General features: G+C 32.0%; 53 protein-coding genes, 1 tRNA gene and 1 pseudogene (2 of these 55 running past the window's edge). 14 read left to right on the forward strand and 41 right to left on the reverse strand.

Annotated features, from left to right (window positions below):
* Both FT986_RS01580 and FT986_RS16265 read right to left on the reverse strand, forming a co-directional pair.
* A protein-coding gene (locus FT986_RS01580) for an O-antigen ligase (RefSeq protein WP_147863518.1) crosses the window boundary here: on the reverse strand, nt 1–457 show its beginning. Its footprint begins 830 nt before the window's first position; only the first 457 of its 1287 coding nucleotides appear in the window; its start codon is at nt 455–457; the stop codon falls past the left edge of the window.
* Between the two features lie 63 nt (nt 458–520).
* Nucleotides 521–688 (reverse strand): annotated as a pseudogene (locus FT986_RS16265) (DapH/DapD/GlmU-related protein); the annotation flags it as partial.
* 454 nt (nt 689–1142) lie between these two features.
* Here FT986_RS16265 and FT986_RS01590 point away from each other — a divergent pair.
* Together FT986_RS01590 and FT986_RS01595 are read left to right on the forward strand one after the other, a co-directional pair.
* Nucleotides 1143–2225 carry a glycosyltransferase family 4 protein gene (locus FT986_RS01590; RefSeq protein WP_147863520.1) on the forward strand — a complete coding sequence of 361 codons (1083 nt, stop codon included), beginning with the start codon at nt 1143–1145 and terminating at the stop codon, nt 2223–2225.
* Between the two features lie 94 nt (nt 2226–2319).
* Entirely contained in the window at nt 2320–3561 is a 1242-nt protein-coding gene (locus FT986_RS01595) for an O-antigen ligase family protein (protein WP_147863521.1), read from the forward strand.
* Here FT986_RS01595 and FT986_RS01600 read toward each other — a convergent pair.
* The 16 genes from FT986_RS01600 to FT986_RS01675 all read right to left on the reverse strand — a co-directional run bounded on the left by FT986_RS01600 (nt 3539) and on the right by FT986_RS01675 (nt 22441).
* Nucleotides 3539–5266 carry an asparagine synthase-related protein gene (locus tag FT986_RS01600; protein ID WP_147863522.1) on the reverse strand — a complete coding sequence of 576 codons (1728 nt, stop codon included), beginning with the start codon at nt 5264–5266 and terminating at the stop codon, nt 3539–3541. The two genes, FT986_RS01595 and FT986_RS01600, sit on opposite strands and share 23 nt — an antisense overlap.
* A 9-nt stretch (nt 5267–5275) precedes the next feature.
* Nucleotides 5276–6574, reverse strand: a complete 1299-nt coding sequence (locus tag FT986_RS01605; RefSeq protein WP_147863523.1) for a flippase — start codon at nt 6572–6574, stop codon at nt 5276–5278.
* Nucleotides 6575–6701: 127 nt separating this feature from the next.
* Nucleotides 6702–10103 carry a T9SS type A sorting domain-containing protein gene (locus tag FT986_RS01610; protein ID WP_147863524.1) on the reverse strand — a complete coding sequence of 1134 codons (3402 nt, stop codon included), beginning with the start codon at nt 10101–10103 and terminating at the stop codon, nt 6702–6704.
* Nucleotides 10104–10152: 49 nt separating this feature from the next.
* Nucleotides 10153–10911, reverse strand: coding sequence for a 3'(2'),5'-bisphosphate nucleotidase CysQ (gene cysQ / locus FT986_RS01615; RefSeq protein ID WP_147863525.1), 759 nt, complete (start codon nt 10909–10911; stop codon nt 10153–10155).
* 2 nt (nt 10912–10913) lie between these two features.
* A complete protein-coding gene (locus FT986_RS01620) occupies nt 10914–12170 on the reverse strand; it encodes a sulfate adenylyltransferase subunit 1 (RefSeq protein WP_147863526.1) in 1257 nt (418 codons plus the stop codon).
* Nucleotides 12171–12233: 63 nt separating this feature from the next.
* Nucleotides 12234–13139 (reverse strand): sulfate adenylyltransferase subunit CysD, encoded by a 906-nt coding sequence (gene cysD / locus FT986_RS01625; RefSeq protein ID WP_147863527.1) that lies wholly within the window; start codon nt 13137–13139, stop codon nt 12234–12236.
* Between the two features lie 6 nt (nt 13140–13145).
* Nucleotides 13146–13736 (reverse strand): adenylyl-sulfate kinase, encoded by a 591-nt coding sequence (gene cysC / locus FT986_RS01630; RefSeq protein WP_147863528.1) that lies wholly within the window; start codon nt 13734–13736, stop codon nt 13146–13148.
* On the reverse strand, nt 13729–14169 hold the full coding sequence (locus tag FT986_RS01635; RefSeq protein ID WP_147863529.1) for a DUF2061 domain-containing protein: 441 nt from the start codon (nt 14167–14169) through the stop codon (nt 13729–13731). The genes cysC and FT986_RS01635 overlap by 8 nt, the downstream gene beginning before the upstream one ends.
* A gap of 3 nt (nt 14170–14172) precedes the next feature.
* The gene (gene rfbD, locus FT986_RS01640) at nt 14173–15024 is read right to left on the reverse strand and encodes a dTDP-4-dehydrorhamnose reductase (RefSeq protein ID WP_147863530.1); all 852 of its coding nucleotides are present in this window, start codon (nt 15022–15024) and stop codon (nt 14173–14175) included.
* Complete coding sequence (rfbC, locus tag FT986_RS01645) at nt 15021–15566, reverse strand: dTDP-4-dehydrorhamnose 3,5-epimerase (protein ID WP_147863531.1); 546 nt, start codon at nt 15564–15566, stop codon at nt 15021–15023. The genes rfbD and rfbC overlap by 4 nt, the downstream gene beginning before the upstream one ends.
* Entirely contained in the window at nt 15567–16415 is an 849-nt protein-coding gene (rfbA, locus tag FT986_RS01650) for a glucose-1-phosphate thymidylyltransferase RfbA (RefSeq protein ID WP_147863532.1), read from the reverse strand.
* Nucleotides 16412–17425 (reverse strand): dTDP-glucose 4,6-dehydratase, encoded by a 1014-nt coding sequence (rfbB, locus tag FT986_RS01655; protein ID WP_147863533.1) that lies wholly within the window; start codon nt 17423–17425, stop codon nt 16412–16414. Before rfbB ends, rfbA begins: the two co-directional genes overlap by 4 nt.
* 2 nt (nt 17426–17427) lie before the next feature.
* Nucleotides 17428–18387: a hypothetical protein gene (locus tag FT986_RS01660; RefSeq protein WP_147863534.1), complete on the reverse strand. Its 960-nt coding sequence runs from the start codon at nt 18385–18387 to the stop codon at nt 17428–17430.
* Nucleotides 18387–20063 carry a hypothetical protein gene (locus FT986_RS01665; protein WP_147863535.1) on the reverse strand — a complete coding sequence of 559 codons (1677 nt, stop codon included), beginning with the start codon at nt 20061–20063 and terminating at the stop codon, nt 18387–18389. The genes FT986_RS01660 and FT986_RS01665 overlap by 1 nt, the downstream gene beginning before the upstream one ends.
* 11 nt (nt 20064–20074) lie before the next feature.
* Entirely contained in the window at nt 20075–21565 is a 1491-nt protein-coding gene (locus FT986_RS01670) for a GH3 auxin-responsive promoter family protein (RefSeq protein ID WP_147863536.1), read from the reverse strand.
* Nucleotides 21566–21571: 6 nt separating this feature from the next.
* Entirely contained in the window at nt 21572–22441 is an 870-nt protein-coding gene (locus FT986_RS01675) for a M23 family metallopeptidase (protein ID WP_147863537.1), read from the reverse strand.
* 246 nt (nt 22442–22687) lie between these two features.
* Between FT986_RS01675 and FT986_RS01680 the strand changes: the two genes are divergently transcribed.
* Nucleotides 22688–22903 (forward strand): twin-arginine translocase TatA/TatE family subunit, encoded by a 216-nt coding sequence (locus FT986_RS01680; RefSeq protein WP_147863923.1) that lies wholly within the window; start codon nt 22688–22690, stop codon nt 22901–22903.
* 70 nt (nt 22904–22973) lie between these two features.
* On the opposite strand, the gene FT986_RS01685 is transcribed toward FT986_RS01680, so the two are convergent.
* The 3 genes from FT986_RS01685 to pgk are packed head-to-tail and all read right to left on the reverse strand — an operon-like array spanning nt 22974 to nt 26788.
* Nucleotides 22974–23948 carry a DUF4837 family protein gene (locus FT986_RS01685; protein WP_147863924.1) on the reverse strand — a complete coding sequence of 325 codons (975 nt, stop codon included), beginning with the start codon at nt 23946–23948 and terminating at the stop codon, nt 22974–22976.
* Between the two features lie 31 nt (nt 23949–23979).
* Nucleotides 23980–25563: a lytic transglycosylase domain-containing protein gene (locus tag FT986_RS01690; protein ID WP_147863538.1), complete on the reverse strand. Its 1584-nt coding sequence runs from the start codon at nt 25561–25563 to the stop codon at nt 23980–23982.
* 37 nt (nt 25564–25600) lie between these two features.
* Entirely contained in the window at nt 25601–26788 is a 1188-nt protein-coding gene (gene pgk / locus FT986_RS01695; RefSeq protein WP_147863539.1) for a phosphoglycerate kinase, read from the reverse strand.
* 88 nt (nt 26789–26876) lie between these two features.
* On the opposite strand from pgk, the gene FT986_RS01700 reads away from it, so the two are divergent.
* On the forward strand, nt 26877–28010 hold the full coding sequence (locus tag FT986_RS01700) for a DNA polymerase III subunit delta' (RefSeq protein ID WP_147863540.1): 1134 nt from the start codon (nt 26877–26879) through the stop codon (nt 28008–28010).
* A gap of 65 nt (nt 28011–28075) precedes the next feature.
* On the opposite strand, the gene FT986_RS01705 is transcribed toward FT986_RS01700, so the two are convergent.
* The 6 genes from FT986_RS01705 to FT986_RS01730 form a co-directional block, all read right to left on the reverse strand.
* The gene (locus FT986_RS01705; RefSeq protein ID WP_370451105.1) at nt 28076–28588 is read right to left on the reverse strand and encodes an OmpH family outer membrane protein; all 513 of its coding nucleotides are present in this window, start codon (nt 28586–28588) and stop codon (nt 28076–28078) included.
* Nucleotides 28589–28788: 200 nt separating this feature from the next.
* Nucleotides 28789–29637, reverse strand: a complete 849-nt coding sequence (locus FT986_RS01710; protein ID WP_147863541.1) for a class I SAM-dependent methyltransferase — start codon at nt 29635–29637, stop codon at nt 28789–28791.
* Between the two features lie 3 nt (nt 29638–29640).
* A complete protein-coding gene (locus FT986_RS01715; RefSeq protein ID WP_147863542.1) occupies nt 29641–30141 on the reverse strand; it encodes a hypothetical protein in 501 nt (166 codons plus the stop codon).
* 33 nt (nt 30142–30174) lie between these two features.
* A complete protein-coding gene (mnmG, locus tag FT986_RS01720; protein WP_147863543.1) occupies nt 30175–32046 on the reverse strand; it encodes a tRNA uridine-5-carboxymethylaminomethyl(34) synthesis enzyme MnmG in 1872 nt (623 codons plus the stop codon).
* Nucleotides 32047–32057: 11 nt separating this feature from the next.
* Complete coding sequence (gene ybeY / locus FT986_RS01725; protein WP_111539852.1) at nt 32058–32477, reverse strand: rRNA maturation RNase YbeY; 420 nt, start codon at nt 32475–32477, stop codon at nt 32058–32060.
* The gene (locus FT986_RS01730) at nt 32477–35890 is read right to left on the reverse strand and encodes a hypothetical protein (RefSeq protein ID WP_147863544.1); all 3414 of its coding nucleotides are present in this window, start codon (nt 35888–35890) and stop codon (nt 32477–32479) included. Before FT986_RS01730 ends, ybeY begins: the two co-directional genes overlap by 1 nt.
* A gap of 203 nt (nt 35891–36093) precedes the next feature.
* Here FT986_RS01730 and gltX point away from each other — a divergent pair, with 203 nt between their 5' ends.
* Both gltX and FT986_RS01740 read left to right on the forward strand, forming a co-directional pair.
* Nucleotides 36094–37614 (forward strand): glutamate--tRNA ligase, encoded by a 1521-nt coding sequence (gene gltX, locus FT986_RS01735; RefSeq protein ID WP_147863545.1) that lies wholly within the window; start codon nt 36094–36096, stop codon nt 37612–37614.
* A 52-nt stretch (nt 37615–37666) separates the two neighbouring features.
* The gene (locus tag FT986_RS01740) at nt 37667–38242 is read left to right on the forward strand and encodes a DUF1287 domain-containing protein (protein WP_147863546.1); all 576 of its coding nucleotides are present in this window, start codon (nt 37667–37669) and stop codon (nt 38240–38242) included.
* Here the strand turns inward: FT986_RS01740 and FT986_RS01745 are convergent.
* Nucleotides 38239–38901 (reverse strand): outer membrane beta-barrel protein, encoded by a 663-nt coding sequence (locus FT986_RS01745; protein ID WP_147863547.1) that lies wholly within the window; start codon nt 38899–38901, stop codon nt 38239–38241. The two genes, FT986_RS01740 and FT986_RS01745, sit on opposite strands and share 4 nt — an antisense overlap.
* A 60-nt stretch (nt 38902–38961) precedes the next feature.
* Between FT986_RS01745 and FT986_RS01750 the strand changes: the two genes are divergently transcribed.
* Nucleotides 38962–39945: an SPFH domain-containing protein gene (locus tag FT986_RS01750; protein WP_147863548.1), complete on the forward strand. Its 984-nt coding sequence runs from the start codon at nt 38962–38964 to the stop codon at nt 39943–39945.
* A 73-nt stretch (nt 39946–40018) separates the two neighbouring features.
* Here the strand turns inward: FT986_RS01750 and FT986_RS01755 are convergent, their stop codons facing one another.
* From FT986_RS01755 to FT986_RS01770, 4 genes are all read right to left on the reverse strand, one after another.
* Nucleotides 40019–40231 (reverse strand): DUF6327 family protein, encoded by a 213-nt coding sequence (locus FT986_RS01755; protein WP_111539846.1) that lies wholly within the window; start codon nt 40229–40231, stop codon nt 40019–40021.
* Nucleotides 40232–40234: 3 nt separating this feature from the next.
* Nucleotides 40235–40639: a phage holin family protein gene (locus FT986_RS01760; protein WP_111539845.1), complete on the reverse strand. Its 405-nt coding sequence runs from the start codon at nt 40637–40639 to the stop codon at nt 40235–40237.
* Nucleotides 40640–40642: 3 nt separating this feature from the next.
* On the reverse strand, nt 40643–41017 hold the full coding sequence (locus FT986_RS01765) for a YtxH domain-containing protein (RefSeq protein WP_111539844.1): 375 nt from the start codon (nt 41015–41017) through the stop codon (nt 40643–40645).
* 107 nt (nt 41018–41124) lie between these two features.
* Nucleotides 41125–42804 (reverse strand): glutamine--tRNA ligase/YqeY domain fusion protein, encoded by a 1680-nt coding sequence (locus FT986_RS01770; protein WP_147863549.1) that lies wholly within the window; start codon nt 42802–42804, stop codon nt 41125–41127.
* A 94-nt stretch (nt 42805–42898) separates the two neighbouring features.
* Here FT986_RS01770 and FT986_RS01775 point away from each other — a divergent pair, with 94 nt between their 5' ends.
* The 3 genes from FT986_RS01775 (at nt 42899) to FT986_RS01785 (ending at nt 44133) form a co-directional block, all read left to right on the forward strand.
* On the forward strand, nt 42899–43618 hold the full coding sequence (locus FT986_RS01775; RefSeq protein WP_147863550.1) for a ZIP family metal transporter: 720 nt from the start codon (nt 42899–42901) through the stop codon (nt 43616–43618).
* Between the two features lie 36 nt (nt 43619–43654).
* Entirely contained in the window at nt 43655–44011 is a 357-nt protein-coding gene (gene folB / locus FT986_RS01780; protein ID WP_147863551.1) for a dihydroneopterin aldolase, read from the forward strand.
* A 51-nt stretch (nt 44012–44062) separates the two neighbouring features.
* Nucleotides 44063–44133, forward strand: a tRNA-Cys gene (locus FT986_RS01785).
* A 52-nt stretch (nt 44134–44185) separates the two neighbouring features.
* Here FT986_RS01785 and FT986_RS01790 read toward each other — a convergent pair.
* The 3 genes from FT986_RS01790 to rnr form a co-directional block, all read right to left on the reverse strand.
* Nucleotides 44186–44872: a LysE family translocator gene (locus FT986_RS01790; protein WP_147863552.1), complete on the reverse strand. Its 687-nt coding sequence runs from the start codon at nt 44870–44872 to the stop codon at nt 44186–44188.
* Nucleotides 44873–44912: 40 nt separating this feature from the next.
* Nucleotides 44913–45584, reverse strand: a complete 672-nt coding sequence (locus FT986_RS01795) for a head GIN domain-containing protein (protein ID WP_147863553.1) — start codon at nt 45582–45584, stop codon at nt 44913–44915.
* A gap of 168 nt (nt 45585–45752) precedes the next feature.
* A complete protein-coding gene (rnr, locus tag FT986_RS01800) occupies nt 45753–47951 on the reverse strand; it encodes a ribonuclease R (RefSeq protein WP_147863554.1) in 2199 nt (732 codons plus the stop codon).
* Nucleotides 47952–48932: 981 nt separating this feature from the next.
* On the opposite strand from rnr, the gene rpiB reads away from it, so the two are divergent.
* The 4 genes from rpiB (at nt 48933) to FT986_RS01820 (ending at nt 52488) form a co-directional block, all read left to right on the forward strand.
* Entirely contained in the window at nt 48933–49364 is a 432-nt protein-coding gene (rpiB, locus tag FT986_RS01805) for a ribose 5-phosphate isomerase B (RefSeq protein ID WP_147863555.1), read from the forward strand.
* Nucleotides 49365–49423: 59 nt separating this feature from the next.
* Nucleotides 49424–50278, forward strand: a complete 855-nt coding sequence (locus FT986_RS01810) for a cation diffusion facilitator family transporter (protein WP_147863926.1) — start codon at nt 49424–49426, stop codon at nt 50276–50278.
* A gap of 3 nt (nt 50279–50281) precedes the next feature.
* Complete coding sequence (locus FT986_RS01815; RefSeq protein ID WP_147863556.1) at nt 50282–50746, forward strand: GNAT family N-acetyltransferase; 465 nt, start codon at nt 50282–50284, stop codon at nt 50744–50746.
* A gap of 209 nt (nt 50747–50955) precedes the next feature.
* Nucleotides 50956–52488: a SulP family inorganic anion transporter gene (locus FT986_RS01820; protein WP_147863557.1), complete on the forward strand. Its 1533-nt coding sequence runs from the start codon at nt 50956–50958 to the stop codon at nt 52486–52488.
* Nucleotides 52489–52538: 50 nt separating this feature from the next.
* Here FT986_RS01820 and FT986_RS01825 read toward each other — a convergent pair whose 3' ends face one another.
* From FT986_RS01825 to FT986_RS01850, 6 genes are all read right to left on the reverse strand, one after another.
* Nucleotides 52539–53210, reverse strand: coding sequence for a TIGR04283 family arsenosugar biosynthesis glycosyltransferase (locus FT986_RS01825; RefSeq protein ID WP_147863558.1), 672 nt, complete (start codon nt 53208–53210; stop codon nt 52539–52541).
* Between the two features lie 42 nt (nt 53211–53252).
* Nucleotides 53253–54068 (reverse strand): DUF547 domain-containing protein, encoded by an 816-nt coding sequence (locus FT986_RS01830; RefSeq protein WP_147863559.1) that lies wholly within the window; start codon nt 54066–54068, stop codon nt 53253–53255.
* Between the two features lie 114 nt (nt 54069–54182).
* Nucleotides 54183–54857 carry a DUF1853 family protein gene (locus FT986_RS01835; RefSeq protein WP_187248550.1) on the reverse strand — a complete coding sequence of 225 codons (675 nt, stop codon included), beginning with the start codon at nt 54855–54857 and terminating at the stop codon, nt 54183–54185.
* Between the two features lie 149 nt (nt 54858–55006).
* Complete coding sequence (locus FT986_RS01840; RefSeq protein WP_147863561.1) at nt 55007–56635, reverse strand: S41 family peptidase; 1629 nt, start codon at nt 56633–56635, stop codon at nt 55007–55009.
* Nucleotides 56632–57012, reverse strand: coding sequence for a ribonuclease P protein component (rnpA, locus tag FT986_RS01845; protein WP_147863562.1), 381 nt, complete (start codon nt 57010–57012; stop codon nt 56632–56634). The genes FT986_RS01840 and rnpA overlap by 4 nt, the downstream gene beginning before the upstream one ends.
* 76 nt (nt 57013–57088) lie before the next feature.
* On the reverse strand, nt 57089–57671 hold the final stretch of the coding sequence (locus FT986_RS01850) for a M1 family metallopeptidase (protein WP_147863927.1). It continues 1256 nt past the right edge of the window; the window shows 583 of its 1839 coding nt (coding positions 1257–1839); its start codon lies beyond the right edge, outside the window; it ends in the stop codon at nt 57089–57091.

Below are 57671 nucleotides of genomic sequence, written 5' to 3' on the forward strand. Positions count from 1 at the left end.
AATGTAGCTGGAGATCGGTTTTACTGTAATTATATAAATTAATGGCAATCAATATTGAAGCACTTAGAACAGCACCAGCCAATAGGCCCATAGACGCATATTTTCTAAAGGTAGTAGCTTGAATATCTTTACGAAAAAGAAATAATGGGACTAAACCTAAAAAAACATACTTACTTATTTCTTTAAACGCTTCAGGCTGTAGAGGAGAATAGACCCAACCCCAAAGCAGAGGTAGAAAGAAAACCATGGGAGAAAATAAAATAAAAAAACTTAATTTCCCTTTCTTCTGAAACCCACTAACACCAAAAGCTATAAAAGTAGTAATCACCAAACCAATAAGTCCAAAATTACTCAACGACGTCTTTAAGGGTAGAAAAAAAGTAGCTATAAGAATACAGGCTAAGGTTAATACTTTTAATATGTGGCATTTATCTTTAATCGTTTCCTGTTTATTCATCTTATAATGTCTAAAAATAATTTACTTTTTTAACTATATATAAGTTTTAGTTTTCTATTAAAATTACCTCTTTTTAATAAATTTTGCAGGTACGCCTCCTACGATTGTAAACGGCTCTACATTTTTTGTAACTACCGCTCCTGCACCTACAATTGCACCTTCGCCAATAGTAACTCCTGGCATGATGACAACATTACGACCTAACCAGGCTCCTCTTTTAATCATTGGAGGTTGTAACTCCTCATCTCCCTGTTCTATTATGGGGATATCTACCCTATCATGTTTATGAGGTAAACATAATATAGCTACATTTGGAGCAATTAGCACCTCATCTTCTATAGTAGCTTGTTGTATAAAAACGTTTTCGTTGATTCTACAATTAAGTCCAATTGTGGTACCTATAGCATTTGATAAATAAACATTAGGTTCTAACTTGGTTCTGCTATCGTATGGCATAACCTTTAATACTTTAGAAACGTAAGCTACCCTAATTTTATTACACAAGCCTATTAGCCTAGAATGAGGTAAATGCTGTATGAAAGCATAATAAAAAACCAACTTTAATTTATGAAGCATACGTAAATAATAGTAAACTTAATTGTTTAAATAAACTTAGATTGTAAATTAGCATTTTGCACAAAATTACTAATATAGTTTAGTTTAAAATATCAAAATACAGCCTTATATGAAAATCTTTTTAATTTCAAATATGTATCCTTCCACTAAGGATCCATTATTTGGTGTCTTCGTGAAAAATTTTAAAGATGAATTGGAGAAAAATAATGTTTTATTTCAACCTATTACTCTTATTAAAGGCTTGGCGGGAAATCCTATTAAGAAAGTTTTCAACTATAGTATTCACTATTTTAATATTCTTATCGGGATCTTTAAAAAATTTGATTTAGTATATGTACACTATGTGAGTCATCATATTCCAATTTTATTTCTTCTTTTGCCTTTTAAAAGAAAACCTTGGGTTATGAATGCTCACGGTACAGATATAATAGATTTGCAAAAGAATAAATACCTTAATATTTTTGCTGAAAAGGTTTTAAAAAAAACCGATTTACTTGTTGTTCCTACAAGCTATTTTAAAAGTAAGGTTCTTCAAAGGTATTCTTTTTTAGAAGAGCAAGATGTTTTTGTATCGCCTTCTGGCGGAATTGATTCTACTAAATTTTTTATAAAAGAAAAAAATGCTGATGCATCCAAATTACATTTAGGTTTTGTTTCTCGTTTAATTGAAGAAAAAGGATGGAAAACATTTCTAGACGCCCTATTGAGACTTAAAGAAAAACGAGTTCCATTTGTAGCTTCCATAGCGGGAAAAGGTCCAGATGAACAGAAAATTCTCAGTACTATAAAGCAGTATGGTTTAGAAGTAGATGTGCAATTTTTAGGTTTAATACCACAAGATAAATTAGTTGATATCTATAATGGAATAGATTTATACGTGTTCCCTACCTATCGGGAAGCCGAAAGTTTAGGTTTAACAGGTTTAGAAGCCATGGCTTGTGGTACACCCGTTATTGCGTGCAATATTGCTGGACCCGCTACCTATATTCAATCCCATAAAAATGGATTTCTATTTGAACCAAAAAATTCTGAAGCTTTAACTGATTATATCATAGAATATCAGCGCCTTCAACCCGAACAAAAAGATAAATTTAAATTGGAAGCCTTAAACACCTCAAAAAACTTTAGAAAAGATATTGTAGCTCAAAATCTTTTAAAGCGTTTAACTGAAGTTATGAGAAAACAAGATTAGATCTTTCTCAACCTATTATTAATTAAAGATTATTTTTGATTACACAATTTTAATAATCTTTAGAATATTACTTTTACCATCTCATTGAATTTTAATGAAAAACTCTATTCTTAAACTTCCTCTAGATAAGCTCATAATCTGTATGATGTTTCTCCTATTGCCAGTAGATATGGTAAATGGGGTTTTTTTAACAAATGGAATAATTTTACCTATTAGTGTAAGCCAAGCTTTAAAACTGGTTATTGTTCTACTTATCTTTTTTAGTCTGATACGCTATCCTAAACAACTTTTTCTATTATTTTTTCTTATTATTGTTTTACTGATTCCCTCTTTTTTTCAGATTTTAAAAAGTTTTAATGTAGTTTTTTTAGTTGATGATTTGATTAAAATAAATAGATACATTATACCTTTTTACGGTTTTTTCTTCTTTCAAAACTACTTTAAAAATAATTCTGGAAGCTTAGTATTTAAGATGATTCATTTTTCTTATTTCGTTCTAGTTGTCAATATTTTATTAAAACATGTAGGCTTAGGCTATCCCATGTATGAGTTTGGTGATATAGGAAGTAAAGGTTTTTTTTATGCTGGAAATGAAATCTCTGCTTTATTACTAATTTTGAGTAGTATTATTTCTTTTAATCTATGGAGCCGGAATAGGATTTTCTACGTGGTAATTGCATTATTTAACATTTTTGTCGCGTTGAGTATTGCCTCAAAAACGAGTGTTTTCGGAATTCTATTGATACATATTTTAATTCCAATAAAAAGACCTACCGTAAAAAAAATAAACCTCAAAGCTCTATCTAATGTTTCTATAATTTCTATGCTTTCTCTTCCAGCGATTATTTATTTTGGCTGGGCATTCGTAAAAAGATCAAATCTTTACAATAGGATTTCTTACTTCTATGATAAATTTGATTTTCTAACTTTTATATTATCCAATAGAAATGTTTTTTTAAAGGATTCCTTTAAGGTATACACTCAAGATTATAATTTTTTAGAAAAAATTATTGGCGTAGGACAAACAACTTATGAACAGTTAAATGACGATAGGTTGGTAGAAATTGACATTGTAGATATATTTTTTACCTACTCTTTTATAGGGTTATCTATATTTATTATGGCTCTATTATTTATATGGCTGCAAGCTATTATGTTTTCAAAAAATATAAATAAATATCCTTATGCAAATTTTGTATTGATGATGCTTATAATGCTTATAGCCATTTCATCTACCGCTGGACATGTTTTCAGTTCAGGGATGGCAGGTATTTATATAGGCCTTCTATTTAGTTTATTTTATATTATTAACCCTAACTATAAAAATGAAGCCTAATCGCAAGAATAACTGTAATTACAGCAAACTTGTTACGATATTCAAAAATATCATCATTATAAATCTCTTTTAAATCCGCTTTAAGCTCTTTATTATCAATATTTACAATATTTTCTTCAAAGATGAGGTTAAATTGTTTTAGAAGATTAGGGTTAGTTTTAAACCAATTGGTAATAGGGTTCATACTATCGTAATTAAGCCCAAAATATTTTTTTCCTCCATTCACATATTTCTTAATTAACCTACCGTAATTAATATTAAAATCTGAATTAGGCTTTAATCCTATTTTTTCCCACTTATAATCAAGTGTTTTAGGATGCTTTACTTTTAACCAGTCAAAATAAATCTTTTGATTAAATTTAAATTTGTTGGGAATACTGGAGCAATAGTCTAATAACTGAGTATTGTAGAATGGTGAAGCTTGATCTATAAAGTTATTAAAGACCTTATCCCCCATTAAAGTGCCGTGTACCTGTCGTTGCTCAAAGGTATATACTTCGTAGTCAGATTGGTCATAATAGGTCGTTAGATCATCTAAAAAGTCCATTTTCTCAAGCATCGTCTTGTTTTTCACAAAACCCGTTAATCCGATAGAAGCTTTATTTGTTTTAAAATCATAATTAGGTTTTAAAAAGGAGCCGAATAAAACATCTCCTATCTGTCCTGAATGAATCAACCCAAAATTACGCCTTTCTATTTTACTCAACGCATTGTAAATAATTGCGTTCGCGGTAAAGTGGGTTAAACCATCGGTAGCTTTTACGTAATTATCTAGTACGTTTTCAACTAAAAAATCTCCTTTATGAATATTAAATTGTAAATGAGAATAAAAGTTTTTCTCGGCGATATGATTGGCGTATTTAACGTCGCTGGAGTTGGGATTCCCGTAGGTATATGTATTGATTTTATTAAACCCAAGTTCTTGAGCAATCATAGCATTGATCCTAGAGTCCATTCCTCCACTCAATAAACTTAAATGTTGTTGGTAATTATTACTTCTATCTTTTTGCCATTCTTCTTCAATGGCATTTACCATAAACTTCTCTATAGATTCTATTACATCATTTAAAGATTGAGGAGTTTCTTTTTTTGATATTTTATAATATTGTTGGGTTTTTATTGAATTTTCTGAAATATTGAAAGTTAAAGTGGAACCATAATTTAATTTTTTTATCTCTTTGACTAAGGTAAAGTCATTGAACATTTGTCCGTAAAGAGCTAAAGAATATATTCCATCATAATCGTAACTAATTGAAATGTGGTTCTCACGAAGCAATTTAGATAATACGTGCATTTCAGAAGAGAAAGCAAAACCTAATTCTTTATCGTAAAAATAAAATAGGCTCTTTGTAGATAAAGGATCATTGAACATGATTAATTTTTCTTCTTTTTTTGAAAAAATAAATCCGGCAAAAGTTCCTTTTAATAACGAGATAAAATCGCTTCCCTTCTCTAAATAAGCTTTAATTATCTTCTGTGGAGTATTAATCGTAGAATAATTGATTCCTTCAAAACAAATGATATAGTTATCATCTTCAAATAGAAAACGATCATCTTTAAATTTATCTAATACAGATCTTCCAAAACAAAAATCATTACTAACAATTTCTTCCTGAATAGAGTTTTCAAATTTACTGTTGTAAAAATTGTTATATATTTTTTTTTGCTGATTTTTTTTTAATAAAACACCGTAAATCCCTGCCATTCAATAGTATTATAAATAGGTTTTAATATTTTCCTTCCTCTTTAAGTAAACACATCCAGATACATTCCATACCGATAAACTCACTGCTGTAGCAATTGCAGCTCCATTAATTCCATACCTAGGAATTAAAATAAAATTAAGCAATAAGTTGATACATAGAGATATAATTGCAATGTATTGATATTGTTTTTGTTTGCCTGTCATTTGCATTATGATCCCTACAGAGCCTACAGAACTATTGATTAGATGTATAGAGCATAAAATGATTAACGCTACACTACCCGCTTTAAATTCTTCACCAAATATGCCTAAAAACCACTGATTAAAAATAACTAACACAGCAACAATTAAAAGCGTTAAAATGAAATTTAATCGAGTTGAAAATTTAACCAAATTTAGAAATTTTTCTCTAAGGTCATTTAAATAAAGGTTAGCAATTTTAGGAGCTAAACTAGAATTAATAGCTTCTATTGAAAAGCTTGTTACTAATGCGAGTTTTAAAGCTACATTATAAACACCTATGCTTTCATCGGTTTCATAAATTCCTAAAATAAAAGTATCCATCCACCCTAAAAAGATCATAATAGTGGAAGACAACATCATTGGGAAAGATTCTTTTAAAAATGCCCAGGTATTGATTTCTGACTTAAAGGAAACTCTCTTAAACTTCTTTACAGTTACAATTAAAGCGATAAGTGTAAGTACGTAAATTCCATACAAATGTGCTATCATCACATTTATAGGGTTCATTTCAATCCAACCTAATATACAAACAAATATAAATGCTAGCGAAAATCTTCCTGTATTAATAAAAAATGCAAACCAATTGTTGTAGCCTTTTGCCCTCAAAGCTCCAGCACATAACATAGTGATCACCCAGCCTGGAATGGAGAGAATTGCCCAAAAATAATAGGGTTTTAATCGAGGCTTTTCAAAAAGATTGATAATTACAAAATCTCTTGAGAAGTATAGAATAGCGACTAAAAAGGAACTGAACAAAAATGACTTTAAAAGAACCCTATAAAATAAACCAGGATTTTCTTCCCAGTTTTTTTCAGTAGAATAAAATTTTATAAGGTTAACATCTATACCTAATCTACCTATTATGGTAGCAAACATAAAAATTGAAAAACTTAAAACTACCAATCCGTTTAACGAAGCTCCGTAATTATTGGTGATGTATAGTGTAAAGAGATAACCCCCTAAAATTCCTGTAGCTCTAAACCCCATAAAGAAAATACCCTTTTTGATAATTTCCTTTTGATCTTGGTCAGATTTTCTTAAAATTTTTGAAATTTTATCTCTCAAAATAAGCTATAATTAATACATTCTTTGTTGAGCAAATGTAAGTAAAACTAAAGAGAAGCTTCTTATATGAGAAGCTTCTCTTCGAATTATTGATAAACATATTTACTTTAAAAATTCATTTGAATATTTACTTCTTTAAGAATTTTGTATTAAAAACTTTATCTTTATCCTGAATATTTAATAAGTACAAACCAACTTCTAAACTAGAAGTATTAATAAGATTATTTTTCAAATTACCTTTTCTTACAAGTTTTCCAGTAACATCATAAATTTCAAATTTAGCATATTTACTAAATTGAAATTTTAAGTGACTTACTTGAATATATGTATCTGATGGGTTAGGATATATTATTATTGAATTATTCTTAAACGTTGTTAAAGCTAAATTATTATTAGGTTTCGAAAATATCGTACCTGGAGTATTTACTATTTTTAACTGTGGATTTAGTACTTTAAACTCTCTATCTCCATTTATTTTTTGAAAATAAAATTTTACATAAGAAACAGCTGAAGGAATTTCTAGGTTTCTTTCATATATATCCCATTGGTCTCTGTACCACTTTGGAACGAGATCCTTATCTACGGCATTATCGTACTCTATTTGGTTTTCCTCTCGAGTTTGGTATGGAATATCTATATAATCCATCCACCAATGTTTATAGTAAGAGGAAAAACTTAAGTTAGTTTCTTGTGTATTTATATCCTCTACAGATAAAAGATTATAGTTAGAATCGTAAAACTCTAGAGCAAGTAAATCTCCATTAGGAGATTCTCCACTCCCTCTAATTAAAGCGCTAAAATTTAATTTATCAATGTTGCTAACATCAATAAAATCATTATAGTATAAAGACTCTCCATTCTCTATTTCTAATGGTAACTTTTCACTCCAATTTGTTCTAATAAATATGTTTTCATCATTTAAATTTCTTACGATGTCAACATTTTGATCTAAATCCAAACTTAGATTATCTATATAAACTGTATTATTATAAATCCAATTTCTCAAATAAATTCTAATGCTATTTACATTTCCAGGAAACTGAAAGGTTTTTAATGTGGTACTCCATTCTTGATGAGTAGGAATATAGCTAAAATGCATTTGAAGACTAGATGAATATAGAAAGCCATTAATAGATATAGAATTTGTTAATTTATTCCCGTTAGAATCAAATGTCTCAATCGCTACAAGAGCTTTAGTATTTCTATTATCAAGAATTGGAAGCTTTTCTCTCGCTTTTAATTTTAGTGTGTAATCTTGGTTGGGTATGATGGTAATAGTATCTAAAGTTACCGCATATTGGTCTTTAGATAATTTTAGAGAATTTTTACCTGCAAAGTTTTCTTTTTCAACACTTAAACTATCTTCTCCGTAGGCTCTATAGATCAAATTTGAATTTTCGATGTCATTATTTTTAATTAATCTTATAGATTTCCATTCTATATTAGCAGAACGCCATTTTCTCAAGAAAAACTGGAAAGAAACAGCATTTGAAGGAGGCACAAAATGAATTAAATCATCTTGAAATGAAAGATTTGTATCTGTATATTTAAAATAACTATTTAACGCAGAGCTATATATTAAATTACTAGTATTTGTATTTAAATTTGTTAATGGATTTCCATTAATATCATAAAATTTTACTCCTATAAGAGAACTATAAGATTGACCATCACTTATTAATTCTTTTACCTTATAGCTTAGTTTATACGTGTTTGTTTCTTTAACTGGTATTATTTTAGAATAAACAGTATTGTTATTAAAATCTGCAGTGAAGTTTAAATCTCGAAAATGAGCGTTTGACGTTTTATTTTTATAAATTTCGTAATTACCATTCCAATGGTGAAGTTTATTACTCAATTCCTCATTTTTTATTTCAAACCTATTATTGATAAGTACCCCTGCTTTAGACTTTTTAATAAATTTGTATAAATTATTGTAATCTACCCTTTCCTCGGGCACACTAGAATTTGCATTTTTATAATGGGCCCCAGAAGTATCATAATAAACTTTACCATAATTTATATATCCAAACTTATCTCCGTAGTCAAAATAATCATTTACTCTACCGTAAATTTCATCTTCTGCCAATACTTCATTTTCTATATTTACATTTAAATTTTGGGTACTCATAATTCTATTGGCATTTTTTAGTAGATCTCTATCTACTCCTCCAAAGACAGAACCATTAGAGAAAGCAGACGGTTGTTGCCAGGTAACATCAAAAATTTTTGTTATTTCATCTGCGAAAGATGTTATCGGTGGGTTAAAACTAAACAGTTGGTAAGGAGAACCATATAAATGCCATCCTTTATTCTCTATTATCGGCTTTAAATGAGAAAAAATTTCTACTGAAAAGTTAACATCTAATGGTCCCGTACTTGAACTATCATAATAATTATTTGATACCGATTCCTTCAGATAGTATATCCCTTCTATATCAACTTTAGAATTATTGTTACTATTCCAATTTTGAGACATAGTCTCTATTTTATCTAAATAATTTTCTAAATCTATCTTTAACTGGTTTCTAGCACTAGATGAAGGATAATCTTTATAATCTAAGACGGGAAGTTGTAATATAATCTTGGTATTTGGTAAATTTATTGAATTGGAAAGTTCTAAATTAGCACTGTTTAATTCTTCGATTAAAGGGTTTCTAGTGTTAAAAGGTAGGTAAGAACCATGACCAAACATTAAGTTAAGTTCCCATTGAGTGTCATTACCTAAATAATCAAAATTTGACTCAGTAATATCAATTAAGTTTGTAGTGCTGTTATCTTCGTATAGTTTTACATTATCTATTGCTATTTTTGCAGGGTAATCCCTATCGACCGTTCCAAGTTTCCAGTTGATAATATGAATTTTATAAGAATTAGCATTAGCTGGTATTGAGAAAGTGCCCGCTTTTGATTGAAAATTATTATTATAGACATCTATAAATATATTTTGAGTATAAGCATCATTATAAGTGCTAAAATTATTTCCTCCTCTTATTTCATCTCCATTAGTATCAAAAAACTCTATACCAACCACTAAGTCTGGTTGGGATAATGTAGTATGACCAGGTTTCAGCAAAGCTTTAGCATCGAATTCAATAGTTATATTTTGTGCAGAGTTTACATTAAAAAAACCATATGAAAGACCAGAGCCTATAGTTTCAGGTATTACTGCATAATTATTAGAGCCAGAGTTTCGAATAATTGGTAATTTGGTTTTTATAAAAAAATTGTTTAAATAGATGTCCCATAACTCTTCATCATAACCTATTGTATTAAAAAAGCCTAAATCAAGAAATAGAAAAGAATCCATTAACGGCTCACTATAGGTACTATTTTTATAGTAAGCTAAATAGGGTTTAAAATACTCTTTTGCACTTGTTGGTATCAAATTATCATCCTGATGTGCAAAATGGGAGTAGAAAATTTGTGTGTTATTTACATTCATTTGACCTCTAACATTAGTTTGAGACCAAGAGTTTATTGAAAAATAAATAAAGAGTAATCCAAAAATTTGTAGTTTTTGTTTCATAGTTGTTGGTTGTTGGTTGTTGGTTGTTGGTTGTTGGTTAATAAATATATTATTTTTTTACAAGAAAATGTGGATTTAATAAATTCTCTTTATTATAACGTAAAGGCTTATTATCTTCCATATTTATCACCTCTATGTTTAAGCCTCTTAACACCGCATTTGCAGCCGCTGTATCCCATTCCATAGTTGGAGCGAAACGAGGATAAATATCGGCCTCGCTATCTGCAATGAGCATAAACTTTAGAGAACTTCCCATAGATACCGTTTCTGCATCTTTGTACTGTTCAATATACTTCTTTGTCTCTTCGTTTAAATGCGATCTAGAAGCTACGATTCTTTTAGCTCCATTTTCATTTTCTATAATTTTAAGCTCCACTTGGGGATCCATGTTTTCAGACTTAAAAGCTCCTATTCCCTCTCCTCCAAAATAAAGCTTATCAAGAACTGGTGCATAAACTACGCCTAAAATTGGCTTTTGATTATGAATTAGAGCTATATTAACCGTAAACTCTCCATTTTTTTTGATAAATTCTTTAGTTCCGTCAAGCGGATCTACCATCCAAAAATATTCCCATTCTTTTCTTTCTTTATAAGGGATTTTTGCACCTTCTTCAGAAAGGATCGGTAATTCTGTTTCCTTTAATTTTTCAACAATAGTTTCATGCGCTAATTGATCTGCTTTGGTTAACGGACTATGATCTCCTTTTTCTTCTACACCAAAATCTTCAGAATTATAAACTTCTAAAATTTTGATTCCTGCATCTCTAGCCGCATCAATAATAAGCGGTATATATTTTTTTATCTCCATAGTTAAATTATCATTCCTGCAGCCACTGTTTCGTTGGTGCTTTCATCTATTAATATAATACTTCCTGTAATTCTGTTTTCGCGGTAATCATCTTTCATTAAAGGTTTGGTGGTACGTATCTTTACCCGACCAATATCATTCATCTTTAGATCCTTATCTTCATTATTTCTATCGTAAGTATTGATATCTATTTTATACACCACTTCTTTTATTAACGCTTTTTGTTCGTTAGAAGTATGCATTAACGTGTATTTAGCTCTTGGTTTTGCGGCATCATTATTTAACCAGCAAATCATCGCTTCTATATCTTGGGAGGGTTCTGGCTGATTGTTTTTCTTCACCAACATATCTCCTCTACTAATGTCAATATCATCTTCTAGAGTTACTGCAATACTCATAGGCGCAAATGCTTCTTCGATCTCTTTGTCTCCCGCATTAATGCTTTTTACTCTGGAGGTAAATCCTGAGGGAAGAACCGAGACCTCATCTCCTTTTCTTAAAATTCCACTAGCCAACCTTCCTGCGTATCCTCTATAATCTATAAAACCTTCTCGTTGAGGTCTCAATACGGTTTGCACCGGAAAACGGGTATCTATTTTATTAATATCACTACTAATATGAAGAGTTTCTAACTCGTATAAAAGCGGGGCGCCTTGATACCAGTCCATATGCTTTGATCGGTTCACCACATTATCTCCATACAAGGCACTTATAGGAATAAAACGAACGTCTTTAATCATTAATTTGGAAGAGAACTCTTCAAATTGAGCAATAATATTTTCATAAGTCTCTTGCTTATGTTCTACCAAATCCATCTTATTGATACAAACAATGATATGTGGAATTTGTAATAAAGAGGCTATAAATGTGTGACGTTTGGTTTGTTCTATCACTCCGTGGCGGGCATCAATCAAGATAATAGCAGCATTGGCCGTAGAAGCTCCTGTCACCATATTACGCGTATATTGAATATGTCCTGGCGTATCGGCAATGATAAATTTACGTTTGGGTGTAGTAAAATAGCGATAAGCTACATCGATGGTGATTCCCTGCTCGCGCTCATCTTTTAACCCGTCGGTAAACAAGGCTAGATCTACTCCTTTTTGTCCTTTTTTTCTACTGGTATTCTCTACTGCTTCCAATTGGTCTTCAAAAATAGATTTTGAATCATATAGAAGTCTTCCTATTAATGTGCTCTTTCCATCATCTACACTTCCTGCTGTGGTAAATCGTAAAAGTTGGTTTTTATCTATTTCCATTTTAAATGCTTTGGGTTTTAGGCTTTAGGCTGTTAGCTGTTGGCTTTGTGCTGTGGGCTAAATTTAAAAATACCCTTCTCTTTTTCTGTCTTCCATTGCCGTTTCTGAACGTTTGTCATCCGAACGGTTTCCTCGTTCAGTTTGACGCATCGCTGAGACTTCTAAAGCTACCTTTTCGATCGTATCGGCATCACTTTCTATACCTCCAGTTATGGTAATATCTCCTAAGGTTCTAAAACGTATCTTCTTGGTCACTATTTCTTCATTCTCTTCCAACTTTAAAAAATCTGAGTTGGGTATCCAAGAATCCTGACGTCTTACTACTTCCCTCTCGTGGGCTAAGTATAATGAGGGAATTTCTATGTTTTCTCGCTGAATATAGTTCCACACATCCATCTCTGTCCAATTACTTATCGGAAAAGCTCTAAAATGTTCCCCTTCAAAATATTTTCCGTTAAGGATATTCCAAAGTTCTGGGCGTTGATTTTTAGGGTCCCATTGTCCAAAGTCATCTCTATGAGAAAAGAAACGTTCTTTCGCTCTTGCCTTTTCTTCATCTCGTCTTCCTCCTCCAATAGCACAATCTACTTTATTGCGCTCAATCGCATCTAGTAAAGTAGTAATTTGTAAAGCGTTTCTAGTGGCGTTTTTTCCTTTTTCTTCGGCTACTCTTCCCGTGTCGATAGATTCTTGTACAGAACCTACAATAAGTCGCGCATCTAACTCTTTAATAAGCTTATCGCGGAATTCGATCGTTTCTGGAAAATTATGTCCCGTATCTACGTGCATTAATGCAAACGGAATTTTTGATGGGTAAAAGGCTTTCTTTGCCAAGTGCGTTACCAAAATAGAATCTTTTCCTCCAGAAAATAAGATGACTGGGTTTTGAAACTGCGCCCATACTTCTCTCAAAATATAGATAGCTTCAGATTCTAATTCATCTAGATAGTTTAAATAATACTTGCTCATAACTGACTAGCTTAGTTTTTGGGTAACTTTATTGATAATGATAGCTAACGATTCTTCTATCGTTTGATTGCTGGTATTCACTTTTATTTCAGGGTTTGTAGGAGCTTCATAGGGAGCGCTAATTCCTGTAAAATTCTTTATTTCTCCTTGTCTTGCTTTTTGGTAGAGCCCTTTTACATCTCTGTGTTCACAATCTTCAATTTCTGCGTGTACATAAATCTCTATAAAGTTCTCTTCTCCAACAATTTGCTGGATCATTTCTCGATCTTCTCGCATAGGAGAAATAAAAGCGGCTAAGGTAACAACTCCTGCATCGATAAACAACTTTGAGACCTCTGCTATTCTTCGCAAGTTTTCTTTACGATCCTCTGGCGTAAACGATAAATCGGTATTAATTCCTCGCCTTATATTATCGCCATCTAATACATAAGTTTGCATCCCTTGTGCAAACAATTGTTTTTCTACTTCATTGGCTAAGGTAGATTTCCCTGAACCCGATAGTCCTGTAAACCACAAAAGCTTTGCTTGGTGTTTATTTCTTGAGGTTCTATCTTTTTGAGTAATGCTATAATCTTGATGAATAACATTTTTATTCATAAGTAGGCTTTATTTCTTTTTTAATTCCATAATTACTTCTATACCAAACACGCTCATGCAGATAATATAAAATAGGTTTAGTGGCCAACTCGGCTCCTCCTATTTTAAGGCCTGTAATTATATCTCCAGAGATCAACCAGCTTAATAAAATAGTATCGATCGTGCCTATTAATCGCCACGTAATGGTTTTTATGATATGACGAAGTCTACTTTCTTTAAGCTCTTTATTTTTATCTAAATTAACCCGTATCCAAACTCGTTCGTGGGCATAATACAATAACATCTTGGTGATCGTTTCTGAAAAACCAATCTTTAAACCCGTAAACGGATTGCCTGTCATTACCCAAGAAAGAATTATAGTATCTATAGTTCCCACACAACGCCACGTAATTGCCTTGGCTATATGTCGTTTATGGGAAATTTTTTGTGCCACTTACTATTTAATATAGGTTTGATATAAGTTTTCTAAACTATTGCGCCAAGACAAAATAGAAACTCCAAAAATACTAATAACTTTTTTCTTATCTAGGCAACTATTCAAAGGTCTTTTCGCTTTAGTTTTATATGAGTTTGAGGCATGTAAAACCGCTTTAGTATGGGGTTGCAAGCTCACAATAGATTTAGCAAAATCATACCACGTAGCATCTTCTAAATTGCTAAAATGGTATATGCCATAAGCTTCAGATTTTATTTCAATTATTTTTAAAATGAGAGCTGCTAAATCGTTTGCATTGGTAGGGTTTCCTTTTTGTTCGGTTGTAATATTTAATGTAGCTCCTTCTTGAGTTTTTTGAAGAATCGTTTTAAAAAAATTATGTCCAAATTGTGAATACAACCAAGAAGTACGAATGATAAAAAATGTATCTAAGGCTTCTTGAATATATTGTTCTCCTTTTAATTTTGATGCTCCATAAACATTAATTGGGTTGACTTTATCTTCTTCTGAGTAAGACTCTTCTTTTTCTCCATCAAATACATAATCTGTTGACACATGAATAAGCTTTGTTTCGTGTTTTTTGCAGGTTTTAGCCAAGTTTTTTACAGCTTCTGCATTGATAAGAAATGCTCTTTCCGGTTCAGATTCTGCTTTTTCTACATTGGTGTAAGCTGCTGCATTAATGCAAAAGTCATACTTTTGTTGAGAAAAAATACTCTCAATTGCTTCCGCGGAAGCGATATCTAAATCGGTTGAATTTTTAAAGCTAAAATGATAATTAGGATAAGCTTTTGCCGCAATTTGCAGACATTGGCCTAATTGTCCTGCTGCTCCTGTAACAAGAATATTCATGATTTAAATTCTTCTAAAGTAGGATGTTCTTGATCTTTTGGAGATAAAATAAATTCTTCTTTAGGTAATTGCCAGTCAATATTTAGCATAGGATCGTTGTAAATAACTCCTGCTTCTGAAGTTTTATGATAGTAATTATCGCATTTATAGGCGAAAATAGCTGTTTTAGAAAGTGTTATAAAGCCGTGTCCAAAACCTTTAGGAATAAAAAGCTGAAAGTTATTTTCTTCATTTAGAATTATGCTGTAGGTTTTCCCAAAAGTAGATGAGCCTTTTCTAAGATCTACCGCTACATCTAGTACTTCGCCTTGAACTACTCTTACTAATTTTGCCTGTGCATTTTCTCCCGTTTGCAAATGAATTCCGCGTAAAGCGCCACGCTGAGAAATAGATTGGTTATCTTGAATGAAATTGACATTTAAACCCGTCTTTTCTTGAAATAATTTATGGTTATAACTTTCAAAAAAACTTCCTCTATCATCTTTAAAAACTTGAGGTTTTATAAGTAAGCATCCTTCTAATGGTGTTTTTTCTACTGTCATTTATTGTAAATTTTTACTGTATCCACTTTTAATAAGTGGTTTCAATAATTTTTGATATTGCTGTTTAGAAATATAACCCATAGTATAGGCTGCTTCTTCTATAGATCCTACTTTTAAACCTTGTCGCTCTTCAATAGCTTCTACAAAATTTGAAGCTTGCATAAGTGATTTAAAAGTACCTGTATCTAACCAAGCTGTACCTTTATCTAGAATACCTACTTGAAGTTTTCCTTTATCTAAATACGCATTATTAACATCGGTAATCTCTAATTCACCGCGTTGACTTGGTTTAATATTTTTGGCTATTTCTATGACTTCATTGTCGTAAAAATAAATTCCGGGAACAGCATATTTTGATTTTGGATTTTGGGGTTTTTCTTCAATAGAAATTGCCTTTCCTTCATTATTAAATTCTACCACACCGTAACGTTCGGGATCGTGAACGTGGTATGCATACACTACACCTCCATCGGGATTATTATTCTCTTGAAGTAGTTTTTCTAATCCAGAACCATAAAAGATATTATCTCCTAAAATAAGAGCTACTTTATCGTCTCCAATAAAATCTTCTCCAATAATAAAAGCTTCTGCAAGACCATTAGGTTGAGCTTGTTCTTTATATTCAAAGCGGCAGCCTAGTTGCTCTCCTGTTCCTAATAAATTTTCAAATAAAGGTAAATCGTGAGGCGTGCTTATGATTAATATTTCTTTTATCCCAGCTAACATTAATGTTGACAACGGATAATAAATCATAGGCTTATCATATACTGGAAGTAATTGCTTACTTACCGCTAAAGTAAGTGGATGTAACCTTGTTCCTGAACCTCCTGCTAAAATAATTCCTTTCATTGGGTATATTTATTTAGATACCATTGGATGGTTTTCTTAATTCCTGACTCAAAATTTTCTTCTGCTTTCCAATTTAATTGACTTTCTATTTTCGAGGCATCTATAGCATATCTAAAATCGTGCCCTGGTCTATCTTTTACAAAAGCGATTAAATTTTTATAAGAGTCGCTATTTTTTCTTGGATAAATATCGTCTAAGATTTCACAAATAGCTTGAGCTATATATAAGTTTTGACGTTCATTTTTACCACCTATGTTATAGGTTTCACCTAATTTTCCTTCCGTTAAGGCTAACTTTATTCCTTTACAATGATCAAGCACATATAACCAGTCTCTAATGTTGGTGCCTTCGCCATAAATGGGAATATTTTCTTCTTGAATTGCTTTACGGATAATAGTGGGAATTAACTTTTCATCGTGTTGATGCGGACCGTAATTATTAGAACAATTGGTGGTTATTACAGGCATGCCATAGGTATGAAAATAACTTCTTACTAACATATCTGATGCTGCTTTTGAAGCACTATAAGGACTGTTAGGAGCATAAGGAGTTTCTTCTGTAAATAAACCTGTCTCACCTAGAGTGCCATAAACTTCATCTGTAGAAACGTGCAGAAAACGGGCGTTAGAAAACTTTTCATTTATCTGAAAAGGTTCTTTCATCCATAGTTTATAGGCAGTTTGGAGTACATTAAAAGTTCCGTTTACGTTAGTTTCAATAAATACAGACGGATTTGAAATAGAATTATCTACGTGAGATTCGGCTGCAAAATGCACCACCTCCTCAAATTGATATTGATCAAAGAGTTCTTTGATTAATTCTAAGTTACAAATATCTCCTTCTACAAATTTATAATTTTGATGTTCTGGTTGTTCTATATTATTTAAATCTCCTGCATAGGTTAGCTTATCCAGATTAATAACCTTTATCTCGTTTTGCGAATTTAAAAGATAGTTAATGTAGTTGGAGCCTATAAAACCTGCACCACCCGTAATCAAAATAGTTTTCATATTTACTCTCTTTCGAGGTTTCTAGCTTTAATAATAATGTTTTTTAACAATAAGATGATAAAAAATAAAATGATTAAAAAAATAGGCGTCAATATCATTTTATTTTTGCTCATTAACGGTTTTTCATCTAATTTTTTTGGTGAACCTTCATCTAATACTTTTAAAAATTCTTGATTTTTTATTCTTTGCTGAATAAGGTCACTTGTTTCTTTCTGAAGTTCTGATCTTCTTGAAATAAGTCCGTTAAAATCAAAGTTTGCACCATTAACAACAATGCCAGAAGTTCCGTCTGATTTATTTTGACTATAGTTTTCTATTAAATGATTAAGAGATTTTATAAACTCTTGGTTAAGAGAAATTTGAGAAGTTACATAGGCCGTTTGATCTTTATATAATTCAGTAAAGTATTCATTACTTCTAAGGTATTTTAAAACCTTTTCAAGTAAAACTTTAGAATCATAATCACTAGGGTGTTGAAGAGTCAATTTGTGAGTTTTAACAGAGTTCTTTAGAAACTCTTCTCTTTCATTATCTTCAAGAGATTTTGATTCTTCCAAATATTCCATATAAGCCTCTTCCTCGTTAGATATTTCTCTAAAAAAATAAACGGGTTTTACTTTTAAACTGATTTTAGATAATCCCTCTTGTTGAAACTCTTTTATGATTCCCTCATCTGCAACAGATAATTTAAAATTTAGCTCTTCCACCTTTTTGTAAAGATATGCTGCTCCTTCAAAATCAGTAGAAACAATAGTATCAGTTTGCAAATAGTTTACCGTATTTTTATTCCAGAAATATCCTAAAATTAACCCTACAATTATTATTACAGTTAAAATGATACCATAGCTTAAAAAGAAATTAATCATTCTAAGAAATGAGTTTCCTATAGATCTAAATCCGTTTTTTATAATTTGTAAAAGATCCAAAAGATCTATTTCCTCTTTATGATTTGTCTTGCTCATTATGATTTAAAAATTTGTTCTAGTATTTTTTCTGTAATCAAATATGTTGGTTTTACTCCTGAGGTTCCTAAACCTCCAGAAGCTAACGTGCTTCCCGTCTCTAAGGGATTATCACTTGCGTAATAAGCATATCTTACTTTGACATCTGACTGAATATTACTTCGTAATTTTGCCGCTGCTTGAATGGCTTTTTGATAATGCGCTCCTTCCATCTCTAAACCAATAACATTCCAAGTAGAATCGTGGAAAAATCGTAATATATCTTTATTTTGCAAAGATGTTCCTAATACAGTAACCATAGCTCCGTCAAAAACATCTATGCCGTTACCTTCTAAATCTTCTTTACTCAATTCATTAATAAAAGGATAATTATCTGCTGTGCCTTCAAATAAATGAGCATTAGGTATCATTATATCGCTTTTACCACCTTCTAAAATCCCTGCTTTTCCCATAATAGATATAGAATCTACATGGAGATGAAATTCTTCATCTTCAATAGCGTAAGGTTTAAGCAATTCATCCATTGTTTCATAGGCTTGCTCTCCAAAAGCATAATCCATCACAATAATAACTGGTGCCTCTTCTCCTTCCGCTTTAAAGCGATCTTCGTGATGATTAATTTTACCAGTATCAAAAATTTGAACATCAATATTGGTACCGCTATGATCTTCTAAGAAGGTCATTCCCTTTTCTAAAGCAACTTTCATCACTTTAGTTCTTAATTTACCATTTGCAGAGTTACTTAATGCTTCATAAACCTCCTGTGTAGATTTTTTCTTTAATTCAGTTTGCAAAGCCAAAGGTGCATAAAGCGTATTCATTACACTATGCATATTCGCACTAATGATATGTAACTTTCTATTGAGTAAACCTTTTTCAACAAGTGTTTTCTTAATATGATCTGCCCAAATTTCTCCATGAATATGATGCCCTAAACGCTCTCTAAGCACAGGACTAAAAGTAACAATTCTCTTATTATTATGAATAACCTCATCGATGGCAAGCTTACCTAAATGATAAATAATATGTAAAAATCTTTCTTCATTTTTAGGCTGACTAAATAAAGGATGTACTAACCTTACTTCATTAAAAGTTCTTCCTAAAATATTGGCAGTATGTGTTAAAGCAATTTCTCTTTCTGCTTCTGTTAAAGATTTTTGTTGAACTGCAATTTCTAATTTTTTCCAGTCTCGTGTAACGTTTCCCTCTTCATCAATCATTACTCTTCGCATAATCTTATGCGATTCAATAAATAAGAAGGTAAGATGAGTTAAAATATCATAGATCTCAGACCTTCCTCTGGTAATTTCTATATTCATTTGTTCCTCGTCTATGCGGTAGCAATTTCTTCTACGCTTAGGCGGAACTATAGGTTTAAAATGTGAATTTGCATAACCTTCATCACTGGTTAGATTAATGAATCTACATTCTTCTATTCCTATAGGTAAACGGTCTATCACATATAATAAACCATTTAATTCTAATTTATCTTCTCCTACAGACCCATAAATTTCAGGTCTTAAGGTAAGCAGCGCTTCTCGTAGAGTTTCTCCCGATACTCCCATAGGTTTATAAAAACCACGATTAAACAAGTGGCGCATTGTAATATACAAACGCTCAATAGCATTAGAGCTTTCTTGCGCTCTATTTCGTCCTTGTGTTTTAAATTTGTTCACACGCTTATATTTTATTGTTGTTGATGTAAAGCATCGGCAATTTTTCTATCATTAGATAATCTCGGAATCTTGTTTTGACCTCCCAATTTCCCAATAGACTTCATATATTCTTGAAATCCATTTTTCTTTACGGAAGTGATTACCAGGGGTTTTAAAATTTTCCCCGATATTAAATCTAAATAATAACTATTTTGTTCTTGTAAGTATTTATCTAAACTTTGGGCAAATATATCTAAATTTTTAGGTTCTCCTTCAAACTCTATCAACCATTCGTGATAAGGTAAGCCTTCTGGCGGATTGGTTTGTGGAGCGACCGTAAATTCGCTAATTTCTATTCCATGCTCTTTTACCGCTTTTTTCATAGCATACTCCACTTCTTTTGCAATAACATGTTCTCCAAAAGCCGAAGTAAAGTGTTTTATTCTTCCCGATACGATTACTCGATAAGGTTTAACCGAAGTAAACATTACTGTATCTCCCAAATTATACGCCCAAAGTCCTGCATTGGTAGAAATAATCATCACATAATTAACGTCTTTTTCTACTTCTCCAATCGTTAATCTTATTGGGTTCTCTTCAAAAAATTCCTCAGTTTTAATGAATTCATAGAAAATACCCGCATCAAGCCTAAGTAACATCCCTGATTGGTTTTGTTTGTCTTGGTAAGCAAAAAACCCTTCAGAGGCAGGAAAAAGTTCTATACTGTCAATTTTTCTTCCGATAAGGGAATCAAACTTAGTACGGTAAGGTTCAAAATTTACTCCTCCATAAATGAGTAAATCAAAGTCTGGGAAAATCTCGCCTACTTTTTTTCCCGTTTTTTCTACTAAACGTTCAAAATACATTTGTAACCAAGAAGGGATTCCGCTAAAAACACTCATGTTTTCAGGTAATGTTTCTTCTACAATTGCATCTACTTTGGTTTCCCAGTCTTCAATGCAATTGGTTTCCCAACTAGGTAACCTGTTTTTTTGAAGGTAACTAGGAACATAATGAGCTACAATACCCGATAGTCTTCCCAGTTTAATTCCGTTCTTTTCTCCCATCTCTGGACTCCCTTGCAAAAAAATCATTTTTCCTGAAACGAAATTTGCTTTTCCCGTTTCTGCAATGTAATTAAGTATGGCATTTCTAGCCCCCGAAATATGGGTAGGCATAGATGCTTTGGTAAGCGGAATGTATTTAGCACCACTTGTAGTCCCCGAGGTTTTAGCAAAATAAAGGGGTTTTCCTGGCCAAAGTATATTTTCTTCTCCCTTTACCACTTCATCTACATAAGGTTTTAAAGCTTCATAATCCCTAATAGGAACTTGGTCTATAAAATCTTTATGATTACTAATTTTATTAAACTGATGATCTTTTCCAAATTTTGTTTCTTTAGCTGTATTGACTAATTGCTTAAAGACTTTCTGTTGCGTCTCTACAGGATTATTAGCCCATTTATTAATTTGGGATTTAATCACATTAGCAAATAGTTTAGCTCCAAAAGTTTTTACTGACATAGGCGTTTATTGAAACTCTAAAAAATCGGCGGGGTTCACAGGATAACCGTCACTCCATAATTCAAAATGTAAATGCGGTCCTGTTGAGAAATCTCCTGTAGATCCCGACATCGCAATTACTTCGCCTGCTTTTACCAATTCCCCTTGCTCTTTAGTTAAAGAAGAATTGTGTTTATATACAGAAATTAATCCGTAACTATGCTCTATAATCATTACATAGCCAGTATCTGCAGTCCATTCGGCAAAGATTACTGTTCCATCTGCGGTAGATTTAACTGGAGAATTTTCTTTAGCAATAATATCTACGGCATAGTGTTTTTCTTTAGCATTATAACCTTCAGAAATTTTTCCGTTTAACGGAGGAAAAAGCTTTACTGCTGTCTTAGCAACGGCTTCGTCTACTACATTATATTTGTCCTCTTGCTCGACTTCTTTTCGCAATATAGAATCGGTAACCGAAGGTTGAAAATTAACAGAGTCTGAGCTAATAGAAGTACTCGTATCTAAAGTATCTTCTTTAAAGTCTAACGGACTTATCTCTCCGTTTAAAACTCGTTTTATAGAAGTAAAATATTGATTTTGTTTATGTATCACCTGCTGTAAATAATCTGTTTTATAAACCAACTGCGTAGCGGTTTCTTTAAGCTTAGGTGAAGAATATCCTGGAATGTATTCTCTTAAAGGAGTAAAAGCAATTAATAATGTCGTTAATACAATTAATACAATCGCAGAAATCCCAATGGTGACAAACACATTAAGTTGGGTAAGCCGATATGAAAAACGTTCTTCAAAAGTGTCTTCATTGAGGATTACCAAACGGTATTTATGCAATAATTTTTTTGCAAATTTTTTTTTATCCTTTCTTTTTTTGGTCATACACTAAAATTAGTTATAAATACCTGTTGTGCATTTTAAAAAATTTATAAATTCTATTAAATTTCACTCTTTCTTATAAATGAAGTTTGAATCTAGAAAAACCGCTCCGTATAGTATTTCGTATATTATATGAAATAAAACGTGTAACGAGTTACAAATATAAGATAATATATTGTGAGGATTTATGCTCTTGTTAACGTAAGGATTAAATATTAATTACTAAATTTGTTTAGTTTAAAATTAGAAATTATGTCATTAAGTATATTTTTAGGAATGATTGGGGCTCCTCAAATTATTCTAATTGTAATCGTAATTTTATTGATTTTTGGAGGAAAGAAGATTCCAGAATTAATGAGAGGACTTGGTAGTGGTATCAAAGAGTTTAAAGATGCTTCTAAAGATGAAGAGGAAGAAGGTAATGTAAAGCCTGATACGAGCAAACACGTAGAAGATAAAAAATAATTTATTTTATTATAAAAACAAAAAAGCAGGATTTAAAAATCCTGCTTTTTTTATTCCGTAAAGTTATTCTTTATTTGAGTTTAGCTGATTTTAAAATAGCTTCTAGCTCAAAAATATTATCTCGCTTAGTTGCAGAAGGCCTAAATACAAATCCTTCTAAGATTACATAACGGTTGTTTTTCTCATCTTTTACGGCATAGTTGATAAAAGGACCTGCCATAAATGCATTTTTCACTTCCCATGTACCTCTCGTCTCGTATGCAAACTTACCGTCTATTTTAGAGGTAAATAAATATGGAGCATAAGCTTCTTCTGTAATTAAAAAAGAGCCTTCTGTAGGTCCAGGAACACGCTCTTTTCCTATAGAGTCTCTCATTTTTATGATATTCCCGATCACGTTTGTATCTTTATCTATGACACGAAAAGGGACTTCGTAAACCAAAATTTCCATACTCCCATTAGGAATGTCTTTTCTTATCCAAAAGAAGTCTTTATCTGTTTTGGCATAGCGATAAGCTGTAGGAAACTTTAAGCTTACTCCTAAATTTTCTTCTAATAATTTATCTGCTTTTAGCGATTTTGAAATCCTTCGCTGCTGTTCTTTAATTTCAGTATCCTTAAAACTTTTAATGATTTCATCATTATGAGCATTTAAGGTCTCTATGATCGCCTCTTTAGAAGGTCCAGAAACAAAAATACCTGTCTGCGGTTTAGCAAAAGTATCTTTAACTACTTCAAATTGTGGAGCGTTAGATTGACCTACTTTTAAGAACGTTCTATTATTCTGTACAAAGCCCGAAAATGCCTTTGGCGGAATTTGATTCATAGAAAACAAAGGCTCTTGCTGCGGTAAGCCATCTACAGGGGATGCCAAGTTTTCTCTTAGAACTTCTCCAATTTCCCCTTCCCAAAGGTTGTTATCTACAATTATAGAAAGGTTGTTGAGTCTCCCGCTAGAATTACTTAAATTTTGCTTCTTGTTCACTTCGTCATCACAAGAAGTAAATAAAATTCCGATAAGGAAAAGGTAAAAAAAGTTTTTCATCATGGTTAGCTTATGATTTTGATATCTGTTTTTAACCGTTAGAAATTTTTAATTTCATTCCAGGTTTTAATTTGTTACCGCTAATATCATTCCACTTTTGAATATTCTTAACACTAACTCCAGGAAATTTTCTAGAAATACTCCATAAAGAGTCTCCTTGTTTTACAGTATACGTTTTGCCAGAAATTGTTCTTGCTTTTTTTGTGCTACTTACACTCGCTGTAGCTACTGGCTTTCTAGGGTAAATTGTTAACCGCTGACCTATTTTTAAGCTATTGCTTCGTAAGCCATTCCAGCGTTTTATACTGCTAATTCCCACCCCATATTTTTCTGCAATTTTTCCTAAATAATCTCCGCTTCTTACTCTATAACGTATTCTATCTTCTGCTTCAACTAAATTTGGTAAACCTTTTTCTTCTTGTTCTTTGGCAATTTGCTCTTCTACAAAATTATAAATGAGATCTTCATTAGAGACAAATACTCCTGCTTCCCTTAACGGAAGTCTAACGTAATATTCTTCATCATCTATATAAGGGATAATATCTATTTTATAACTTGGATTTAAGAAACTCAACAACTCTTTATCTACTCCAGTAACCGTTGATATTTGATCAAATTTGATGAGTTTTTTAACCTTAATTGTATCGGTTTCAAAATACGTTACCTCTGGACGGTAAGGTTTAAAACCGTGCTCATCTGCATATTCAAATAAATACATGGTAGCAATAAAAGCTGGTACGTAACCTGCGGTTTCTCTTGGTAAATAGTTTCTTAACTCCCAATAGTCTTTGTTTCCTCCGCTTCTTCTTATCGCTTTAGCTACATTTCCTGGACCCGAGTTATAAGAGGCCAATGCTAAATCCCAATCGCCAAAAGTTCCGTAAAGATTAGATAAATACTGGCAAGCAGCTTCGGTGGCTAAAACAGGATCCATACGTTCATCTACATAGCTACTCACATCTAAGCCGTGCATTTTCCCCGTAGCAAACATAAACTGCCATAAACCTGTAGCTCCCACTCTAGACTTTGCTCTGGGATTTAAAGCCGACTCTACTATGGCTAAATATTTCATTTCTAAAGGAATGTCATACTTGTCTAATTTTTCCTCGAACATAGGAAAATAATACTGACTTAAAGATAACAGCTTTTCTACCGATTCTTTCCTTCTTTTAATGTAGTAATTAATAACACTTTCTAAAGATGGATTATACTCTACCCTAAATGGTGTTTTAGCATTGATTTTGGCTAACCTTGCTTTTAAGGTATCTGTAGGAATCTCCTTATAGGTAACTGAATCTAAACTTCCCGCTACCAAAACAGACTCACTCATAGTTTCATAAAGATCTGAATTTAAAAGTTTAGATTTCCATAAAGAATCTATCTTTCTAGCTTCGTGATAATCTCCTAGAAAAATTTGCGTAGAATCCTTTTCAATACTTGGCATGGGAGTTACCGCAGAAAAATTTGGCACTACCTCTTTTACCAATTGTTTTGTACTATCTATTACAATAATCTCTCTCTTACTTACAGTATCTTTTACTTTCTTTTTGAGTTTGTCTTGAGCTAAACCCGTTAACGATGTAAGCAAAAATAGAATTGGCAAAAATTTATTCATCAAAAATAGTTTTCTGTTTTTTATCAAAAATTGTTCCTTAATTATCTTTAATTGCTTCAATGCCTGGTAAAGATTTTCCCTCTAGCATTTCTAGCATTGCTCCTCCTCCTGTAGAAACATAACTTACTTTATTTTCAAAACCAAATTGTTTCACAGCAGCAACACTATCACCTCCACCTACTAACGAAAAAGCTCCGTTTTTTGTTGCTTCTGCAATAGCATTTCCTAAAGCAACCGTTCCTGTAGAGAACTTAGGCATTTCAAATACACCTAGAGGTCCGTTCCACAATATAATTTTAGATTTAGCGATAACATCAGCGAAGATTTTGTTGGTTTCTTCTCCTACATCTAATCCCATCCATCCAGCAGGGATTTCATTTATTTTTTCTGTTTTAATGTTAGCATCGTTAGAAAAAGCATCAGCGATTAGAGCGTCTACAGGTAGGTGAACTTCTACATTTTTTTCTTTGGCTTGTTTTAAAATTTCTAAAGCCAAATCTAATTTATCATCTTCTACAAGTGAATCTCCTACATTTCCGCCTTGAGCTTTAATGAAAGTAAAGGTCATTCCTCCACCTATAATGAGGTGGTCTATTTTATCTAAAATATTTTCAATTACCGTAATTTTTGAAGAAACTTTAGCTCCGCCTAAAATTGCGGTTACAGGTTTTTCGGAAGAATTGAATACTTTATCAATACTTTCAATTTCCTTAGCTAGTAAAGTACCAAAGCATTTATCTTCAAAATATTTAGCCACTACAGTCGTAGAAGCATGCGCTCTGTGTGCAGTACCAAAAGCGTCGTTTACATAAATATCACCATGCTGAACTAATTGTTCCGCGAAAGCGTCATCTCCTTTTTTCTCCTCTTCATGAAACCTTAAGTTTTCTAACAACAATACTTCCCCATTTTGCAAATTTTTAGAAGCTTCTAGAGCATCTTTCCCAACGCAATCATCAACAAATTTTATTTGCACTCCAATTACTTCAGTAACTTTATCTACAATATGTTTTAAAGAATATTTTTCTTCTTTTCCTGAAGGTCTGCCTAAATGTGACATAAGTACTACACTACCGCCGTCTTCTAAAATCCTGGTAATCGTTTCTTTAGCCGATTGTATTCTAGTCGCATCGGTAACCTCAAAATTATCGTTTAAGGGTACATTAAAATCTACGCGAATTAGAGCTTTTTTATCTTTAAAATTAAAGTCGTTAAGTGTTTTCATGAAAAGTTTTTTTCAAAGTTAAATAATTATCACATTTGACTGCATCAAGCGGTAAAATAAATTAAAATTTAGTTAATTTCGTCTTCCTATGTTGTTTTCAGAAATTTTAGGTTTAGACCACATTAAGAAGCATCTTACCACGAGTATAGATAGCGGAAGAATACCTCATGCTCAACTTTTTGTAGGTAAAAACGGGAGCGGAACTTTGCCTACTGCCATTGCTTATGCAAGGTATTTATTGTGCAATGACAGCGATAGAAAAGAGGCTTGTAATCTTGCGTTTAACAAACTTGCTCATCCAGATTTACATTTTACTTATCCTGTTGCAAACAATGATAAAATAAAAAAGAACGCTGCTGCGGAAGATTTTACTGCCGAGTGGCGAGAGTTTGTTCTATCTTTTCCTTACGGGAGTGTATTTGATTGGTATCAAACCCTAGGAATAGAAAACAAACAAGGAAATATTAGTGTTAGAGATGCTCAAAATATTCTTAAGACTCTAAGTTTAAAATCTTATGAAGGAGGTTACAAAGTGATGATTATTTGGGAAGCCGATAAATTAAACACTTCTGCTTCTAACAAATTATTAAAACTAATTGAAGAGCCGCCAGAGAAAACCATTTTCATTTTAGTTACAGAAAATGAAGAGCAAATTTTACAAACTATCCGTTCGCGTTGCCAAGCATTACATTTTCCTCCGTTAGGGGAAAGCGTTATCGCAAAAGCATTAGAAGAAAAGGGGGTCGCTTCCGCGGAAGCGATAAAAATAGCGCACAAATCTGACGGAAGTTATACGTTAGCATTGCATATGCTAGAGCATCACGAGAGTGAAGACTTATTTGAAAGTTGGTTTATCACTTGGGTAAGATCTGCGTTTAGAGCAAAGGGTAATAAAGCTGCCATTAAAGATATTTTACAGTGGAGCGAAGATATTGCTGCTACAGGAAGAGAAACCCAAAAGAAATTTTTACACTATTGTCTCGATTTTTTTAGACAAGCTTTACTGTACAATTATAACAGTCAATCTCTAGTTTATTTAGAGCCAGAAACTCCCGGGTTTGAGCTTAAAAAATTCGCTCCGTTTATACATAGTAATAATATTTTGCAAATTACTGAAGAGGTAGAAAAGGCTATCTATCATATAGAACGCAATGTAAATTCTAAAATTACTTTGGCAGATTTATCTATAAAACTTACTCGTTTATTACATCAAAAAGAATAAGTATTACAATACAAACAAAAAAAAGCCTGCTAAATAGCAGGCTTTTTTTTATAATAAGATTCAGCTTATTTTGCACTTTCATTTAATGCTTTTAAAACTTCTTCTGTAATATCTCTACCTTCTTTTGCATACATAATGTTAGCCGACTCGTTAGAGCCAAAAATGTAAGTATATCCATTTTTCTCTCCATAGTCTGCCACAAAATCTTTTACTTTAGTAATCAATGAGTCAATTACCACGTCGCTTTCCTCTCTAAGTTGGTTGCTTTGCATTTGCTGCTGACGCTGTAACTGCTGCTGCTTTTGCATAAGCATAGATTCTTTTTCTTGCTTTTCTGCAGATGATAACGAAGCAGATTGCTGTTGATACTGTTGTACTTCTAATTGAAATTGTTGAGCTACAGAATCTAATTCTTTTTTAAGCTTTTCAGACTTTTTGGTAAATTTCGCTTCAGTAGATTTCATTTCTTTAAAATCTTGAATCAATTGTGAATTATCTACATAAGCAGTTTTTTCTTGATTACAAGAAGATAATACTACCGCACCAAAAACTAAAAGGATGACTTTCTTCATTTTCATTTTATTAAAATTTTTTGCTAAAGTAATAAGTATTCTATAAAAACCTGATTTAAATAAACATATATTTAAAATCAATTCTAAAATAAATTCCTATAGATATTATCTATGTAAAATTATTAAATATAGTGTTGTTTAGGAGTTTGATTTATTTAGAGACACTATATTTACTACATTAACACATGAAACGCTCTTAAAACGGCTTATTTGGCTTTTTGAAAGGTATAAATATGAGAAGAATAGTTTTGAATGGTTTTAGCTTTGAAATTACTCTTTAAACCCACCTTAAATGCTTTAAAATAATTTGGAGACTTATTTCTATATTTTTCAGATAATAAACTTACATAAAAAGAATCAAACCAAAGTGGATGAATTGATTTTTGTACAAAATTATATTTAGTAAATAATCTTTTAATACCTTTTTTTGAAAAATGCCATAAATGTCTTGGTACATCATAGGCTGCCCAATACTCCTTATAGTATTTTGCATCGTAGCTTTCAAAATTAGGAACAGCAATTACTAAAACTCCGTTTGGCTTTAATAAATGATGAAACTGTTCAATTTGTTCTTTTAGATTTGGAATATGTTCTAATACATGCCACAGTGTAATGACATCAAACTTTTCATTATTGAAACTTGATAAATCTCTTAATAAATTTAGATTTTTGCTTTTGGCTAAGTTTCTTGCTTTTTCGTTTGGTTCTACTCCACTTACCCTCCAATTATGCTTAGAAATATATTGTAAAAAATCTCCTGTTCCTGCACCAATATCTAAGATTGTTTTTTCTTCGGTAGCAAATGAATTGATCAATTTTAGCTTCTGCACAAGCATCATTTTTTTTACAGATTGATACGCTTTATCAAATAGACTTTTTGAAGAATCTGTATGCGAAATATAATCTTCACTTTTATAATATGAAGGAAGTTCTTCTAAAGAAGGTTGCGGATGAGTTATTAAAATATCCTTTTCAGCATTCCAAATTAATTGAAATTCTTTTTGAGAAACCGTATAATCTTTACAAGATAGATAAACCTCAGTCGTTTTTTCCATGGCTTAATTTAGATAATTTTTATAACGAAGAAGTTTATTAATAATGGCTTTACTCATCATAGAAGGAGGTGATAAAACATCTTTACCGTTTTCGTCGGTGACTTGGATATGCACGTAATGATAATAAATTGTATCGGGATTAGGATCTTTATTCTTATCTAATCTCTCATTATCGGTTTCTAAAGCTTCCCTTATCATAAATCCTAAAAAGTTTACCATTACATCTTTATCTTTACTTGTATAAATAAAAACGTTTAAATTCTCATCAGGAAAAAGCTGATCTGTGGTAAAATTAAGAGGCATATAAGGTAAATCCATCTTAAAGAATAAGATAGATTGCTTTTCAAAATCTTTTTCATTCCCCGAATATTCAAATATAAATGTAGAAAGAGCTTCTTCTTTATTGTGATCTAATTCATAAACATCTATTTTTTTTGCCCTATGTGTATAAAAACACGATTGAAACAATATGGAAACACAAAATAGAATTAAAAACTTCTTCATTTTATAACATGTTCCACGTGGAACATTTAAAATTTATCTTCCTAAATACACCAATAAAACTGAAATATCTGCCGGACTTACTCCACTTACACGAGAAGCTTGTGAAACCGTAGTAGGCTGAATTTTATTTAATTTTTCCCTAGCTTCTAAAGACATCGATTGGATAGGAGAATAATCAAAATTTGCAGGAATTTTTAAATTTTCTAAACGTTGAAGTTTATCTGCATTATTCTTTTCCTTATCAATATAACCCGAATACTTAACTTGTATTTCAGCTTGTTCTAAAACCTCTTCATCTAATTGATGTTTCTGCACGTAATTTTCTACAGCCTCAAATTTTCTAACATCTTGCATAGTTATATTAGGTCTTGCAAAAAGTTTAAACATCTTACCACTTTGTTTTACTAAAGCAGAATTGTTTTCTTCTAAAACAGGGTTTGCTTCTTCAGGAGAAACGCTTGTTTCTTTAAAGAAATTTACGAAATTTTGAGAAGCCTCTTTTTTCTCATGCATTCTTTTTAATCTTTTCTCTGAGGCTAAACCAATATTATAGCTTTTCTCCGTTAAACGGAAATCTGCATTATCTTGTCTTAACAACGTACGATACTCTGCACGAGAGGTAAACATTCTATATGGCTCTTCTGTACCTTTTGTAATTAGATCGTCTATAAGAACCCCTATATATGCTTCATCTCTTTTTAATATAAATACTTCTCTTTCTTGAACTTTTAAAGCAGCGTTTATTCCTGCCATCAACCCTTGAGAAGCCGCTTCTTCATAACCAGTAGTTCCGTTAATTTGACCCGCAAAATAAAGCCCTTTAACCAATTTGGTTTCTAAGGTATGTTTTAGCTGCGTTGGTGGAAAATAATCGTATTCTATCGCATAACCAGGTCTAAAGAATTTGACGTTATCAAAACCTGCTACAGATTTTAGAGCTTTGTATTGAACATCTTCTGGTAAACTAGTAGAAAAACCATTAACATAATATTCTACGGTATTCCATCCTTCTGGCTCTACAAACAATTGATGACGATCTTTATCTGCAAATCGGTTAATTTTATCTTCTATACTCGGGCAATATCTTGGTCCGACGCTTTCGATTCTACCATTAAACATTGGAGAACGATCAAAGCCTTCACGTAAAAGATCATGCACTTGAGTAGAAGTGTATGTCATATGACAGGAACGTTGATTCTTTAAAGGCTGTGTGGTATCTAAATAAGAAAATTTAGCTGGTACTTCATCTCCTGGTTGCTCAATCATTTTAGAGAAATCTAAAGAACGACCATCTACTCTTGGAGGTGTACCCGTTTTCATTCTACCAGATTCAAAACCTAATTCAACGAGATCTGCAGTAATCCCTGTTGCAGCTCTTTCGCCTGCTCTACCTCCACCAAAGTTTTTATCACCAATGTGAATTAATCCGTTAAGGAAAGTTCCGTTGGTAAGAATGACAGATTTGGCTTTAATTTCAATTCCTAAAGAAGTTTTCACCCCCTTAATTTCCTCACCTTCAATAATTAATCCTGAAACCATTTCTTGATAAAAATCAAGATTTTTAGTTTTTTCCAGCATCAATCTCCAGTCTTCAGCAAAACGCATACGATCACTTTGTACTCTAGGACTCCACATAGCAGGTCCCTTACTTTTATTAAGCATTTTGAATTGTATAGCACTGGTATCACTAACGATACCACTATAACCTCCTAATGCATCAATTTCGCGAACGATTTGTCCTTTTGCGATACCTCCCATTGCAGGATTACAAGACATTTGTGCAATATTTTGAAGGCTCATAGTAATTAATAAAGTCTTACTACCCATATTTGCAGCAGAAGCAGCTGCTTCACTACCGGCGTGACCACCACCAACAACTATTACGTCATATTCATCTAAAAACATAAAAATACCTCCTATTGTTCCACGTGGAACATTTTCATTTTTTCATTTTCTTTCTCTGTCATTAGCGCTTGTTCTTCGTCAGTTTTATCATTAAAACCGCAAAGATGTAAAACACCGTGACACATTACCCGTCGAAGTTCAGTTTCAAAACTTACATCAAAATCTTGAGCATTATCTCTCACTCTTTCTGTAGATATATAAATATCACTGTTTACTTGTTTACCCATATTGTAATTGAATGTTATAATATCGGTTAACGTATCGTGATTTAAAAAATCATTATTTAAGTTGAGTAAATAATCGTCATCACAAAAAATATAATTAATCTCACCTTCAGAATGACCTTCAGAATTTATAATAGAAGAAATCCACTCTTCATAGGTGGACTTATTCTCTAAAGTAAAATCATTTTCACTAAAAAATTGAATCATTATTCTTGTGTAAAATATTCTTTAACTATCTCCTGATAATTTTTTTGCAAAGGTAAGGCTTGTCTATTTAATATTTCAGTAGTATTAAAATAATCTTTAGCCTTTGTTTTTAAACGGTTAGCTTCATTAGAATATTCTTTTTCGTTGCTTTGAGATATCCTTTTTTGTTCTTCTCCTTGTTTTATTAAAGCTTTTTCCATTTCTAATAAGCGGTGCTCAATATTCTTCATTTTACTACCAGTATTTTGGGTAACGCCTTTGGTTAGCAATTCATCTTCTATCTGTTCCATCGCACGGGATAATTGCTGAGCCTCTTTTCCTAAACCTTGTTGTTGGATAATATCATTTAATTGCATCCTCAAAGATTGTTGTTCTTTAAAAATTTCAAAAAGCTCTTTACTCATTTTTTCTGAATCTCCATCTCCTCCACTCTCTCCATTGCTACCTTGACTACCAGGTTTACCTTCCCCAGGCTTTTGTCCCTTTTCACCATCTTTTCCTTCTTGGCCATCCCCAGGTTTTTTACCGTTTGGTGAATCACCCTTCTTTTGTCCCTCTCCAGGTTTCTTTCCTTTTTCTCCAGCTTTTTCTCCTAATTCTCCTTGTTTCTTTATTATATCTTTTAATTGAAATCCAGCTCCTTGACCTTCTCCTTCCTTACCCTTTCCGCTAGAACCTTGTCCTTTTCCTTTTGCGTTCATCTGCATCTGCATCTGATCTAAACTTTCATTCAACATATTAGCCAAATCATTTGCACCTTTAAACACGTATTGCTGACTGGCAACTCCTCTTGATAATTGATTTTCTGCAAAACGTTCTAAGGATTTATCAATATTAAAATTAATATCTGTAATTACTGATGTTATATTTTCAGATATCATAGGGTTTCTAGAAGCCAAAGCAAACAAACTATCATCTACGTGCTTAAAGTTTTCTTTTAAACTTTGCTGTTGTTTAAGATTTTGTACATAACGCGGACTATTATCATTTAGCGATTCAAATTGAAGCATAAGATCTTCTTGTTCGAAAGAAAAAGTAATCAAATTATCTAAAATCTGACGTAGCATTTCGGCGTCTTCTTTCATTTGATCAGCTCCTGATTGAGCCATCATAGATTGCATTTTTTTTGACATCTGTTGCATCTTTTCAGCAGCAGATTTTTGCTTTTGTTGTGCAGATTTTTTTTGTGGTGATGAAGAAGAATTCTCTTCACTTTCATTTTTTTCTAAATCCTCTTTCGCTCCTTCCTGATCTTTTTTTATGGCATTTTCTTGAGATTCTTCCCTCGGCATATCCATAGGCTCTTTAAGCTGCTCATTTTCTTTTTCAAGCTCATCCATTTCTTTTTGAATATCTTCAAAATCTTTGTTCAATTCTTCTTGAGCTTCAGCGGTATTTTCTTCTTCCTGCAAACTTAATTTCTCTTGTTCTTTGGCTAATTCGTCTAAATCTGAAGCTATCTTTTCTGCTTTTTGCTCTACATAATAGCGTTTCGTTAATTCTAGCAATTGCTCTAAAGATTTTTGCTGAGTTGTATTTCGTTTAGATAATTCTTCCATTTGCTTGTGCAAATTTTCTTTATCTAACTTTTCTTGATATTTTTCTAACTCTTCTAACAGCTTATTGTCCTTTTCAATTTCTTGCTGACTTTTTTCTATACGTTGTTCAAGTTCCTTTTTAAATGGATCGTTGGTTTTTAATTCTTGCAAATTTTGTTTCATCTTTTCGGTGTAAGATTTCATCAATTCATCTTGTCGACGTTGTCTTTCCGTAAAGTTTTTTAGCTTTTCTTTGTCTTGATAATTCAGTTGTTTCTTCTCACGTTGAGATTGGTCTAACTGTTTCATTTGCTCATTACTCTCTTTCATTTCTTTAAGAGATTCACTCATACCTTCAATCGCATTTTCTTGATTGTTTAGGTTCTTTTCTTTCTTTTCTATATCGGTAAGTAATTGATAACCAAAAACTTCACTTTTTTTAGATTTATAGTTATGAACTGCATCATTATCAGTTACTTGAAAATAAAACTCATAAGGAACATCTTTTTCCAATTCTAAATCATTAGGAAATTGATAGTAAAATTCGGCGTAATCTTTTCCGTTAAACGGAAGTTTTTTTGTTTCTATATTTTCACGATCACGAATAGGATAATACACAATTTGTAAATTGGTAATAGCATGGTCATCTGTTATTGTTCCTTTAAAATAATGAATATCGATGTTAGTAGAATCTTCCTTCTTCTTTACTTCTATGGTTGGGAATTCATCTTTAATCACCTTTAATGAGTAGTACAATTTTTCGTAATCTTTCAATGCTTTATTACTAGTCACTACCACGTAATCTAGAGAATTGTAAATACTTTTTTCTAATAAAAATTCACTTTTTTGTTTAGTAAAATTATACAAACTATCGGCTAAATTTAGCTGAACCTCATCGGTGGCATTGGTCATTAATTGCCATGTTACTTTTGTTCCTTCAGGAATAGTTGCATTTCCAGTTCCCTCGATTACTTCATCGGTTTGATTGATGTACGAAGGATAATCTAAAAACATTTTAAAATCTACAAGCGTTGGGACTTGAGTCACTTCAATTTCATAAGGTCGAGAGGTAACTTTGTTGGAGCTTAAATAAAATTGAGTATTCCTTTTAATCCGTGTAAACGTATATTCAAAAACGCCAGGAGTTATTTGTTTTAATACAAATTCTTTATCATTGATATGAATTTTCGCCGTTTCCGGAATTAATTTTCCTGCCGTAGAGATTTTTAGCGTCACTTCATCATTCTCCTTTACTTGAAGTTTACTTTCATCTATCTTAAAATAAAATGGCGCTGGAGGTTCATATTCAGTTTCATAATTTACCACTCGCGCATAACTATCTGTAAATAATTGTTCGTTCCCAGAAATATAAATAGCCAAAAAAATGGCTAGTGGTATTACGGCATACTTTAAATAACTTAAGTTGTGCTTAAAGTTAATTGCCGTAGAAAAAGGGACTGGTTGTAATTCTTTAGATTTTTGCTCAATACTTGCCAATAAAAGATCAGAGTCTTGAGCTTGTTTCCCTTTTTGTAATTGAAGTACATTTAAAAGCTTATCATCTACTTGGGGAAAATGTTTCCCAATCATATAAGATGCTTCTTCGTGACTTATTCCTCCTGAAAGTTTAAAAAGTTTGGTTATGGGAATGATAATAAATTTGACAAATAGACCAACTTCTACCCCAACGAAAATCCAAAATAGAATACTTCTCCCCAGAGAACTAAACCATAAAAAATATTCTAAAAAAACAATGATGAGAAAGTATAAGAAACCGATCGCAAAAAATAAAATGGCTCCTTTTAAAAGTTCATTGATATAAAACTTCTTAATAAAACCTTCTAGCTTGTGATGTATTTCTTGGTAATTGCTCATAAAGTTGCTCCTCTTCTTCTCTAACCTATAAAAGTACATAATTTACTCGATAATTGAGATTTAAATATTTAAACGCTTATATCATATATTAAATAGTCATTGTCCCAATGTTAGATTAGTAACTAACACAAATGCTTAAATACGATCTAAACTCTATTCGTTTACTTCTTAAGAACATGGTATATTTGCCAAAAAATAATTTCATGGCACAAAAAGTAAGAGTACGATTTGCTCCTAGTCCTACAGGACCTTTACATATTGGTGGTGTTAGAACTGCCCTTTTTAACTATTTATTTGCTAAAAAACATGATGGTGATTTTGTCTTACGTATAGAAGATACAGATCAAACTCGTTATGTAGAAGGCGCAGAAGATTATATTAAAGAAGCTTTAAACTGGTGCAATATTCCTTACGATGAAGGACCAGGAAAAGAAAAAGACTGCGGACCTTATCGCCAAAGTGAACGTAAAGATTTGTATCACCAATATGCTCAACAGCTTATAGATAATGGACACGCTTACTATGCGTTTGATACTGCAGAAGAGTTAGGCGCACATAGAAAAGATCACGAAGCCAATGGAAAAACATTTATTTACAATTGGCACAATAGATTAAAACTAAATAATTCTCTTTCGCTTAGCGCGGAAGAAGTTCAGCAAAAGATTGATGTAGGAGAAGCCTACGTAATTCGTTTTAAATCACCTCAAGATGAAAGCTTACACATGTATGATGAAATTAGAGGTGACATTCAAATAGATACCAATGTTTTAGACGATAAGGTACTATTTAAAAGTGATGGAATGCCTACGTATCACTTAGCGAATATTGTTGATGACCATTTAATGCAAATATCTCACGTAATTCGTGGAGAAGAATGGTTGCCTTCTATGCCTTTACACGTATTATTATATAAAGCCTTTGGTTGGGAAGCTCCAAAATTTGCTCATCTACCTTTAATTTTAAAACCTACCGGAAAAGGAAAATTAAGTAAGCGTGACGGCGATAAATTAGGGTTCCCTGTATTTCCATTACAATGGAAAGATCCTAAAACAGGAGAGATTGCTTCAGGGTATAGAGAAGATGGTTATTTGCCAGAAACGGTAGTTAATATGCTTGCATTTTTAGGTTGGAATGAAGGAGAAGGTTCAGAAAAAGAAATGTATTCTTTAGCAGAATTGGTAGATGCTTTTAGTTTGGGACACGTGTCAAAATCTGGAGCTAAATTTGATCCAGAGAAAACTAAATGGTTTCAACATCAATATTTACAATTAGAAAATAATGATGCTCTAGCTACTGAATATAATGAAATTCTTAAAGAAAAAGGATTTGCACCTTCTCAAGAATATGTAGAAGAAGTGGTAGCCACCATTAAAGAAAGAGCTACATTTATAAGCGATTTTTGGGATTTAAGTAGTTTCTATTTTGAAGCTCCAACAGAATTAGATGCTAAAGGCTTTAAAAAAGCTTGGAAGGACGATACATCTAGTATTATGAGGCAAGTGATTGGAGAAATTCAAAAAATTGAAGATTTTTCTCAAGAAAATACTCAAAGTCAAATAAAATCGTGGATTACTTCACAAGAAATTGGTTTTGGCAAAGTCATGCAACCTTTAAGACTTTCTATCGTAGGTGCGATGAAAGGACCAGATTTATTTCATATTATTTCTTCTATAGGGAAAGAAGAAACTATTAAAAGAATAGAATTTGCTATAGCACAAGCATAAAATTTCTACAATATTCCTTTCGTGAATGGAGTTAACATTTAAAAATCTCGTCATGAAAGGAATATTTTTTTATCTCTTACTATTTGTTTCTGCTTTAAGCTTTTCGCAGCCCTCTACTAAAGCGTTACAATTGTCAAATTCCGCTCTAGCGCTGACAAAGCAATATGTTACTTACGATCCTAGTTATTTCTCTATCAATTATCCTAACGGAGATGTACCTTCAGATAAAGGAGTCTGCACCGATGTAGTGATAAGAACCTACCGAAAATTAGACATTGATTTACAAGAGTTGGTTCATAACGATATGAAAGCTCATTTTAATAAGTATCCAAACTTTTGGGGACTCAAATCTACCGATACCAACATAGATCACAGAAGAGTACCCAATTTAATGGTGTTTTTTAAACGAAAGGGAACAGAAAAACCTATTACACAAAACCCTAATGACTATTTACCTGGAGATATTGTCTGTTGGAGTTTGGGAAGCGGTAAGACGCATATTGGGATGGTCACACATAAGAAATCTATCGATGATAAAAGATATAAAATTGTGCATAACATTGGTGCGGGCCAAGTATTAGAAGATTGTCTTTTCAATTTTAAAATAATTGGTCACTATAGCTATTAAAAATAGATCGTTAAACCAGCTTCTAACATACTTATATTTCCTTTAAATTCTTCTCCATTATTTTCTAAAGTTTCATCATTTAAAGGTTTAAAAAAATTATTAACTCCGTATTGATAGCGAGCAAACACTCTAAAATGTTCAAAACCAGCTGTAGCACCAGCGATTACATTAAAATTGATGGTAGAAATTTCTTCAATATCATTTATTTGTAAGGTGTTGTAACCATCTATAATATAATTTTCATTTCTATCATCGTAATTCAATTTACTGTTTAACTGTAATGCTGGGCCTAATTCTAAACTTAAATGTTTGTGGATTAAAACCAAACTTCCTAAAAGTTTTACTTGTACGGCAAGCATACTCATATCAACTTCGCTTGTATTGGATAGAGTGGTCTCTCTCGCATCTATCCCAAATTTTTGACTATAGAAATCAATTCCGTAAATCATATCAAAACTATTCACAATTCCTCCTCTTACAGAAAAACCTCCTGTAAAACCAGTTTGTGGAGTAGTATTAAAATTGTCAGTAAGAATATTAAAAGAACTTACGCCACCTTGAATTCCTATATAATTGTATTGAGATCGGTATTGAGCTTGAGCAGAAAAACCGAATAAAAGTATGGCAAATAAAGAAAAAAACTTAAAAAATTGAATCATTAGAGGAAAGTTAAAAATTTAACAATTATATTTAAATGCTAATTTAATTCAAATTTATTTATGGGACCATTTTTATTGGGTTTTGCCTTCTTTTTTGGTTTAATCATCATCATTACCGGAATATTTACGGTAAAACAACAAACTGCTGCTGTGGTTGAACGCTTTGGGAGATTCTTAAGTATTAGAAATTCAGGTTTACAATTTAAGATTCCGATCATTGATAAAATTGCTGGGAGAGTTAACTTAAAAATTCAGCAATTAGATGTTATTGTAGAAACTAAAACTAAAGATGATGTTTTCGTTCACTTGAAAATATCTGTACAGTTTCAAGTAATTAGAGATAAGGTTTATGACGCATTCTACAAGCTTGAAAATCCGCAGAATCAGATTACTTCTTATGTTTTTGATGTTGTACGTGCAGAGGTGCCTAAAATGAAGTTAGATGATGTTTTTGAGCGTAAAGATGATATTGCTATTGCTGTAAAAGAAGAACTTAATGATGCCATGATGGATTATGGGTATGATATTATAAAAACATTAGTGACCGATATTGATCCTGATGTAAAAGTAAAGGAAGCTATGAACCGTATTAACGCTTCTGAAAGAGAAAAAGTAGCGGCGGAGTATGAGGCAGAAGCAGACCGAATTAAAATTGTAGCTAAAGCTAGAGCTGAAGCAGAAAGTAAACGTTTACAAGGACAAGGTATTGCCGACCAGCGTAGAGAAATTGCTCGTGGTTTAGAAGAATCTGTAGATGTACTTAACAATGTAGGAATTAATTCACAAGAAGCATCGGCACTGATCGTTGTGACTCAACATTATGATACTTTGCAGTCTATTGGTAGTGAAACTGATACCAATTTAATTTTATTACCAAACTCTCCACAAGCGGGTAGCGATATGTTAAACAATATGATTGCTTCATTTACCGCTTCCAATCAAATTGGAGAAAAGATGAAAGAACAAAATAGAGCTAAAGGAATTGTAAACAAGAAGAATAAAGATAACCGAAACTCTAATGATAATAATGATTTAGAATTTTAGATGAACTTTGAGTTTTAAAACAAAAAAATCCTGTGTTTTCACTCAGGATTTTTTTTTGTCACATTATATTCTGTTATCTTCTAGATCCTATAATTTTACTTACAATTTTAAGTATAAATGCTTTTTTAGCTATTGATGTAGCTAACCCTGTAATAATGGAAACTGGAGATAAATCTTCTTTAATTTCTTCTGCATTGATCTTTAATTTCTCCTTATTAATCTGACTTTGAAGTTTTAAAATCTTCAAATCATGATTTATTTCATCGTAAGAACTATAAACTTTCATATACTAACTTTTGTGGAGTTCACTTTCTAAAGGTTCGTCTACTACATCTTTTAAGGTGCTTTCATTAAATACAATCTTAGAAGCTTTCTCTAAAATCAATTTATTAAATAGGTTCTTTCCGTAAAGTAGTAGTAAAATAAATATTAAAAAATATACACCGCCTACGATAAAGAAACCATAACTAAGCTGTCCTATACTTTCTCCAATAAGTATTGAAAAACCTACAGAAATGAAGCCTAAAAAGAGAAGAAAAACACTTCCTATAATTAAAAGCCTAATAATAATTGATGATCCTCTAGTTACTTTTTTAAAGGCATCTAATTTATAATATTCAAGCGTACTGTTAATATACGCTTGAATATTATCGCTAAGTTCATCAATATGGTTAGTTAGGTTATTAATGGACATATTTTAAGAAGTTGCATTTTTCGCTTTATTTTTCAACTCATCTACCTTAGACTCTGCATGAAATTTAGCATTTTTTGCTCTTAATTCTTCCAATTTATGTTCCATGGCAGACAAAATATCATCGGCTTTATAACTTGCAGATGATAAAGTTTCATCTAATTTAGACTCAAAACTATATTTAGCTTTTTTAGCAGATTCCGTTAAGTGTTTGCTCGTTTCGTTAACCTGCTTATCTAATTTAGTTTTTGCTTTTTTAGCTTCTTTATTTAATTTTTTTCTTGTGTTTTCCCCTTTATCTGGAGCGTATAAAAGTCCAACTCCTGCTCCAATCGCTGCTCCTGTTATTAAAGCTAAAAGTGTGTTTCCTGTATTTGCCATTTTCTATAAGTTTGATTAGTTAATTTATACTACCAAATATACGTGGCATCACAATATTTTGCTGTTAATAACCGGTTAATAAATAAAGTAACAGTCTTAAATTATTCTTAATGAGACTTTTTACTCCAAGAATCACGTAAAGTTACCGTACGATTAAATACAGGTTTTTCTACACTTGTAGATTGATCTGTACAAAAATAACCGATACGTTGAAACTGAAAATGTTGTAACGCAGTAGCATTTTTTAAACTAGGTTCTACATAACCAGTAATAGTTTCTAAAGAATTAGGATTTACAAATTCTAAGAAGTCTTTTTCTTTATCTGCATCTGGTGATTCTACTGTAAATAAACGATCATATAGTCTTACCTCTGCTTTCACCGCGTGAGGGATAGAAACCCAATGTAAAGTACCTTTTACTTTACGCTTAGATTCTTCTGTACCGCTACCACTTTTACTTTTAGGATCGTATGTACAGTGTACTTCTACGATATTACCATCATCATCTTTTACGACAGACTCGCCTTTAATAATATATGCATTCTTTAAGCGTACCTCTTTTCCTAAAGTTAAGCGGAAAAACTTACGATTAGCTTCTTCTTTAAAGTCTTCTTGTTCTATATAAATTTCTCTAGAAAGAGGAATTTCTCTACTTCCTGCAGTTTCATCTTCGGGGTTATTTTCTGCATCTAACCACTCTTCTTTTCCTTCTTCGTAGTTTGTAATTATAACTTTTAAAGGATTTAAAACTCCCATTACTCGAATAGCCGTCTTATTTAAATCTTCTCGAGCACAAAACTCAAGGTGAGACATATCAATTACATTTTCGCGTTTTCCTACACCAATAGAATCTGCAAATTTTCTAATTGAATTTGCGGTGTAACCTCTTCGGCGTAAGCCAGAAATAGTAGGCATTCTAGGATCATCCCACGACTCTACTACTTTCTTTTCTACTAATTGAGCCAATTTACGTTTACTTACTACCGTATGGCTTAAATTGCGTCGTGCAAACTCTCTTTGTTTAGGTTGAAATTCTTGAGGCTGACTCACCTTATTTACAAACCAATTATATAATTCTCTATGCGGTAAAAATTCTAACGTACAAAAAGAATGTGATATGCTTTCTATAAAATCACTCTCCCCGTGTGCCCAATCATACATAGGGTAGATTTTCCAATCGTTATTGGTACGGTGGTGAGGTTTATGTAATGTTCTATACATAATAGGATCTCGCATAAGCATATTTCCCGAAGCCATATCAATTTTAGCTCTTAGCACGTGCTTACCTTCTTCTGTTTCTCCATTTTTCATGGCTTCAAAAAGAGATAAATTTTCTTCTATAGATCTTTCACGATAAGGACTAGCTACACCTGCTTGTGTTGGAGTTCCTTTTTGTTCTGCTATTTTAGCTGAAGCTTGACTATCTACATATGCATCGCCATTTTTAATCATTTCTACAGCCCAATCATACAGCTGCTGAAAATAATCTGAAGCATAGCATTCTTTCTCCCATTTAAAACCTAGCCACTCTACATCTCGTTTAATCGCATCTACAAATTCTTGTTCTTCTTTAATAGGGTTCGTGTCATCAAAACGCAAATTAACTGGCGCATTGTAACGTAAACCTAAGCCAAAATTTAAATTGATTGACGAGGCGTGACCAATGTGTAAATAACCATTAGGTTCTGGAGGAAATCGAAATTTTAACTCCTCTTTTTTATATCCATTTTGAAGATCTTCTTCAATAATTTGCTCTATAAAATTCAATGATTTTTTTTCTTCTGTCATAACTAAAATTCAATATGCGCAAAGTTATCAAAAATTACCTCACAAGCCTTTATAGTTTAAATAGGAATTGTAATTTTAATAAAAAATATAGGTTATGAATGAAATAACTAAAATCATTCTTTTCTCTGGACTTTCTGGTATTACAGTTTTCCTTGGCGGAATTTTAGCAAGAATCTTTTTATCTAAATTTGAAAATTATTCCTACAAAATAGAAATTAATCATTTTATTACCGCTTTTGGAGGCGGAATTATTCTTTCTGCTTTAGCATTGGTATTAGTACCTAAAGGAATGGAAGAACTTTCTCTTTTTCCTATGGTAATTTTGTTTTTATTAGGTTCTAGCACTTTTTTGTTTTTAGATAGATACTTATCAAAAAAAGGTGGAAAAGTAAGTCAATTGCTTGCCATGCTTATGGATTTTGTTCCTGAAGCTATTGCGCTAGGAGCTATTTTTGCTACCGATACGCAAACAGGAACTTTACTCGCCGTCTTTATAGGATTACAAAATTTACCAGAATCATTTAACTCTTACCAAGATTTAACCAAAAGTGGTTTTGAAAGTAAAAAATCACTAATTATACTATTTCTATTAAGTTTTTCTGGAATTGTGGGAGCCTTAATTGGTTATTATTTTTTACAAGACCAACCACAAGTTACTTCGGGATTAATGCTTTTTGCTAGTGGCGGAATTTTATACCTTATATTTGAAGACATTGCTCCATCTGCCAAATTAGAACATAAATGGCTGCCTGCTTTTGGTGCCAACATTGGTTTTTTAATAGGAATTGTAGGAGAAAAATTAATAGGTTCTTAAAAACAAGTACCTTTGCCGTAATTATTTTAAAATAAAATGGGAAAAATAAAACTTCAAAACATACGTGTATTTACTAACCATGGATGCCTTGATGAAGAGGGAAAAATAGGAAGTGAATACAGTGTTAATTTAACTATACAAGCCAGTTTAAAAGCTTCCGCGGAAAGCGATCAATTAGAAGATACTGTTGATTATGTGTATCTTAATAAAGTGGTGAAAGAAGAAATGGCCATACGTTCTAAACTTTTAGAGCACGTCGCTAAACGTATATTAGATCGTATATTTAGGGATGACAATTTAATTACTTTTGCCGAAGTAGAAGTGTCTAAAATCAACCCTCCTTTAGGCGGAGATGTAGAAAAAGTAACGATTATCTTATCTAAAGAAAGATAATTTGTTTCTTTTTCATAAAAATGATTACATTTGCAGTCCTTATACAAATAAGGTGTCGTGGCCGAGTGGCTAGGCAGTGGTCTGCAACACCATCTACAGCGGTTCGAATCCGCTCGACACCTCAAAAAAAGCCCTTGAAATTTCAAGGGCTTTTTATTTTTATATAGATTTTTTTTAAGAATTTTCTGGCATTATTTCCTCTACTTTATTTTCTAATTTCTCTAATTCATTAGGAAATAGACCTCTACTAATCAAAATAACTCCAAAGACAATAATAAGTACACTTATTGCTTTCTTAAAAATGTAAATTCTTTTAGGAGTAAGTTTATGATTAAGTTTTTTTGCTAAAAGAATTTTAAAGATATCTATCACAAAATAGGTGATAAGCACGCTACTAAAAAATACCAATAACCTATCGGCATCCATATCTAATTGCGGACCAAATACGATGATTAATCCGAGCCAAAAACCCAATACACCAATGTTTACAAAGTTGAGTAAAAAGCCTTTAACCATTAAGCCTAAAACATCACTCTTTTTTAGCTTTCTCACTTCTGCATCATCGGGATGCGGTATAGCTTTCTTTTCTTTGACGTAAGTAATCGTACCATAAGTAGCTAAAACAGCTCCTCCAAAAATAAATAAAGCCGGATCGTCTTTTATACTTTGTAATAATTTACTGGTACTAAAATAAGCGATAGAAAGAAAAACAATATCGGCTAAAAGAACACCTATATCAAATGATATAGCAGCTCTAAAGCCTTTAATAGCCGCTGTTTCTAATAAAACAAAGAATACAGGACCTAATAGGAATGCTAAAAAAAAACCTAAAGGAATCGCTGCAAATATATCCTGAAGCATAAAAATTTATTCTATAAACAAAGATAGCAAATAGAAATCACTAAAATCGTTTTTTAATTTTTCCGCCTAAACTGGTCTTTTTATCTAATTTCTTAGGGTCTCCATACACGTCTACACTTCCACCAGCAGTTACTTTTGCTTTACAATAATCAGTTACGAAAACCTCTGCATTTCCTCCTGCTTTAATATTGGCTTCGGTATTTTTAGACTTCATTTCTTGACCTTCATATTGGCCTCCAGTTCTTATTTCTACTAATTGAGAATCTACCGTCCCATTGGTTTCGATAACACCGCCAGTAACAGCCTTTACTTCTAATTCTTTTACATTTGCTGTGGCATAAATTCTGCCTCCTTCTTGTGCTCTTAAAACTAGTTTATATTCATTAAACTCTTTTAATTCCGCGAAAGCGCCTTCATTTACATCTACGGTATGGATGGCTTTGTAATAAACTTTTACTTGCGTATCGTTCTCACTCCAAATGTTGCTTAACGATAGTTTAATATAAAGGACACCCTCATTAACTTCAGCTTTAATTTCGTCTTTATCGAAACCTGTAGCGATAATTTTATTTTCTGAAGAAGGAATTAAAATAGCTTCTATTTTATCAAAAATTTTAATTTCTTGAAAATCTTTGCCAATTAATATTTCTTCTTGTGCTTTTACGCTTAACGCGGAAATCGCTACCATTACGAATACTAAAATATTTTTCATCTTTTTGTTTTTTTGCGTTAGGGATGGAAACGGCAACCTTTTTTAAATTTCGATAAGTAATTGATAATAAAAACAGAACCTATTATTAAATAAGTTCTATTCTATCTAATCATCATAAAAAAGTTATAGTGTACAGCCCGCAGCTTTGCTAAAAGCTGAACGCCCTAATTACATTTCTACTTCTGCTTTGCTTCCAACCAAATTAAAATCTAATTGTCGTTTTACCAAATCGGCATTTTTTACAGTCACATAAACCTCATCTCCAAGTTGGTAGGTTTTTCCTGTATTACGGCCTTCTATAGCATAGTTTTCTTTGTCAAAATCGAAATGGTCTTCTTTAATATCTCTTAATTTCACCATTCCTTCGCATTTATTTTGTTCTATTTCAACATAAATACCCCATTCAGTTACGCCAGAAATTACACCCAAAAATTGTTCGTTTTCATGATCTTTCATGAATTTTACTTGCATGTATTTAATAGAATCTCGTTCTGCACTTGTAGCAAAATTTTCCATATCGCTACAGTGAGCAGATTTTTCTTCATACGCTTCTTGATCTGCCGAAGGTTTTTCTTCTAAATAGCGCTGCAATAAACGATGAACCATCACATCTGGATAACGTCTAATAGGCGATGTAAAGTGCGAATAATAATCGAACGCTAACCCGTAATGACCTATATTTTGAGTACTGTAATAGGCTTTACTCATCGTACGAATAGTAAGCGTATCTACCAGGTTCTGTTCCTTTTTGCCTTCCACGTTCTTTAATAAACTATTTAAAGAGCTAGAAATAGACTTTTTATCTTTTAGATTAAGCTTATGACCAAATTTACCTACAAGGGTTTCTAAAGCGGCTAATTTATCGTCGTTGGGCTCATCATGACATCTATAGACAAATGTTTTCTTCGGATTTTGTTTCCCGATAAACTCCGACACCTTTTTATTGGCCAACAACATAAATTCTTCAATCAACTTATTAGCATCTTTGGCAGTTTTAAAGTAAACTCCAATAGGATCGTTTTGTTCGTCTAGATTAAATTTAACTTCCACCTTATCAAAAGAGATTGCTCCATTTTTCATTCTTAAAGCTCTCATCTTTTTAGCAAGACTGTCTAAAGTCAAGACAGCATCTACAATGGGTTGTGTGGTAGTGTAAGCTGCATCTTGTATAGAAATATCTGCAGGAATATCCCCCGACTGAGTTTCTATAATATGTTGTGCTTCTTCATAAGCAAAACGGGCATCACTATAGGTTACTGTTCTACCAAACCACTGGTCTACCACATTCGCTTTTTTATCAATTTCAAAAACTGCAGAAAAAGTATATTTCTCTTCGTGTGGTCTTAAAGAACAAGCGTTGTTAGATAATACTTCTGGTAACATTGGTACTACCCTGTCTACCAAATATATTGAAGTCGCGCGATCGTAAGCTTCATCGTCTAAGATGGTCCCAGGTTGTAGATAATGAGAAACATCGGCAATGTGAATACCAACTTCATAATTTCCATTTTCTAAAGGTTGGAAGCTTAAGGCATCGTCAAAATCTTTTGCATCTTTAGGATCTATGGTAAACGTTAGAGTCTCCCGCAAATCCCGACGCTTTTTAATTTCAGTTTCCTGAATTGAAGTATCGATCTTATTCGCAAAATCTTCTATTTCTTTCGGGAATTCTCTCGGTAAGCCATTTTCTGCCAAGATAGACTGCATCTCGGTTTCGTGACTTCCTGCTTCCCCAAGAACTTCAATAATTTTACCAATAGGAGAATCGGCTTTTTCTGGCCAATCTTTTAATTCGACCAAAACCACCATTCCGTTTTGGGCTTTATCCATTTCCTCTTTAGGAATAAAGATATCGGTATACATTTTTGGATTTTGCATTTCTACAAATCCAAAATTTTCATTTAATTGAAGTTTTCCTACAAATTGAGTTTTGCTCCGCTTTATAATTTCTACAACTTCTCCTTCATTTTTTCTATTTCTTCTCCTGCGGTAAACATAAATTTTTACAATATCACCGTCTAAAGCTTTATTTAAACTTTTATGTGGAATGTAAACATCTTCTTCTAATTCATCTACAATTACATATCCGTCTTTTCTCGTAGTCATATCGAGTTTACCTTCAAAATAATCGGTACTACCGTTAATTTGAAATTTACCTCTATCAACTTCGCTAATTTGTTTTTTTATAGCTAATTCTGCTAAAGCTTTTATAATTTGATTTCTGCTATTTGCATCATCAACATCCAGTTTTGCAGCAATTTGCTTATAGTTAAATACTTGAGAACTATTTTTTCTCAATATGGTAAGTATACTTTTAGAGAGGTTATTAATTTTTTTACCTCCCGTTTTCTTTTTTCTTTTTGTCATTTAATAATTTATCTGGTCTAAAATTACAGTTATTAATTTAGATGAAAGAAATATCTGTTTAATGTTTTGTTAAGAATCTACTTATAACAAGACTTAAAATTTAAGTTACAATTATTTAAATGTTATGTGTTAAAATAAACTTAAAATTTTTTATATATTTATATAATCTAATCAACAAGCTATTATTTAGCATCTTATATTATGTATAATTCGAAAAAATTACTTCTATTTTTTATAGTGATTTTTATATTAGGCTTCTTCTTTATAGCCTTATACATAAATATTGCCTTAGATACAAACCCTACTAATAGTCACCAAGTGGAAACTACTTCTACCTACAGATAATTTTTAGCTACTTTTTTTTATTTAAAATCTTTCAATTTTTTTTGAATATAAAAGTATTTTAAAAATCTAAATCAAGATTAAACTAATAAGTATATTAAAAAGTATTTCATCTTAAATGTTATGAACATTATATATAATTATCTTTTTTCTTTTATAAATTTTAAAAAATAAATAATGATTATAATAGCGTGTTTATAGCGGTAGAAAAATACTTCTATTAATTAGGTTTTATCTGTTTTTAAATCTTCTAAACAGGTATCTTAATTAATTGTTAATTATAACTCCTTGAAATCTATTGAATTATTTTTAGTTATTAACAATGGTTAACAAGGAAGTTAATACTTAATAGTTAATTTAAAGTTTAAAATTTTCTTGTTGATAAGTGTGTTTTTAATGCTGATAAGTTTTTTTAAAATAATAACAAGTTAGCTAGGATTATTGATCACCTACGCTGTATGGAAAAATAAATTTTAAAAGCAAATTATACTTGTAAAAAGAAACCTACACTTATTCACAATTTATAGTTAATAGTAGAGGGTTCAACTTCAAGCTTATAAGTTTCTCAATTAACATTTCTAAAAATCGAATGGTTTTATCCTTTATTTTACCTTTGTAACAACTAAAAATTATAAGCTCATGACAATTTCTATAGGTAACGATCACGCAGGTACAATATATAAGAATGAAATTATTTCTTATTTAGAAAGTAAGCAAATCCAGGTTATTAACCATGGTACAAATACTAATGATAGTGTAGATTATCCAGATTTTGTGCATCCTGTAGCAAATGATGTAGAAAATGGTAAAGTAGATTTTGGTATTATTATTTGCGGGAGCGGTAATGGTGCCTCAATGACTGCAAATAAACATCAAAAAGTGAGATGTGCCTTATGTTGGACTACCGAAATTACACAGCTTGCTAGAGAACATAACAATGCCAACATTTTAAGTATTCCGGCAAGATTTACATCTGTTCATCAAGCTTTAGATATGGTAAAAATATTCTTAGAAACTGAATTTGAAGGAGGAAGACACGAAAGAAGAGTAGAAAAAATAGCTTGTAGCTAATTATTTTGAGTACGCATAACCATCAACACTCCCACGCTCCTGTAAAAGGGAGAAATTTAATGATATCCATTCTTTTGAATATCGTTATAACTGCTGCGCAAGTTGTAGGCGGACTCATAAGCGGTAGTTTATCTCTACTTTCTGATGCGCTTCATAATTTTAGTGATGTCCTTTCTTTAATCATCAGTTTTATTGCCAATAAACTATCTTCTAAAGAAGCATCTGTCAGTAAAACATTTGGCTACAAAAGAGCCGAAATTATTGCAGCTTTCATCAATGCAGCATCTTTAATAGTAATTGCTGTTTTGTTAATTAAAGAAGCAGTTCACCGCTTTTTAAATCCGCAAACCATAGATTCTACCTTAGTAATTTGGTTAGCAGTTTTAGCTATTGTAGGAAACGGATTTAGTGTTTTACTCATGAAAGCTGATAGTAAAACCAATATGAATATGCGTTCTGCATACCTACATTTATTTACCGATATGTTAGCATCTGTAGCGGTTTTGATAGGTGGTTTGTTAATGAAATACTATCAACTTTATTGGGTAGATAGCGTATTAACTGCAGGAATTGCTATTTACCTCATTGTTGTAGGTTATGACCTTTTAAAATCTTCATTTAATGTATTAATGCTTTTTACACCCCACGACATTGTAATTAAAGATATTGTAGAAACGGTATGTAAAATTAAAGAAGTAAAAAATATACATCATATACATATATGGCAGCTTAATGAATTAGAAGTTCACTTAGAAGCTCATGTAGAATTTTATGAAAATATTTCCTTATCGGAATTTGATGCGGTGCTCACAAAAATTGAAAAAGTGGCGAATGATGAATTTAATATTAATCATATAAATATTCAGCCAGAATTTAATAGAAAAGATCCAAAAGATATTATTGTTCAAGATTAAGCTATGGAAAAACCACAATTAGAAATAAAAGTTAAGCATTTTGAAGAATTAACTCTTCATGAAGTATACGATATTTTGCAATTACGAGCTGAAGTTTTTGTAGTAGAACAAGATTGTGTGTACCAGGATATTGATGGAAAAGATGAAAAAGCTTTACATATTATAGGATATTACAATGATAAAATAGTGGCTTATACCCGTTGTTTTGCTCCCAATATATATTTTGAAGAAGCTGCCATAGGAAGAGTGGTTGTAAATAAAACTCACCGAAAATTTGGTTTTGGTCATGATATTTTAGAGGCTTCCGTTAAGGCAATAGAAAATCATTATCAAACTAGAACTATTAAACTATCTGCGCAACAGTATCTTACAAAGTTTTATGAATCTCATCAATTTGTTCAAATAGGTGATGGTTATTTAGAAGATGGAATTCCTCATATAGGCATGATTAAAAAAGAGAAAGCTTAAACTATTTTTTGTAATCGTTTGTACAACATGTTTTTTATGAATAATTTTGCAGCCAATTATGAATTACACTACTTGTACATATATATTTAAAATTACGCCGCCATAACAGCCGTAATTATCTTTCCAATTCTTTTTAAATTTTAAAGAAACATACCATTTTTTTACTAAAATTTTTTCCGTTAAACGGAAGAAAACTAATTTATTTATAAATGAAAAAAGTATTCAACCTTTTTGACTTCAAGCAAAAAGTAGATTATAAAATTGAAATATTAGCAGGTCTTACCGTGGCGATGACCATGATTCCTGAATCACTTTCGTTTGCTATTCTTGCAGGATTTCCACCTTTAGTAGGATTATATGCAGCTTTTATTATGGGATTGATCACAGCAGTATTTGGCGGCAGACCAGGAATGGTTTCTGGAGGTGCTGGTGCTACCGTAGTAGTTTTAATTGCTCTCATGAATTCTCATGGTTTAGATTATGTATTTGCTGCCGTTGCAATGGCAGGAATCATTCAAATTATGGTAGGTCTGTTTAAATTGGGAAAATTTATACGCTTAGTTCCTCAACCCGTCATGTTTGGTTTTGTAAACGGTTTAGCTGTCATCATTTTTATGTCTCAACTAGAACAGTTTAAGACGGTTTTTAATGGCGAAGTAGAATGGTTAACAGGCACTCCCCTTTTGATTATGGGTGTTTTGGTAGCGTTAACGATCGCAATTATTGTGATCCTACCTAAGTTTACCAAAGCTATTCCTGCATCTTTAGTCGCAATTTTAGTAGTCTTTGCGATTGTTTTAATTTTTAATATAGACACCAAACAGGTAGTTGATATTGCTTCCGTTAGCGGAAGCTTACCTCCTTTTAATATTCCAAATGTTCCATTTACGTTAGAAACTTTACAAATTATTCTTCCTTACGGTTTAATTATGGCCGCAGTAGGACTTACAGAAGGTTTACTTACTCTTAATTTAGTAGACGAAATTACAGGAACAAAAGGAAATAGTAACAAAGAATGTCTAGCTCAAGGAACTGCAAACATTGCTAATGGTTTCTTTTTTGGAATGGGTGGTTGCCCGATGATTGCACAAACCTTGGTTAATTTATCGTCTGGTTCTAGAGCTCGATTATCTGGTATCATTGCAGCCTTAACTATTTTAACCATTATTTTAGTAGGTGCACCCGTTATAGAATTATTACCCATGGCAGCTCTTGTAGGAGTTATGATTATGGTTGCATTTGGTACATTTGAATGGGCAAGTTTTAAAGCCTTTACTAGAATGCCAAAACACGACATTTTTGTGATGCTTGTTGTTACTTTAATCACCGTATTCTTGCATAATTTGGCTCTTGCTGTATTAATTGGAGTAATTATTTCTGCATTAGTTTTTGCGTGGGAAAGTGCTAAGCGAATTAGAGCGAGAAAAAGAATTGATGAAAACGGAGTAAAACATTATGAGTTATATGGACCCCTTTTCTTTGGTTCAACAACGGCTTTTACAGATAAATTTGATGTAGAAAACGATCCTGAAGAGGTAGTTATTGATTTTGCAGACAGCAAAATAACCGATATGAGCGCCATAGATGCGGTTAATAAAATTACAGATCGTTATTTAAAACAAGGAAAAAAAGTACATTTAAAACATTTAAGTGCCGATTGTAGAAGACTTTTACATAACGCTGAAACTATTATTGATGTTAACATTATTGAAGATCCAAGCTACAAGGTAGTCGGAAAATAATTAGATTTACTAAAAATAAATTAAACCTCGAGATGCTTTCTCGGGGTTTTTTATTTAAGCCACCGCTTACCAAATTTGATTAATTTATCTTGATCTATCCCTCGAAAAAATCCAAACATAATTAGTCCGTAGATTAACTGAGTTTTAAAATTACCATTCTCATCATACGTTCTGGTACTTACCAAAACATCTTTTTGAATCACCTTATAATCGGCTTTTTGACTAGCTCTTTTAATAAAATCATATTCTTCCATTAATTTGAGAGACTCATCATAGCCGTTTAATTCTTGGAAGAATTTTTTAGTAATCCAAAGAGTTTGTCCGCCTCCTCTAAACATCATTCCTTTATAACGAGAAAAATAACTATTGATTCTCAAAAAGCGGTTTTTGGTATTAAATAACGACCTAAAACAACCAAATGGAATGTTTTTATCTTGATGGGTTTTAATATCCTCATGAAAACTTGAAGGCGGTATACTATCGGCATGAACAAAATATAATATATCTTCTGTAGCAGCTTTTGCCCCAGCATTCATTTGTTTTGCTCTACTTTTTTGAGAAGTAATTACTTTAGCTCCTAACTTTTCTGCTATTTGTTTACTGTTATCTGTACTGCCTCCATCAACTACAATTACTTCTTTTGCTTCACTATTCACTAAAAGTGGAAGTAATTTTTTTAGATGATTTTCTTCATTTACAACTGGAATAATAATACTAATCATACTATAATTTAAAGATTTTGGACAAGGTGATTTAAAATATTACTATCTATAATTATCTAAATCTAATTCCCAGTTGTAATCTAAAAACTCCACATCGGGATCCTTGTCAGTAGGAATTAATTGATAGTTTTTAAGAATTTCAATGACTCCATCTTTTCCTCCAAAATCTCCTCTAAACCAACTCATTAATGCAGGAACGTATACTTCTTCTTCATTTTTCTTATACTCTACTTTTTTCTTTAGATATTTTTTAGAAGAATCTTCTAGTTCTTTATCTAAAGCATTAACCGTATAATAAAAAACTGGAGGGCAACTTTTAGCTCCGCAATTCAAAGCAAAGTGAATACGCCAATCAATCTCTTCTACTCTAAAATCTTTTTCAAAACTAGACGGAAAAGGATCTTTTACATAACCTAATGAAGCTTTAATTCTAGAATTTCTTAATAAACCATGCTCCAAAATATCTAAACTCACTTCTTCCCCTACAATGACAAAACGCTTTTCTTTAAAGAAAGCAGATCTATCTTTATATAAATCGGGATTATCTTTTAAAAGGTATTGTACATAAGTGTTATAAGTATTTAACCAAAATGCTTTTTTCTGTGTATCTGTTTTTAAAGTGTTTTTAAGCACTTCAGGAGAAAGTTCAGCTAACTGTTTTGCATATTTATCTGCATTACCTCCATTTTTAACTGCATCATAGAAATTCTTAGAAATCTCAAATGGTTTTATTTGTTGCTGTTCTAAGCTAAGTTCAATAGACTCATTTTTACTTGTTCCGCAAGCAATTAATAACATTGAAAAAAATAAAGCAGCGAGAGTACAAATACTTGTATGTAAATTTATTTTTAGTTTCATATCAATTTTTTAAGTCCTCAAAATTCTTGTTAGTGGCATTTAACTCTTTAGTTAGAATGCTTATATATTTACGAAAAAAGACACCTACAAGTTTTTGAGAAAAAGTAATTATAATTACCACCAAACTATAAAAAAACGTTCAAAACTTCCGTTTTGTAACTTTCTCCAAACATAAGCTGCTTTTTTATGTTTAAAAAGATAGTCAATTTCTGGAAGGATTTCCTTAAAATTTTTCCAATCTTTTTGATATCTAGGATGAATAGGCCAATCTTTTTTTTGCGGAGAAAAATATTTATCTTGACCATACTCTGCTTCCGTAAATTCGTTTAAGTGCATCCAATAACCAGCAATTGCACTATGATTTATAAGACGATAAGTAGATTGATTATCATTTTTTGGAACGAATAAATTGGCTTTAAAACACACTTTTTGTTTTAGCTGCCGCGGATTTAATTGAATTCTAGATAAAACTTTTTCACTCTCTGAACGATATAATAACGGAAATTGATGCTCTTTTAAACGGTTGATCTTTCTTAAGAGGCTATCTTTTCTATTAGGACCAATCCAGCATTTTAATTCATCATCCTTTGAGATAGAAGGATCGAATAAATAGAATTTATAGACCAGTTCTACGTGAAGTATTTCCTTAAGTTCTCTATCTCTTAAGAAAAAATCGAATTCTCCTAAGGTTTTCTTCTCGTGAATCACTTGGAGATTTTGAGCCACCATCTCATAACGAGAGTTATTTTTAATAGAAAAATTAAAAAAAACCTCTGCTCTTTTACCCAATACTAATTGCGGAGATATTTCTTCCGAAAAGGGAATTGAGTTAACTTTTGGTAAAGTAAATACGTCTAAATCAAACCTATTTTTTTCTGTCTTAAAAATAGATGCAGTAGATATAAATCCTTGATATGCGAGCTCGTTATTAATCCCTTTTATTTTAAAATCTTTTGATATGTAGAAGCATTATTTAAGATCTCTTTTGCTTTTTTAATTTCAGGATTATGAGCTAGATAATACGTGTATAACCCTTCTTCGTAATGATAACGCTTTATAATTTCATCACTCAATAAACGCTCTATTTCATGTTTTTTAGCTTCAATTTGTTTTTGCTTGGCAATTTCAATTTCAGCTAACATATTTTGCTGTGTTTTTGCGATAGCTTTTTCGTAACCTTCTTTCTTAGAAACTAACATTAATTCTTTCAACTCTTTTTCGGTTTCGGTTTCATAGGTGAAGTCAGCTTGTTTTAAAAACTGCTTAAATGCACCAAAATCTTTATCCGTGAAAACGAAATTATCTAAACTAATTTCGGGTTGATTGTAGTAGTATTGAGTTGCATAATTAAAGATAATTTGCTCTTCAATTAAAGCGTTGGTTACCGCACTATATTCTGATGTTTCTAAGGTAACATCGGGTAAAATACCACCACCATCATATACTTTTCTTCCGTTGCGGGTCGTAAATTCATTGTAATCCTCCACTTTAGTTTTAGTAGCATTTCCTTCTTCATCTCTATTCCAATAATCTAAAGCTTGTATACAACGACCACTAGGGGTGTAATATCTAGAAATGGTAATTTTTAACTGCGTTCCATAAGACAACTGTTTAGGACGTTGTACTAAACCTTTACCAAAACTTCTTGCACCAATTACAACAGCTCGATCTAAATCTTGTAAACTCCCCGAGACAATTTCACTAGCAGAAGCACTTTTCCCATTGATTAAAACTGCCAAAGGAATCTCTGTATCCATAGGATCTCTCTGCGTTTTGTATACCTGATTGTATTTTTCTATAGAAGATTTTGTGGTGGTAATAATCTCTCCTTTAGGAACAAAAATATTGGTCACATTAACTGCTTCGGTAAGTAATCCTCCAGGGTTTCCTCTTAAATCTAATATTATTTTTTCAGCGCCTTGTTCTTTTAAGTTTTTAAGTGCTGTGGCTACTTCCGCGGAAGCTTTACGGTTAAATTTAGAAAGTACAATATAACCAATTTTATCTGGCGTAAGTTCGTAAAAAGGAACCGCTTTAATTTCTACCGCTTCTCTGTTAAGTGTTGTTTGTTGTGTTTTTCCTTGACGGATATATTTTAAGGTTACTTTACTATTTGGAGCGCCTTTTAGCAACTCTCCTGCGTCTTCGTTAAAATCTTTAAGTGCAACGTCACCAATTTGAATGATCTCATCTCCTGGCTTTAAACCTGCTTTATCTGCAGGGTAGCCTTTATAAACTTCCATGAGTTTAATCTTGTTTTCTTGGGTAAATACATTGGCTCCAATCCCGGTATACTGTCCAAAATTTTGAATCTTAGCTTGTTCTACTTCTTGTTGATTCCAGTAATTGGTATAGGGATCTAAATCGGCCAACATAGCAGTAATAGCAGTATCCATTAAATCTGCTGGATTGGTTTCATCTACGTAGTTCATATTCAATTCTTTGAAAAGCGTAGTGAAAATTTCTATTTGCTTAGCGATCTCAAAAAAATCTGATTTATAACTAGCGCTTGCAGTGGTGATTAAAATACCAATAGCAAGTATGGGAACAAGAATGCGTTTTTTCATAAGGCGTCGTCTGTCAATTCTTTCTCTATAAATTTATGTATTAATTTTCTCATAGCGATTTCTATTTCGTTATAATCCAATTCTTTTCGTCCCGTATAAATAAACATCATACTAAATTTATTTGCATGGGGAGGAAGTAAATTCTTTTGTTTGCGGTAGTTTTCTCTTAGCAAACGTTTGATTTTATTACGGGTTACTGCCAATTTAAAATTACGTTTGGGTACAGAAACGCCTACTTTATCTTGAGATTCTTCTCCTTGAATAGCATGATATATAAGCTTAAGCGGAAAACTTTTTACAGATTTTCCTTCTTCAAAAAGTTGACCAATAAGAATCTTGCTTTTAAGTTTTTCTTCTTTTGGGAAGGTTTGTTTCATGTGGTAAAGATAAGCAATGTAAAAAACAAAAACCCTTGAGTGAACAAGGGTTTTAAAATCTTGAAAAAAGAGGTTTTTAGTTTTCAAACACGTTATTGTCTCTCTTTATATCTGCCATCTTTTGTGACGGATCTATTTCTATTTTAGAAATTTGATCTTTTGCTAACATTAATGTCATTTCATAATTAGGATTTGCCCAAGACCAAGTTTTTCCTAATTCTCCAGAATTTGGTTTTTGCCAATACATCATTTGTAGAGGAATATAAAAATCTTGTGTTTTACCATTGGTAAAAGTAACTCTAAGTTCTATTGGCATAGGCATTTGCCCGTTACGTTTTAAAGATACAACAGTATTTTGATCTTTAGCTTCTACATTTTCTATACTGTAATCTATAGTATTGGTAGTCTGCGTCCAATCGGTTAAATACCAGTCGAGCTGCGCTCCACTTACCTTCTCGGCTACACGTTTAAAATCGTTAGGCGTTGGGTGTTTGAATTTCCACTCTTTGTAATATTGCTTCAAAGTTTTTGAAACATTTTCTTTTCCAATAAGGTATTCTAATTGTCCCAAGAATACAGCACCTTTAGAATACGCTGCTAAACCATAAGCTTGGTTAAGATGGTAACGATCTGCGTGCGTACTTTGTGGTTGTTCTGCA

Source organism: Mesonia sp. K4-1 (assembly GCF_008017825.1).
In the GTDB taxonomy this organism is placed as follows: Bacteria; Bacteroidota; Bacteroidia; order Flavobacteriales; family Flavobacteriaceae; genus Mesonia.

Excerpts from the sequence above, each read along its gene's own strand:
- FT986_RS01705 (WP_370451105.1), bottom strand. The coding sequence starts at position 28,588 with ATGAAAATGAAGAAAGTCATCCTTTTAGTTTTTGGTGCGGTAGTATTA.
- FT986_RS01730 (WP_147863544.1), bottom strand. The coding sequence starts at position 35,890 with ATGAGCAATTACCAAGAAATACATCACAAGCTAGAAGGTTTTATTAAG.
- gltX (WP_147863545.1), top strand. The coding sequence starts at position 36,094 with ATGGCACAAAAAGTAAGAGTACGATTTGCTCCTAGTCCTACAGGACCT.
- FT986_RS01790 (WP_147863552.1), bottom strand. The coding sequence starts at position 44,872 with ATGCTTCAGGATATATTTGCAGCGATTCCTTTAGGTTTTTTTTTAGCA.
- rfbA (WP_147863532.1), bottom strand. The coding sequence starts at position 16,415 with ATGAAAGGAATTATTTTAGCAGGAGGTTCAGGAACAAGGTTACATCCA.
- rfbD (WP_147863530.1), bottom strand. The coding sequence starts at position 15,024 with ATGAATATTCTTGTTACAGGAGCAGCAGGACAATTAGGCCAATGTCTG.
- cysD (WP_147863527.1), bottom strand. The coding sequence starts at position 13,139 with ATGAGCAAGTATTATTTAAACTATCTAGATGAATTAGAATCTGAAGCT.
- rnpA (WP_147863562.1), bottom strand. The coding sequence starts at position 57,012 with ATGAAACAAACCTTCCCAAAAGAAGAAAAACTTAAAAGCAAGATTCTT.
- FT986_RS01755 (WP_111539846.1), bottom strand. The coding sequence starts at position 40,231 with ATGAAAGTTTATAGTTCTTACGATGAAATAAATCATGATTTGAAGATT.
- FT986_RS01820 (WP_147863557.1), top strand. The coding sequence starts at position 50,956 with ATGAAAAAAGTATTCAACCTTTTTGACTTCAAGCAAAAAGTAGATTAT.
- FT986_RS01775 (WP_147863550.1), top strand. The coding sequence starts at position 42,899 with ATGAATGAAATAACTAAAATCATTCTTTTCTCTGGACTTTCTGGTATT.
- FT986_RS01795 (WP_147863553.1), bottom strand. The coding sequence starts at position 45,584 with ATGAAAAATATTTTAGTATTCGTAATGGTAGCGATTTCCGCGTTAAGC.
- FT986_RS01770 (WP_147863549.1), bottom strand. The coding sequence starts at position 42,804 with ATGACAGAAGAAAAAAAATCATTGAATTTTATAGAGCAAATTATTGAA.
- rfbC (WP_147863531.1), bottom strand. The coding sequence starts at position 15,566 with ATGACAGTAGAAAAAACACCATTAGAAGGATGCTTACTTATAAAACCT.
- FT986_RS01810 (WP_147863926.1), top strand. The coding sequence starts at position 49,424 with ATGATATCCATTCTTTTGAATATCGTTATAACTGCTGCGCAAGTTGTA.
- FT986_RS01670 (WP_147863536.1), bottom strand. The coding sequence starts at position 21,565 with ATGTCAGTAAAAACTTTTGGAGCTAAACTATTTGCTAATGTGATTAAA.
- FT986_RS01825 (WP_147863558.1), bottom strand. The coding sequence starts at position 53,210 with ATGATTAGTATTATTATTCCAGTTGTAAATGAAGAAAATCATCTAAAA.
- cysQ (WP_147863525.1), bottom strand. The coding sequence starts at position 10,911 with ATGGAGATAAAAAAATATATACCGCTTATTATTGATGCGGCTAGAGAT.
- FT986_RS01675 (WP_147863537.1), bottom strand. The coding sequence starts at position 22,441 with ATGACCAAAAAAAGAAAGGATAAAAAAAAATTTGCAAAAAAATTATTG.
- FT986_RS01815 (WP_147863556.1), top strand. The coding sequence starts at position 50,282 with ATGGAAAAACCACAATTAGAAATAAAAGTTAAGCATTTTGAAGAATTA.
- folB (WP_147863551.1), top strand. The coding sequence starts at position 43,655 with ATGGGAAAAATAAAACTTCAAAACATACGTGTATTTACTAACCATGGA.
- pgk (WP_147863539.1), bottom strand. The coding sequence starts at position 26,788 with ATGAAAACACTTAACGACTTTAATTTTAAAGATAAAAAAGCTCTAATT.
- cysC (WP_147863528.1), bottom strand. The coding sequence starts at position 13,736 with ATGAATAAAAATGTTATTCATCAAGATTATAGCATTACTCAAAAAGAT.
- FT986_RS01690 (WP_147863538.1), bottom strand. The coding sequence starts at position 25,563 with ATGAATAAATTTTTGCCAATTCTATTTTTGCTTACATCGTTAACGGGT.
- FT986_RS01685 (WP_147863924.1), bottom strand. The coding sequence starts at position 23,948 with ATGAAAAACTTTTTTTACCTTTTCCTTATCGGAATTTTATTTACTTCT.
- FT986_RS01715 (WP_147863542.1), bottom strand. The coding sequence starts at position 30,141 with ATGAAGAAGTTTTTAATTCTATTTTGTGTTTCCATATTGTTTCAATCG.
- FT986_RS01610 (WP_147863524.1), bottom strand. The coding sequence starts at position 10,103 with ATGAAACAAAAACTACAAATTTTTGGATTACTCTTTATTTATTTTTCA.
- FT986_RS01620 (WP_147863526.1), bottom strand. The coding sequence starts at position 12,170 with ATGGAAATAGATAAAAACCAACTTTTACGATTTACCACAGCAGGAAGT.
- FT986_RS01595 (WP_147863521.1), top strand. The coding sequence starts at position 2,320 with ATGAAAAACTCTATTCTTAAACTTCCTCTAGATAAGCTCATAATCTGT.
- ybeY (WP_111539852.1), bottom strand. The coding sequence starts at position 32,477 with ATGATTCAATTTTTTAGTGAAAATGATTTTACTTTAGAGAATAAGTCC.
- FT986_RS01700 (WP_147863540.1), top strand. The coding sequence starts at position 26,877 with ATGTTGTTTTCAGAAATTTTAGGTTTAGACCACATTAAGAAGCATCTT.
- FT986_RS01740 (WP_147863546.1), top strand. The coding sequence starts at position 37,667 with ATGAAAGGAATATTTTTTTATCTCTTACTATTTGTTTCTGCTTTAAGC.
- FT986_RS01760 (WP_111539845.1), bottom strand. The coding sequence starts at position 40,639 with ATGTCCATTAATAACCTAACTAACCATATTGATGAACTTAGCGATAAT.
- FT986_RS01590 (WP_147863520.1), top strand. The coding sequence starts at position 1,143 with ATGAAAATCTTTTTAATTTCAAATATGTATCCTTCCACTAAGGATCCA.
- rfbB (WP_147863533.1), bottom strand. The coding sequence starts at position 17,425 with ATGAAAACTATTTTGATTACGGGTGGTGCAGGTTTTATAGGCTCCAAC.
- mnmG (WP_147863543.1), bottom strand. The coding sequence starts at position 32,046 with ATGTTTTTAGATGAATATGACGTAATAGTTGTTGGTGGTGGTCACGCC.
- FT986_RS01660 (WP_147863534.1), bottom strand. The coding sequence starts at position 18,387 with ATGAGCAAGACAAATCATAAAGAGGAAATAGATCTTTTGGATCTTTTA.
- rnr (WP_147863554.1), bottom strand. The coding sequence starts at position 47,951 with ATGACAAAAAGAAAAAAGAAAACGGGAGGTAAAAAAATTAATAACCTC.
- FT986_RS01600 (WP_147863522.1), bottom strand. The coding sequence starts at position 5,266 with ATGGCAGGGATTTACGGTGTTTTATTAAAAAAAAATCAGCAAAAAAAA.
- FT986_RS01750 (WP_147863548.1), top strand. The coding sequence starts at position 38,962 with ATGGGACCATTTTTATTGGGTTTTGCCTTCTTTTTTGGTTTAATCATC.
- FT986_RS01830 (WP_147863559.1), bottom strand. The coding sequence starts at position 54,068 with ATGAAACTAAAAATAAATTTACATACAAGTATTTGTACTCTCGCTGCT.
- FT986_RS01745 (WP_147863547.1), bottom strand. The coding sequence starts at position 38,901 with ATGATTCAATTTTTTAAGTTTTTTTCTTTATTTGCCATACTTTTATTC.
- FT986_RS01710 (WP_147863541.1), bottom strand. The coding sequence starts at position 29,637 with ATGGAAAAAACGACTGAGGTTTATCTATCTTGTAAAGATTATACGGTT.
- FT986_RS01765 (WP_111539844.1), bottom strand. The coding sequence starts at position 41,017 with ATGGCAAATACAGGAAACACACTTTTAGCTTTAATAACAGGAGCAGCG.
- FT986_RS01840 (WP_147863561.1), bottom strand. The coding sequence starts at position 56,635 with ATGAAAAAACGCATTCTTGTTCCCATACTTGCTATTGGTATTTTAATC.
- rpiB (WP_147863555.1), top strand. The coding sequence starts at position 48,933 with ATGACAATTTCTATAGGTAACGATCACGCAGGTACAATATATAAGAAT.